Origin of the sequence: Enterobacter sp. R4-368 (genome assembly GCF_000410515.1) — a bacterium.
Lineage (GTDB): Bacteria > Pseudomonadota > Gammaproteobacteria > Enterobacterales > Enterobacteriaceae > Kosakonia.
The window spans coordinates 402,737-460,407 of sequence record NC_021500.1 but is presented as its reverse complement, the minus strand read 5'-3'; the positions used below and the strand labels follow the sequence as shown (position 1 = coordinate 460,407).

At 55.7% G+C, this 57,671-nt stretch carries 51 protein-coding genes (1 of these 51 cut by a window edge); 17 read left to right on the top strand and 34 right to left on the bottom strand.

The window, feature by feature from the left end:
• Positions 1-194: 194 nt before the first annotated feature.
• Entirely contained in the window at positions 195-1,901 is a 1,707-nt protein-coding gene (locus tag H650_RS02135; protein ID WP_016496056.1) for an ABC-F family ATP-binding cassette domain-containing protein, read from the top strand.
• A gap of 205 nt (positions 1,902-2,106) precedes the next feature.
• On the opposite strand, the gene H650_RS02130 is transcribed toward H650_RS02135, so the two are convergent.
• Positions 2,107-2,709 (bottom strand): inorganic diphosphatase, encoded by a 603-nt coding sequence (locus tag H650_RS02130; protein ID WP_016496055.1) that lies wholly within the window; start codon positions 2,707-2,709, stop codon positions 2,107-2,109.
• 275 nt (positions 2,710-2,984) lie between these two features.
• Here H650_RS02130 and adhP point away from each other — a divergent pair, with 275 nt between their 5' ends.
• The 8 genes from adhP (at position 2,985) to H650_RS02090 (ending at position 11,747) form a co-directional block, all read left to right on the top strand.
• On the top strand, positions 2,985-3,995 hold the full coding sequence (adhP, locus tag H650_RS02125) for an alcohol dehydrogenase AdhP (RefSeq protein ID WP_016496054.1): 1,011 nt from the start codon (positions 2,985-2,987) through the stop codon (positions 3,993-3,995).
• 64 nt (positions 3,996-4,059) lie between these two features.
• On the top strand, positions 4,060-4,494 hold the full coding sequence (locus tag H650_RS02120) for a VOC family protein (RefSeq protein ID WP_016496053.1): 435 nt from the start codon (positions 4,060-4,062) through the stop codon (positions 4,492-4,494).
• A gap of 135 nt (positions 4,495-4,629) precedes the next feature.
• Positions 4,630-6,252, top strand: coding sequence for a TIGR04028 family ABC transporter substrate-binding protein (locus tag H650_RS02115; RefSeq protein ID WP_016496052.1), 1,623 nt, complete (start codon positions 4,630-4,632; stop codon positions 6,250-6,252).
• Positions 6,253-6,263: 11 nt separating this feature from the next.
• Positions 6,264-7,208, top strand: a complete 945-nt coding sequence (locus H650_RS02110) for an ABC transporter permease (protein ID WP_016496051.1) — start codon at positions 6,264-6,266, stop codon at positions 7,206-7,208.
• Entirely contained in the window at positions 7,205-8,056 is an 852-nt protein-coding gene (locus H650_RS02105; RefSeq protein ID WP_016496050.1) for an ABC transporter permease, read from the top strand. Before H650_RS02110 ends, H650_RS02105 begins: the two co-directional genes overlap by 4 nt.
• Complete coding sequence (locus tag H650_RS02100; protein ID WP_016496049.1) at positions 8,053-9,660, top strand: dipeptide ABC transporter ATP-binding protein; 1,608 nt, start codon at positions 8,053-8,055, stop codon at positions 9,658-9,660. The genes H650_RS02105 and H650_RS02100 overlap by 4 nt, the downstream gene beginning before the upstream one ends.
• Positions 9,657-10,646, top strand: a complete 990-nt coding sequence (locus H650_RS02095; protein WP_016496048.1) for a putative FMN-dependent luciferase-like monooxygenase — start codon at positions 9,657-9,659, stop codon at positions 10,644-10,646. Before H650_RS02100 ends, H650_RS02095 begins: the two co-directional genes overlap by 4 nt.
• A gap of 9 nt (positions 10,647-10,655) precedes the next feature.
• Positions 10,656-11,747 (top strand): alkylhydroperoxidase domain protein, encoded by a 1,092-nt coding sequence (locus H650_RS02090; RefSeq protein WP_016496047.1) that lies wholly within the window; start codon positions 10,656-10,658, stop codon positions 11,745-11,747.
• A gap of 25 nt (positions 11,748-11,772) precedes the next feature.
• On the opposite strand, the gene araJ is transcribed toward H650_RS02090, so the two are convergent.
• The 4 genes from araJ to fdnG all read right to left on the bottom strand — a co-directional run bounded on the left by araJ (position 11,773) and on the right by fdnG (position 17,748).
• The gene (gene araJ / locus H650_RS02085) at positions 11,773-12,960 is read right to left on the bottom strand and encodes an MFS transporter AraJ (protein ID WP_016496046.1); all 1,188 of its coding nucleotides are present in this window, start codon (positions 12,958-12,960) and stop codon (positions 11,773-11,775) included.
• A 194-nt stretch (positions 12,961-13,154) separates the two neighbouring features.
• Positions 13,155-13,811 carry a formate dehydrogenase-N subunit gamma gene (gene fdnI, locus H650_RS02080; RefSeq protein WP_016496045.1) on the bottom strand — a complete coding sequence of 219 codons (657 nt, stop codon included), beginning with the start codon at positions 13,809-13,811 and terminating at the stop codon, positions 13,155-13,157.
• On the bottom strand, positions 13,804-14,688 hold the full coding sequence (gene fdxH, locus H650_RS02075; RefSeq protein ID WP_016496044.1) for a formate dehydrogenase subunit beta: 885 nt from the start codon (positions 14,686-14,688) through the stop codon (positions 13,804-13,806). The genes fdnI and fdxH overlap by 8 nt, the downstream gene beginning before the upstream one ends.
• A gap of 12 nt (positions 14,689-14,700) precedes the next feature.
• Positions 14,701-17,748, bottom strand: a complete 3,048-nt coding sequence (gene fdnG, locus H650_RS02070; protein WP_189660090.1) for a formate dehydrogenase-N subunit alpha — start codon at positions 17,746-17,748, stop codon at positions 14,701-14,703.
• 220 nt (positions 17,749-17,968) lie between these two features.
• Between fdnG and yddG the strand changes: the two genes are divergently transcribed.
• On the top strand, positions 17,969-18,853 hold the full coding sequence (yddG, locus tag H650_RS02060) for an aromatic amino acid DMT transporter YddG (protein ID WP_016496041.1): 885 nt from the start codon (positions 17,969-17,971) through the stop codon (positions 18,851-18,853).
• A gap of 12 nt (positions 18,854-18,865) precedes the next feature.
• Here yddG and H650_RS02055 read toward each other — a convergent pair whose 3' ends face one another.
• Positions 18,866-20,353 (bottom strand): SmvA family efflux MFS transporter, encoded by a 1,488-nt coding sequence (locus H650_RS02055; protein ID WP_016496040.1) that lies wholly within the window; start codon positions 20,351-20,353, stop codon positions 18,866-18,868.
• 119 nt (positions 20,354-20,472) lie between these two features.
• On the opposite strand from H650_RS02055, the gene H650_RS02050 reads away from it, so the two are divergent.
• Positions 20,473-21,048 (top strand): TetR family transcriptional regulator, encoded by a 576-nt coding sequence (locus tag H650_RS02050; RefSeq protein ID WP_016496039.1) that lies wholly within the window; start codon positions 20,473-20,475, stop codon positions 21,046-21,048.
• Here H650_RS02050 and nhoA read toward each other — a convergent pair.
• From nhoA to H650_RS02030, 4 genes are all read right to left on the bottom strand, one after another.
• Positions 21,045-21,887: an N-hydroxyarylamine O-acetyltransferase gene (nhoA, locus tag H650_RS02045; RefSeq protein ID WP_016496038.1), complete on the bottom strand. Its 843-nt coding sequence runs from the start codon at positions 21,885-21,887 to the stop codon at positions 21,045-21,047. The genes H650_RS02050 and nhoA overlap by 4 nt on opposite strands.
• 75 nt (positions 21,888-21,962) lie before the next feature.
• Positions 21,963-23,618, bottom strand: coding sequence for an ABC transporter permease (locus H650_RS02040; protein ID WP_016496037.1), 1,656 nt, complete (start codon positions 23,616-23,618; stop codon positions 21,963-21,965).
• 46 nt (positions 23,619-23,664) lie between these two features.
• Entirely contained in the window at positions 23,665-24,633 is a 969-nt protein-coding gene (locus H650_RS02035; RefSeq protein WP_016496036.1) for an ABC transporter substrate-binding protein, read from the bottom strand.
• Positions 24,630-25,331, bottom strand: coding sequence for an ABC transporter ATP-binding protein (locus H650_RS02030; RefSeq protein ID WP_016496035.1), 702 nt, complete (start codon positions 25,329-25,331; stop codon positions 24,630-24,632). The genes H650_RS02035 and H650_RS02030 overlap by 4 nt, the downstream gene beginning before the upstream one ends.
• 237 nt (positions 25,332-25,568) lie before the next feature.
• Here H650_RS02030 and H650_RS02025 point away from each other — a divergent pair, with 237 nt between their 5' ends.
• Together H650_RS02025 and H650_RS02020 are read left to right on the top strand one after the other, a co-directional pair.
• Positions 25,569-27,347 (top strand): sensor domain-containing diguanylate cyclase, encoded by a 1,779-nt coding sequence (locus tag H650_RS02025; RefSeq protein WP_016496034.1) that lies wholly within the window; start codon positions 25,569-25,571, stop codon positions 27,345-27,347.
• A 70-nt stretch (positions 27,348-27,417) separates the two neighbouring features.
• The gene (locus H650_RS02020; RefSeq protein WP_016496033.1) at positions 27,418-27,990 is read left to right on the top strand and encodes a flavin reductase family protein; all 573 of its coding nucleotides are present in this window, start codon (positions 27,418-27,420) and stop codon (positions 27,988-27,990) included.
• Positions 27,991-27,998: 8 nt separating this feature from the next.
• On the opposite strand, the gene H650_RS02015 is transcribed toward H650_RS02020, so the two are convergent.
• From H650_RS02015 to H650_RS01980, 8 genes are all read right to left on the bottom strand, one after another.
• The gene (locus tag H650_RS02015; RefSeq protein ID WP_016496032.1) at positions 27,999-28,937 is read right to left on the bottom strand and encodes an alpha/beta hydrolase; all 939 of its coding nucleotides are present in this window, start codon (positions 28,935-28,937) and stop codon (positions 27,999-28,001) included.
• Between the two features lie 123 nt (positions 28,938-29,060).
• Positions 29,061-30,017, bottom strand: a complete 957-nt coding sequence (locus tag H650_RS02010) for a cyclase family protein (protein WP_016496031.1) — start codon at positions 30,015-30,017, stop codon at positions 29,061-29,063.
• A 297-nt stretch (positions 30,018-30,314) separates the two neighbouring features.
• On the bottom strand, positions 30,315-30,545 hold the full coding sequence (pptA, locus tag H650_RS02005) for a tautomerase PptA (RefSeq protein WP_016496030.1): 231 nt from the start codon (positions 30,543-30,545) through the stop codon (positions 30,315-30,317).
• Between the two features lie 71 nt (positions 30,546-30,616).
• Positions 30,617-31,660: an acyltransferase gene (locus tag H650_RS02000; protein WP_016496029.1), complete on the bottom strand. Its 1,044-nt coding sequence runs from the start codon at positions 31,658-31,660 to the stop codon at positions 30,617-30,619.
• 11 nt (positions 31,661-31,671) lie between these two features.
• Entirely contained in the window at positions 31,672-32,331 is a 660-nt protein-coding gene (locus tag H650_RS01995; RefSeq protein ID WP_233500374.1) for an SGNH/GDSL hydrolase family protein, read from the bottom strand.
• Between the two features lie 189 nt (positions 32,332-32,520).
• Positions 32,521-33,141 carry a glutathione S-transferase family protein gene (locus tag H650_RS01990; protein ID WP_016496027.1) on the bottom strand — a complete coding sequence of 207 codons (621 nt, stop codon included), beginning with the start codon at positions 33,139-33,141 and terminating at the stop codon, positions 32,521-32,523.
• Between the two features lie 33 nt (positions 33,142-33,174).
• Positions 33,175-33,702: an AAA family ATPase gene (locus tag H650_RS01985; RefSeq protein ID WP_016496026.1), complete on the bottom strand. Its 528-nt coding sequence runs from the start codon at positions 33,700-33,702 to the stop codon at positions 33,175-33,177.
• A gap of 4 nt (positions 33,703-33,706) precedes the next feature.
• The gene (locus H650_RS01980) at positions 33,707-34,720 is read right to left on the bottom strand and encodes a LacI family DNA-binding transcriptional regulator (RefSeq protein ID WP_016496025.1); all 1,014 of its coding nucleotides are present in this window, start codon (positions 34,718-34,720) and stop codon (positions 33,707-33,709) included.
• A 322-nt stretch (positions 34,721-35,042) separates the two neighbouring features.
• On the opposite strand from H650_RS01980, the gene H650_RS01975 reads away from it, so the two are divergent.
• Both H650_RS01975 and H650_RS01970 read left to right on the top strand, forming a co-directional pair.
• Complete coding sequence (locus H650_RS01975) at positions 35,043-36,239, top strand: L-talarate/galactarate dehydratase (RefSeq protein WP_016496024.1); 1,197 nt, start codon at positions 35,043-35,045, stop codon at positions 36,237-36,239.
• A gap of 79 nt (positions 36,240-36,318) precedes the next feature.
• Complete coding sequence (locus H650_RS01970) at positions 36,319-37,629, top strand: MFS transporter (protein WP_016496023.1); 1,311 nt, start codon at positions 36,319-36,321, stop codon at positions 37,627-37,629.
• Positions 37,630-37,694: 65 nt separating this feature from the next.
• On the opposite strand, the gene H650_RS01965 is transcribed toward H650_RS01970, so the two are convergent.
• The 8 genes from H650_RS01965 to H650_RS01930 form a co-directional block, all read right to left on the bottom strand.
• On the bottom strand, positions 37,695-38,588 hold the full coding sequence (locus H650_RS01965; RefSeq protein WP_016496022.1) for a transporter substrate-binding domain-containing protein: 894 nt from the start codon (positions 38,586-38,588) through the stop codon (positions 37,695-37,697).
• Positions 38,589-38,597: 9 nt separating this feature from the next.
• Entirely contained in the window at positions 38,598-39,371 is a 774-nt protein-coding gene (locus H650_RS01960) for an amino acid ABC transporter ATP-binding protein (protein WP_016496021.1), read from the bottom strand.
• Positions 39,355-40,278, bottom strand: a complete 924-nt coding sequence (locus tag H650_RS01955) for an amino acid ABC transporter permease (RefSeq protein WP_016496020.1) — start codon at positions 40,276-40,278, stop codon at positions 39,355-39,357. Before H650_RS01955 ends, H650_RS01960 begins: the two co-directional genes overlap by 17 nt.
• Positions 40,279-40,287: 9 nt before the next feature.
• Complete coding sequence (locus tag H650_RS01950; protein WP_016496019.1) at positions 40,288-40,797, bottom strand: GNAT family N-acetyltransferase; 510 nt, start codon at positions 40,795-40,797, stop codon at positions 40,288-40,290.
• Positions 40,798-40,807: 10 nt separating this feature from the next.
• On the bottom strand, positions 40,808-41,740 hold the full coding sequence (locus H650_RS26185) for an ABC transporter substrate-binding protein (protein ID WP_016496018.1): 933 nt from the start codon (positions 41,738-41,740) through the stop codon (positions 40,808-40,810).
• Positions 41,741-41,754: 14 nt separating this feature from the next.
• On the bottom strand, positions 41,755-43,071 hold the full coding sequence (locus tag H650_RS26180) for an LLM class flavin-dependent oxidoreductase (protein ID WP_044489351.1): 1,317 nt from the start codon (positions 43,069-43,071) through the stop codon (positions 41,755-41,757).
• A gap of 65 nt (positions 43,072-43,136) precedes the next feature.
• Entirely contained in the window at positions 43,137-44,258 is a 1,122-nt protein-coding gene (locus H650_RS01935) for an amidohydrolase (RefSeq protein ID WP_016496016.1), read from the bottom strand.
• Complete coding sequence (locus tag H650_RS01930; RefSeq protein WP_016496015.1) at positions 44,255-45,271, bottom strand: MsnO8 family LLM class oxidoreductase; 1,017 nt, start codon at positions 45,269-45,271, stop codon at positions 44,255-44,257. The genes H650_RS01935 and H650_RS01930 overlap by 4 nt, the downstream gene beginning before the upstream one ends.
• Before the next feature lie 464 nt (positions 45,272-45,735).
• On the opposite strand from H650_RS01930, the gene ansP reads away from it, so the two are divergent.
• The gene (gene ansP / locus H650_RS01925; protein WP_016496014.1) at positions 45,736-47,208 is read left to right on the top strand and encodes an L-asparagine permease; all 1,473 of its coding nucleotides are present in this window, start codon (positions 45,736-45,738) and stop codon (positions 47,206-47,208) included.
• A 60-nt stretch (positions 47,209-47,268) separates the two neighbouring features.
• On the opposite strand, the gene H650_RS01920 is transcribed toward ansP, so the two are convergent.
• The 3 genes from H650_RS01920 to yncE are packed head-to-tail and all read right to left on the bottom strand — an operon-like array spanning position 47,269 to position 49,852.
• Positions 47,269-47,697 (bottom strand): DUF7832 domain-containing protein, encoded by a 429-nt coding sequence (locus tag H650_RS01920; protein WP_016496013.1) that lies wholly within the window; start codon positions 47,695-47,697, stop codon positions 47,269-47,271.
• 21 nt (positions 47,698-47,718) lie between these two features.
• Positions 47,719-48,732 (bottom strand): alpha/beta hydrolase family protein, encoded by a 1,014-nt coding sequence (locus H650_RS01915; protein WP_016496012.1) that lies wholly within the window; start codon positions 48,730-48,732, stop codon positions 47,719-47,721.
• A 58-nt stretch (positions 48,733-48,790) separates the two neighbouring features.
• On the bottom strand, positions 48,791-49,852 hold the full coding sequence (gene yncE, locus H650_RS01910; protein ID WP_016496011.1) for a 7-bladed beta-propeller protein YncE: 1,062 nt from the start codon (positions 49,850-49,852) through the stop codon (positions 48,791-48,793).
• Between the two features lie 265 nt (positions 49,853-50,117).
• On the opposite strand from yncE, the gene pqqU reads away from it, so the two are divergent.
• The gene (gene pqqU / locus H650_RS01905; protein ID WP_016496010.1) at positions 50,118-52,229 is read left to right on the top strand and encodes a TonB-dependent receptor PqqU; all 2,112 of its coding nucleotides are present in this window, start codon (positions 50,118-50,120) and stop codon (positions 52,227-52,229) included.
• Between the two features lie 76 nt (positions 52,230-52,305).
• On the opposite strand, the gene H650_RS01900 is transcribed toward pqqU, so the two are convergent.
• The 5 genes from H650_RS01900 to H650_RS01880 all read right to left on the bottom strand — a co-directional run.
• On the bottom strand, positions 52,306-53,172 hold the full coding sequence (locus tag H650_RS01900) for a GNAT family N-acetyltransferase (protein ID WP_044489648.1): 867 nt from the start codon (positions 53,170-53,172) through the stop codon (positions 52,306-52,308).
• 70 nt (positions 53,173-53,242) lie between these two features.
• The gene (locus H650_RS01895; RefSeq protein WP_016496008.1) at positions 53,243-55,180 is read right to left on the bottom strand and encodes a methyl-accepting chemotaxis protein; all 1,938 of its coding nucleotides are present in this window, start codon (positions 55,178-55,180) and stop codon (positions 53,243-53,245) included.
• 194 nt (positions 55,181-55,374) lie between these two features.
• Positions 55,375-56,031 carry a GntR family transcriptional regulator gene (locus tag H650_RS01890; RefSeq protein WP_016496007.1) on the bottom strand — a complete coding sequence of 219 codons (657 nt, stop codon included), beginning with the start codon at positions 56,029-56,031 and terminating at the stop codon, positions 55,375-55,377.
• 252 nt (positions 56,032-56,283) lie between these two features.
• Entirely contained in the window at positions 56,284-57,321 is a 1,038-nt protein-coding gene (curA, locus tag H650_RS01885; protein ID WP_016496006.1) for an NADPH-dependent curcumin/dihydrocurcumin reductase, read from the bottom strand.
• Between the two features lie 67 nt (positions 57,322-57,388).
• A protein-coding gene (locus H650_RS01880; RefSeq protein WP_016496005.1) for a helix-turn-helix domain-containing protein crosses the window boundary here: on the bottom strand, positions 57,389-57,671 show its 3' portion. Its footprint extends 293 nt past the window's final position; 283 of the gene's 576 nt are visible here — the last part of the coding sequence; the start codon falls outside the window, past its right edge; it ends in the stop codon at positions 57,389-57,391.

The following is a 57,671-nucleotide window of genomic DNA, read 5'->3' as shown; positions in this document are numbered from 1 at the left end:
GCTACTTATGCTGTATTGTGAATTGTTTGACTATTCACATGCCTTTGGCGATCGCGCCAGCTCAAGCGTTATCGGTTTCGTGCTGCGATAACTTCGGCTTGAGCGAAGACAACAATCCCTTCCCTTGGGCTTACCAGGTTATCGTCAGCGATGTTTGACGAGGCACGCTCGTGCCTGTAACTCTTGAGTAAGCAATGAGCACATTACTATCTGCACAATCCATCCGTGTTGAAACGGCGTTTGGTCCGTTATTTTCCGATCTCTCCTTCACCCTGAAAAAAGGCGATCGCCTCGGGCTAATTGGCGACAATGGCTGCGGCAAAAGTACGCTGCTAAAAGTGCTGGACGGTTCGCTGTCGCCGCTTTCCGGCAACGTGACGGTGGCAAACCAGTGCCTGCTGGCGCGCGTTGAGCAACATCTGCCCGATGCCCTGTTATCGATGACGCTGCTTGATGCGGTACTGGCGCAGCTCCCGTCGACGGAGCGCGACAGCCAGCGCTGGCGCGGCGAAGCATTACTGGCCAGCATGGGGCTGAGTCCGCAGGAAATCGCCTTAACGGCCGCCACGCTGAGCGGTGGGCAACATACCCGCTTGCTGCTGGCGCGGGCGCTTATCCGCGAACCGGATCTGCTGCTCCTGGATGAGCCGGGCAACCACCTCGATCTGCCCACATTGCTGTGGCTGGAACAGTTTCTGCGAAGCTGGTCCGGCAGTTTCGTGATGGTGTCGCACGACGCGGCGTTACTGGATGCGGTGACCAATGGCAGCTGGATCCTGCGTGACCATACGCTGCACAGCTTCGCGCTCCCCTGTAGCGCGGCGCGGCAGGCGCTGGAAGCGCGGGATGAGAGCGATGCCCTGCGTCACAAAGCGGAGCAAAAGGAGATCGACCGCGTTACCGCCAGCGCCAAACGGCTGGCCACCTGGGGGCGCGTCTATGACAACGAAGATCTGGCGCGCAAAGCGAAACAGATGGAGCGCCAGGTTGAACGCCTGAAAGAGAACCAGACCGAACTGACCGAGGGCAGCCAGTGGCGGCTGGCGCTGCATGGCGAGGAACTCAGGGCGGACCGTCTGCTGGAGATGGAACAGCTCGCTGTTCCGCCTGCGCCCGGATTACCGGACTTGTTTCGGGTGCCGGTTGCGCGGCTGAAAAGCGGCGATCGGGTCGCCATTGTCGGGCGTAACGGCTGCGGGAAATCCTCGCTGCTGCGTCTTATCTGGCGGGCTTACCAGCAGGAAAGCGCATCCGGGTTGCGTCTGCATCCCCGGCTGAACGCCGGTTACTACGACCAGACGCTGCATCAGTTGCCGGATGACGCCACGCTGTTTGACGCGCTAGGGCCGTTTGCCCCCACGCCACAGGATCGCAAAATGGCGCTCATCAGCGCCGGTTTTGCCTGGGCGCGTCACGGGCAACGCGTGGCGACACTCAGCGGCGGTGAGCGCTCCAGGTTGCTGTTTGTCGGTCTGTCGCTGGCGCGCTTTAACCTGCTGATGCTGGATGAGCCAACCAACCATCTGGATATGGCAGGCAAAGAGGCGCTGGCGCAAACGCTGCAACAGTTCAGCGGCGGTGTGTTGCTGGTCAGCCACGACAGAGCGCTTATCAGCAGTAGCTGTAACCGCTTCTGGCTGGTGGAAAACGGTGAGCTGAGCGAATGGCATGATGCTGAGGCGGTGTTTGAACGCCTGCGCGAAAGTGTCCGCCACGAGCAGTCAGCGCCGGAGGCGCTTAGCGTCGCCGCTGAGCCAGAGGATATTGATGCCCTTCTGGAGCGGTTAATTAAGCTTGAAACCCAACTGGCAGAAGACCTGGCGCGTAAAGCGAAGCACCAGAAACCGCAGCTTCAGGCGCAGTGGCGCGAGGAGATTGCCCGCCTTCAACAGAGGTTGTAGTACCACAACAAACAGGCGCCTTACGGCGCCTGTTTTTTAACATCAGCCTGTGCTGCGGGTCAGCAACAGGTGCTGGTTAATTCTTTTCGCCCGGAGGAGACACCCTGCGTGTCTTCGGATCGACATCGTGCAGAACCGGCAGAGACTTTTTAGTGAGGACGTCACTCAAAAGCGTAACCCATGCCAGTGGCATGCAGGTGGTTTCTTACTGCTGCGGTTTTTTCGCTTTCCAGGCCTCCCATGCCTGTTTGATTTCCTGCTTTGCGGTTGCCGCGTCGTTAAAACCGTTCAGCTCCACTTTTTTACGTCCGTCCGGCAACTGTTTGTAAACGCGGAAGAACGCTTCCAGCCGTTGCTGCTCGATTTTAGGCAAATCGGTGATGTTTTTAATGTCGTCATAGGTCGGGTCGATTTTGCTGGCCGGTACGGCAACAATTTTGTCGTCCGTTTCGCCGCCATCAATCATTTTCAGCACGCCAATCGGGCGCAGCTTAATCAGCGTTCCCGGTGCCAGCGGCGCGCGGGTGTAGAAAATCACATCCAGCGGATCGCCATCCCCCGCCAGCGACTGGGTGAGCGAGCCGTAGTTCGCCGGGTAAGCCACCGGCATTGACTGAAAGCGATCAGCCTCGATAAAGCCGGTTTCGGCGTCCGTTTCATACTTAATAATGCCGCCCGCCGGGATTTCCGTTACCGCGTAGAACTCTTCCGGGTTATTTTCCGGCTGCGGAAACGCAAGAATATTGTGTGCCTGAACCGAGGCGGATAAGAGAATGCTGACGGCCAGCAGTTTTTTCACCAGATGCATTGTTAATCACTCTTTTGTTATAGAAAGCAACAATTTGGCGACAATTGATGACAGTAGCATGACATTGATGCTGCGAACTCTATAACCTTATCAACAGAGTGGTTACTGATTATTTACCCTACCTAAACCAGGGGAAAGGCGCTGAAAGTATTACAGCATGTTGCCCTGCTCTTGAATGTCCCTCCTAAACCATTAATTCTAAAGACGTATATTACGGATGAAGCCATACGCCACACCCGGATCTCAGTTCCATGCCTCATCACAGGAGAAACACCATGAAGGCTGCTGTTGTTACAAAAGATCATCAGGTTGAAGTGACTCAAAAAACATTACGCCCGCTGAAACATGGCGAAGCGTTACTGAAAATGGAGTGCTGTGGCGTTTGCCATACGGACTTGCACGTGAAAAACGGGGATTTCGGCGACAAAACCGGTGTGATCCTCGGACACGAAGGCATTGGTATTGTCACCCAGGTGGCCGAAGGCGTGACCTCGCTGAAAGTGGGCGATCGCGCTTCTGTGGCGTGGTTTTTTCAGGGCTGCGGCCACTGCGAATATTGCAACAGCGGCAACGAAACCTTGTGCCGTGAGGTAGTAAACGCGGGTTACACGGCCGATGGCGGCATGGCGGAAGAGTGCATTGTGGTCGCGGATTATGCGGTGAAAGTGCCGGACGGTCTGGACTCCGCCGCGGCCAGCAGCATCACCTGCGCGGGCGTGACCACCTATAAAGCGGTGAAAGTTTCGCAGATTAAACCGGGCCAGTGGATTGCTATCTACGGTCTCGGCGGGCTGGGTAACCTGGCGCTGCAATACGCCAAAAATGTGTTTAACGCCAAAGTGATCGCCATCGATGTAAATGATGAGCAGCTTAAACTCGCTGCCAGCATGGGCGCGGATCTCACCATCAACTCGCGCAGCGAAGATGCGGCAACAGTGGTGCATGAAAAAACCGGCGGTGCACATGCCGCCGTAGTTACCGCGGTGGCAAAAGCAGCCTTTAACTCGGCTGTTGATGCCGTGCGTGCCGGTGGGCGCGTGGTGGCCGTGGGTCTGCCGCCAGAAGCAATGAGCCTCGATATTCCGCGCCTGGTGCTGGACGGCATTCAGGTCGTTGGTTCGCTGGTCGGAACGCGTCAGGATCTGCACGAAGCCTTCCAGTTCGCCGCAGAAGGCAAAGTGGTGCCGAAAGTGGCGCTGCGCCCGCTGGAAGATATCAACGCCATCTTTAAAGAGATGGAACAGGGCCAGATCCGTGGTCGTATGGTGATCGACCTCCGCCATTAATCACCGGGCATTGCCTATAATCGGGGGGCATGACTGCCCCCTTTTTTCTGACACAGAGGTGTTTATGATCCCCACTATCCCCGGGCTTGAAGTGCTGTTTATCGCCGGTTTCGGCCCCATCCCGCAAAACGTTGCCGACAGCCAGGCGTTTTACCAGCACACCCTTGGGCTGCCGTTGAAACCGATGGAGGGCGCGAGCGATTACCTCGTCGCCGACCACGATGCGCTCGACGGCGCAAAACACTTCGCCCTGTGGCCGCTGCATCACGCCGCCGCGTCGTGCTTTGGCGCAGAGAAGTGGCCGGATTCCCACCCCGTTCCGCAAAGCTGGGTTGAATTTGAAGTGCAGGATTTGGCTACCGCTACCGATGTGTTGGTCAACAAAGGGTATCAACTGCTGGTTGCTAACCGTCTGGAACCCTGGGGGCAGAGCGTCACGCGCCTGCTTGCGCCTGAAGGGGTACTGGTCGGGCTGACCATTACGCCCTGGCTGCGTTAACGCGCTGTCTTAGCGGGGCGTGCCCCGGTTTTGCGCTTTTCTGAAATGCTTATCTCAATTCCTTTGTTCCCTTGTTATAGCGCGCACCGGATGATGAATCCGACGTTAAGACAATAGATAACAAAGGAATTCACCATGCACATCCCTTTTCGCTTGCCGCTGCTGACGGTGCTGATAACGGCCGCTTCCGTTCAGAGCTGGGCGGCACAGACGCCGGTTAAAGGTGGCACGCTAATTTATCTTGAGCAGCAGGCGCACACCAATTTATACCCTCCAGCCGGGGGTTTTTACCCCAACGGCGGCATTCTTAATCAAATCACCGACAAGCTGACCTGGCAGAACCCCAAAACATTGCAGGTGGAGCCGTGGATTGCTGAAAGCTGGAGCACCAACGCCGATAAGACCGAATACACCTTTAAAATTCGCCCGGGGGTGACCTTTTCCGACGGCACGCCGCTTGATGCCAACGCGGTAGCGAAAAACTTCGACACCTACGGCCTTGGCAACAAAGCGCAACGCCTGCCGGTATCGGAAGTGATCAATAACTACGATCACAGTGAAGTGATCGATGCGCAGACCGTTAAATTCTACTTTAAAAAACCGTCGCCGGGCTTCCTGCAAGGCACCGCTACCATTGGCTCTGGTCTGGTATCGCTCAGTACGTTACAGCGTAACTTCGAACAACTGGGCGACGCGCGGCAGATTATTGGTTCCGGGCCGTTTGTCGTCAGCGATGAAAAACTGGGGCGTGAAGTCACCCTCACCGCGCGTAAAGATTATCAGTGGGGGCCGAAAAACCTCACCCAGCAAGGCCCGGCGAATCTTGATGGCATAAAAATTATTGTCACCCCGGAAGACAGTGTGCGCATCGGCGCGTTGCTGTCGGGTCAGGCGGGCTTTATTCGCCAGGTGCAGGCATACGACGAAAAGCAGGCCACCGATCAGGGTTTCAACATTTATGCCGCGCCGACACGTGGCGTGAATGACAGCATAAGTTTCCGCCCCGATAACCCGCTGGTTGCCGATGTGCGGGTCCGCCAGGCGCTGCTGCACGCCACTGACGCTAAACAAGTTGTCGATACCCTTTTCTCGCCGAATTATCCGCAGGCAACCTCTGTGATTGCTCATTCTGCCGCCGGTTACGTCGATCTGCGCGACAAACTGACATTCGATCCGGCGAAAGCGAAGCAACTGCTGGACGACGCGGGCTGGAAAACAGGCGCGGACGGTATTCGCAGCAAAGACGGACAACGACTGGCGCTGGCAGTGTATGAATCCTTGCCGCAGCCGCAAAACAAAGAGGTGCTGCAACTGGTGGCGCAGCAGTGGCGACAGGTTGGCGTGGCGTTGAGCGTAAAAGCCGGCGATGCGGGTAGCCATACGCTGGATAACCTCGACCCGCTGAAAACACCGCTCACTGTTTCCGAAGTCGGGCGTGCCGATCCGGATGTGGTGAAAAGCATGTTCTATCCGGCAAACCGCGACGCGCTGCTGCAAAAAGGTGGCTCCAGCGACAAGGTGAAAAATTTCCGCGACGACAAACTTAACGACCTGCTGGTGAGCATTTCCGCCGAAGTGGATGGGCAAAAACGTCTGCAACTGACCGGTGACGCGCAGCGTTATCTGCTGGATAACGCTTATGTGATCCCGATTTTTGAAGAGCCGCAGGTCTTTGCCGGCGCGCCATGGCTAAAAGGCGCAAGCTTTGAAGCCGTAGGTCGCCCGTCGTTCTACGGCGCGTGGATTGAAAAACACTGAGGAGGCGGGCGATGAGCCACTATCTTCTGCGGCGCGCCGGGCAAGGTCTGCTGGTGTTATGGGCCGCGTTTACTCTCTCCTTCGTGCTGCTTCAGGTGCTGCCGGGCGACGCGGTGCTGATTAAGTTTCAGAACCCGGATCTGGGCCTCAGCCCGACGCAAATCGAAGAGATGCGCGTGGCCTATGGCGCAAACAGTCCACTCTGGCAGCAATATTTTCATACGCTGCTTGCCATGGTGCGCGGAGATTTTGGCTATTCGGTGCAAGCGGGTGTACCGGTCAGCGAGCTTATCGCCAGCAATTTGCCGGACACGCTCCAGCTGGCGCTCCCCGCCTTTGCGCTCGCGGTAGCACTGGCCTTCACGCTGGCGTTTGCCTCCCGACTTCCGGCGCTGCGCTGGCTTAGTAATGCGATTCAGTCTGTTCCGGTGCTGCTGATCTCCTTACCGACATTCTGGCTGGGTATCGCGCTGATTCAGCTGTTCTCATTTCACTGGCGGTTGATCCCGGTGATTAACCCTTCGCCACTACAGGGGCTGATCCTGCCGATTATTACCGTTGCCATTCCGATTAGTGCACCGCTGGCGCAAATTTTCATGCGCAGTATCGATCAGGTTGCCGCGCAACCCTTTGTTGCGGTAGCACGCGCGAAAGGCTTTAGCGAAACCGGCGTGCTGTGGCGGCATGTGACGGGCAACGCCCTGCTGCCGGTGCTGAACATTGCCGGGTTGCTGCTGGGTGAATTGATTGCCGGGGCGCTAATTACCGAAACCGTGTTTGGCCGTTCCGGCTTAGGCCAGCTTACTCAGCAGGCGGTAAATAATCAGGATATCGCGGTGTTGCAGGCGGTGGTGATGATCTCCGCGCTCGGCTTTGTGCTGATCAACCTGCTGGTTGATTTACTGATGCCGTGGTTTGACCCGCGGCTGCAAACCGTTAGCGGAGGGGCGTTATGAGCCTGGTTGATTACGCCATCGCCGCACGCAAGCGGGTTCCTGTCTGGTCGGGTTTTCGCTGGCAGCCAGGATTATGGCTGGCGTGGACGGTGATTATTCTGGCGGTTCTGGCCGCGTTATTCCCTGCGTTGTTTACCGCGTATAGCCCGACAGAAGGTATCGCCGGCGCGCAGCGGTTGGCGCCACAAGCCGGTCACTGGCTGGGCACCGACCAGCTAGGACGCGACCTGTATGCGCGCATTGTTTATGGCGCGTCGCATTCCCTTTCGGCTGCGTTGGCGGCGGTGGCGATGGGGTTGATTGTCGGCACGCTGACCGGCGTTATCGCCGGAGCGCTTGCCGGACGCGTCGAATCGGTACTGATGCGTCTGGTGGATGTTCTGCTCTCAATTCCTTCGCTGTTGCTGTCGCTTACGGTCATTATTTTGCTTGGCTTTGGCACGGTGAACGCGGCAATTGCCGTCGGCGTGGCTTCGGTCGCCAGTTTTGCCCGCCTGTCGCGCGGCGAAGTGGTGCGCATTCGCCATACCGATTATGTCGAAGCGGCCAGAGGCAGCGGCGGCACCTTTCTGGCCGTGCTGTGGCGACACATTTTACCCAACTCGCTCACGGCGGTGCTGGCGTTCGCCACGCTGCAATTCGGCCAGGCGATCCTCGCCCTTTCCACCCTCAGTTTCCTCGGTTACGGCACCCCGCCGCCGGTGCCGGAATGGGGCTTACTGATTGCGGAAGGACGCAATTATTTATCCACTGCCTGGTGGCTGACGACCTTCCCGGGTGTAGTCGTGGTTGTGGTGGTGCTGGCGGTAAACCGCATCAGCCGCCAGTTTCGCGGAGGCCGCGCATGACAGTGTTATCGGTAGAAAATTTACGCGTCAGTTATCGCACCGGGCGAGAATGGCGCGAAGTGGTGCATCAGGTCAGTTTTACCCTCCAGCGTGGTGAAATGCTGGCATTTGTCGGCGAGTCGGGTTCCGGTAAAACCACCACGGCGCAGGCGATTATTGGCCTGCTCGCTGAGAATGCCCGGCGCGACAGTGGCAACATTGTGCTTAATGGCGAAGTGATAAGCCAGTGGTCGGCCAGGCGGCTGAACAGCTTGCGCGGTGCGCGCATCAGTCTGGTGCCGCAGGATCCGGGAAATTCGCTCAACCCGGTCAAAACGATCGGTGCGCAGGTGGCGGAAGTGCTCCATCTGCACAGCAAACTCACTGCCCGACAGCGCGACGCGCAGGTGCTGGCGCTGTTGAGCAAAGTGGGACTTAGCCATCCAGAGCAACGCATCAAACAGTATCCGCACCAGCTTTCCGGCGGCATGAAACAGCGTGTCCTGATCGCCATGGCTATCGCTCTGCAACCGGATGTGATTATCGCCGACGAACCGACCAGTGCGCTGGATGTCACCGTGCAGAAACGCATTCTCGATCTGCTGGACGTGCTACGCCGCGAATCCGGCACGGCAGTGCTGTTTGTGACGCATGATTTGGCGCTGGCCGCCGAGCGCGCCGATCGGCTGCTGGTTTTCCGTGACGGCGACATTCAGGAACAGGGTAAGACGGCGGATATTTTGCGCGCGCCGCAGCATGCCTACACCCGCCAGTTGCTCAGCGATGTGCACGGGCAATCACTGACTATCGCGCCGGTTTCCGGCCAGCCGCACTCCTCACCGGCAATCCGTTTGCTGGATATCGATAAACGCTTTTCGCTCGGTAAAGGCCACACGTTACAGGCGCTTGACGCCGTGAGCTTTGAGGTACGCCGCGGCAGCACCCACGCGCTGGTGGGCGAATCCGGTTCCGGTAAAACCACGCTGGCGCGCATTCTGCTGGGCTTTGAACAAGCGGATAGCGGCAGAGTGATCATTGATGATATCGATGCCACGCAGTTGCGCCCGGAGGCGCACCGGCAACTGCGGCGCAAAATCCAGTTCGTTTATCAGAACCCTTTCGCCTCGCTCGATCCGCGCCAGACGCTGGCACAGATTATCGAAGAGCCGTTAAAGAACTTTGAGCGCATTGAGAAAGCGGAACGCATGGCGCGCGTGGAGGCCGTTGCCCGCCGGGTCGCGCTGCCGCTGCCGCTACTTGAACGCACGGCGCGGGAGCTTTCCGGCGGGCAGCGTCAGCGCGTTGCGATTGCCCGCGCACTGATCCTTGAGCCAGCCATTCTGGTGCTGGATGAGGCCACTTCTGCGCTGGATGTCACGGTACAGGCGCAGATCCTCGCCCTGCTTCAGCAACTGCAGCAGCAACTGGGTCTGACTTATCTGTTTATCACCCACGATCTGGCGACCGTGCGCCGTATTGGTCACAGCGTCACGGTGCTGCGTAATGGTCGCGTTGTCGAACACGGTCCGGTTGAGCAACTGTTTGCCGCGCCGCAGCACGACTATACCCGCGAATTAATCAACGCCATTCCCCATTTTTCACCCGCTACGGAGGAGTTCGCATGACGCGAAAACGCCTGGGCTTTTTTACCCGCCTGCTTGATAACGCCGCGCCAAAAGAGCGCTACCGGCTGGCGACGGAACAGATCCGCCATGCCGAACGCCACGGTTTCGATACGGCGTGGATTGCGCAGCACCATTTCCATGAGCACGAAGGCGGTTTACCGTCGCCGCTGGTTTTTCTGGCGCACGTTGCCGCGCACACTGAACGCATTCGGCTCGGCACTGCCATCATCACTCTGCCGCTGGAAAACCCGCTGCGGGTGGCGGAAGACGCGGCGGTGCTGGACTTGCTCAGCGACGGACGGCTGGAAGTGGGCTTTGGCTCCGGCGGGACGCCGACATCCTTTCTGCCGTTTGGTCTGACGATTAACGAACGTGCGACAGCTTTTGCCGATGGTCTGCATCTGATCCAGAGTGCGTGGCGCGGGGATTCCCTCACTCACCCGGATAACCACCTCTACCCGCCTGCGCCGCAGCTGGCGGAGCGCGTGTGGATCGCCACCTTTTCGGTTGAAGGGGCTATCCGGGCAGCGCAAGGCGGTCACGGATTGATGCTGTCGCGCACCCAACCGCGTCCGGCCGATGAACCCTTCCTGCCGCTGGATGCTATCCAGAACCCGATGATCGATGCCTACCTTGCCGCGCTGCCATCCGGTGTGACACCGCGCATTCTGGCGTCGCGCACCGCGTTTGTTGCCGACAGCGTTGATTACGCGCTTCACGTCGCCGCACCGGGTCTTACGAAGCAAGCGCAGCAGCACCGCGCGGCGGGCTATCGCGTAAATGGTGACAACGTCACTGATTATATTCAGCAATTTGATGCCCATATCGGTGATGCGAAAACCGTTCTGGATTCGCTCAGCAAAGACAGCGTGCTGGCGCGCGCCACCGATATCTCTTTCCAGGTGCATTCGGTCGAACCTTCGCACCAGGACACCCTGCGTTCCATCGAACTGATCGCCGGGCGGATCGCCCCGCAGATTTTATAAGGAGTGGTTATGGCGTTTACTCAGGACATTCTTGCCGAACTGGCGGAGATCGCCCCCGGCTCTCCTGTGGCTCAGGCGCGTGACACGCGTGATGCCGCAACGCAGCATGCGCAAGGCAGTTACCAGGCGCTGTTTGATATTCAGGAAGAGGCGTTCACCGCCGATGAGCGCTATAGCGTGGCGGCGAAAGTGGCGAAATGGCACAACGCCAATGAACTGGCGGCACACTACGCCGGTTTTGGCCTCGCCGACCCGACTTCGGCACGCTTAACCCCGGCGCTGGAATTCGCCCGCTTACTGACTTTTTCGCCGGTGAACGCGACGCCTCAGGCGCTGAACACACTGGTTGCCGCGGGCTGGAAGAAAGAGAGCATTGTCACGCTGGCGCAACTGGTTGCGTTTGTCAGCTTCCAGAGCCGGTTACTGGCCGGATTGCGGCTGTTAAACGGAAAAACGGTAGCTGACAGCGATATTCCGGTGGTGGCCGGTGCCTGGCACACCAGCGCGAAAACGCAAAGCGGCAAAGCCGCGCCGGTACAATTTACGCAACAGGAATTAGGCTGGGAGCCGTGGCTGGCGGCAAAACCGCTGGCGGAATTCACGCCCGACGAACAGGCGATCCTGGCGAAGTTTGGCCATACGGATTCCGACTATTTCCGCCTGCTGGGCCGTAACCTGCCGGTGCTGGAGCAGCGCACCTTAACCGATAAAGGCATTTTCTATACGCCGGGTGGTTTACCGCGAGCGGAACGCGAGCTGGCGGCCACCGCGGCCAGTAAAATTAACGGCTGTATCTACTGCGCTTCGGTCCATGCGCGTAAAACCAGCCAGTTATCGAAGGATGATAATGCCGTGGAAACCTTGCTGGCCGTGCAGCCGGGCGGGATTTTGAGCGAGGGACAATCGACGCGCTGGCAGGCAGAAATTGATGCCGCTGCCGCGCTGTCGGTAACGCCGCCTGCGTTAACGGTGGCGCATCTGGAAAGACTCAATGCTCAGGGGCTGGATACCTTGCAGCAACTGGATCTTATCCAGTCTGCTGCGTTTTTCGCATGGGCGAACCGCTTGATGTTAACGCTTGGCGAGCCGTATTTGCCGTGAGTGATTGACCCGGTGGGCACAAGGCTCACCGGGTGGAGGACGAGTGTTGAACAGCCTGTTGCGGTTGATGCTTTGTTTTTCGGTGACCATAGATCAGAAGCGAGGTCATGGCGGCAAACGTCAGCACCGCCGCCGGTAACGTCAGGTAGCTGTAAGTGAAACCAAACGCAATAATCAACCCGCCAAACCAGGCACCGACCGCGTTGCCGAGGTTAAACGCCATCTGTCCCCCCGCCGCGCCGAGCATTTCACCGCCCTTCGCATTTTGCAGCAGCATGATTTGCAGCGGCGCAGAGAGCGCAAACAGCCCGGCGCAGCAGACAAAACCAAGCGACAACGCCCCCACTTTGCTTTCACCGGCGACAAACAGCGCCAGCATCGCCAGCATAATCAGTAATTCCGTTACCGCCGCGATGCGCACTGGGCTGAATTTCACCGAAAGCCTGCCGCTGAACATATTGCCCAGCACCATGCCGAGCCCCATCAGCATCATGATCAGTGTCATCGCGCTTTCGCTGAAACCGGAAACATTGACCATAAACGGCTTCACATAGCTAAACCAGGCGAATACGCCCGCGTTGCCAAACATGGTGGCGGCAAAAATCAGCCACGGTTCTGGTTTTTTCAGGAAGTGAAACTGCTCGCTCAGGCGGCTTTCGCTGGTATCAAACAGCGACGGCACCCAGGCAATCACCGAGACGATCACCAGCGCGAAAAAGACGGCGATCAGCAAGAAGGTGTAGCGCCAACTGAACGCGTGTCCGATCCACGTGCCGAGCGGAATGCCAATCAGATTGGCGACGGTCATCCCGGCGATCATCCCGGCTACCGCCATGGTCACTTTTCCCGGCGGCGCGATTTTAGAGAGGATTATCGCCCCCACGCCAAAAATCGCCCCGTGCGGGAAACCGGACATCAGGCGCGCGATAATCAGCATGGTGTAGGAGCTGGAGAAGGTAAAAATGGCGTTACCGACGAGACACAGCGCCACCAGAAACAGCAGCGTGTTTTTCAGCGAAAAGCGGTTCGAAAAGAGCGCCATGATCGGTGCGCCAATCACCACGCCAAAGGCGTAAGCGGAGATCATGTGCCCCGCCGAAGGAATTGAAATGCCGACATTGTTCGCGAGTTCGGTCAACACGCCCATAATGCCGAACTCCGCCATGCCCAGACCAAAGGTCGCAAGTGCCAACGAAAAAACGGTTTTTTTCATACCACTAACCACTTGTTAAAAGTTTGCGACAGGCATTATTGACTATTCATGCCGCAGCGACCAGTTGAAATGGCCGGGCTGGCATATAAATCCATGCATTCGGGCAGATTAATGAATAAAGCGCAAAAGGTGTGAAACGCAGGTGTGGGGAAAGATAAAACCGCTCCGAACGGTTATCCGGAGCGGTTTGCAGATTATTTAATGCCTTCGGTGCTCTCTTTTTTCGCTTCCAGACGCTCCACATCGCGATACCAGTGCGGGTGGTGTTTCTGCGCCCAGCGGCGGCTCACTTTCCCTTCAATCATCCCTTTGATGGAGCCTTTCACCCAGAACGCCATATACATATGGATCAGGATAGCGTGCAGCAAAATGATCGCCGAAGTGGCGTGCAGCAGCAGGCTGTAGCGGATCACCTGAATCGGGAAGTAGTGCGCAAAGTACGGGCGCCAGATAATCACCCCGGTCACCAGCAGCACAAAAATCATGCTCATGATTGACCAGAACATCATTTTTTGCCCGGCATTGTATTTGCCGACTTTCGCCACCTTGTGCTCATTGCCTTTCAGCACTTCGACAATGTTTTTCAGCCACGGCAGATCCTGCTTGTCCGGGATGTTGTGATGTACAAAACGCACAAACATAAACATCAGCGCGAGGAAGACAACCACGCCAAAGAACGGGTGCAAAATGCGCCCCATCTGCGGCGTGCCGAAAGTTTCCGTCAGCCATTGCAGCGTCGGGAAGAAAAACGAAATGCCGGACAGCGCGACCAGGAAAAAGCAGATCACCACCGTCCAGTGACAGGCGCGGTCGATAAACGTGGTGCGCACAATCATTTTTGACTTACTCATGGTGCTCCTCTTCATCGTCGTCCACCTCTTTGTTCGGCCCGATGCCGATGTAGTGGTAAATCAGCCCGGCGAAGGTGGCGAGGAAGCCCGCCGCCGACAACGGTTTCAGTACCCCTTTCCACAGGTTGACCGAGGTATCTATCTGCGGATCTTTCGGTAAGTTGTGGTACAGGCCCGGCTGATCGGCGTGATGCAGCACATACATCACATGCGTACCGCCCACGCCCTGCGGGTTGTAGATGCCCGCACTGGCGTAACCGCGCGCCTTCAGCTTTGCCACGCGCTGCTCGCCAAGCTCCAGCATCTCGGCTTTGGTGCCGAAATGGATAGCGCCGGTCGGGCAGGTTTTCACACACGCGGGCTCCTGGCCGACGCTGACGCGATCGACACAGAGCGTGCATTTATAAACCCGGTTATCCTCTTTGTTGAGGCGCGGCACATTAAACGGACACCCGGCGATGCAGTACCCGCAGCCGATACAGTTCTCCTGCTGGAAATCGACAATACCGTTGGCGTACTGAATAATCGCGCCCGCCGACGGGCAGGCTTTCAGGCAGCCCGGTTCCGCGCAGTGCATACAGCCATCTTTACGGATCAGCCACTCCAGTTTGCCGTTCTGCTCGGTTTCGCTAAAACGCATCACCGTCCAGGATTTGGCGCTCAAATCGGCCGGATTATCGTAAACCCCGACGCAGTGCCCCACTTCATCGCGAATATCGTTCCACTCCGAACAGGCCACCTGGCAGGCTTTGCAGCCCACACAGGTGGAAACGTCGATAAGTTTGGCGACTTCCGCTTTGTAATCACGCGCCCGCGGGGGCGGCGTGACCGGGTTGGTGGCGGAGCGTTTCAGAATGTCCTGCGTTTCCATAGCCATTATTTCGCTCCTTTACGCCTTCTCGATATTGACTAAAAACGCTTTGTACTCCGGCGTTTGCGAGTTTGCGTCGCCCACGTTCGGCGTCAGGGTGTTGGCGATATAACCTTTTTGCGCCACCCCTTCAAAGCCCCAGTGCAGCGGAATACCAATGGTTTCCACCGGCTGACCATGAACCTGCAAAGTCCGCAGACGACGCGTCACCACCGCGACCGCGCGAATAAAGCCGCGCTTGCTGCTCACCGTCACGCGATCGCCGTTGGCGATGCCTTTTGCCGCCGCCAGCGTTTCGCTGATTTCGACAAACTGCTGCGGCTGAGCGATGGCGTTGAGACGCGCATGCTTGGTCCAGGTGTGGAAATGCTCCGTCAGGCGGTAGGTGGTGCCGACATACGGGAACTGATCTTTTTTCCCCATCCGTTTGGCATCGTCCTCGAACAAACGCACTACCGGGCTGGAGATCACGTTCGGATGCAGCGGGTTGGTGCCCAGCGGTGTCTCCACCGGCTCGTAGTGTTCCGGGAATGGCCCTTCCGCCAGCTTGTCGAGGGCGAACAGCCGACCCAGTCCCTCCTGCTGCATGATGAATGGCCCGGTATTGCTCCCCGGCGGCGCGCTGTTGAAGTCCGGGATGTCGTTGCCGACCCACTTCGCCCCGTTCCACTGGATCAGCATCCGTTTCGCATCCCACGGTTTACCCTGCACATCCGCCGACGCGCGGTTGTAGAGCACGCGGCGGTTCAGCGGCCACGCCCACGCCCAACCGAGCGTATTGCCAAGCCCGGACGGATCGGCGTTATCGCGGTTCGCCATCTGGTTACCCTGCTCCGTCCAGCTCCCGCTGTAGATCCAGCACGATGAGGCGGTGGTGCCGTCATCGCGCAGCAGCGCAAAACTATTGAGCAGTTGGCCTTTTTTCGCCAGCAGTTGCCCGTTGGCGTCATAGAGATCCGCCAGCGCGTAGCCGTTGTTCTCTTTCGCCACCTCTTCCGAGTGCGGGTTGTGCGGCTGGCGGTAGTTCCAGGACATCTTCAGCAGCGGCTCGGCGCCTTTGCCGCCTTCGGTGCGGTACATCTCGCGCAGGCGGTGGTAAATCCCGGCGAGGATTTCGCCATCGTTCAGCGCTTCGCCCGGCGCGTCCTGGCCTTTCCAGTGCCACTGTAACCAGCGGCCGGAGTTGGCGATCGAGCCATCCTCTTCGGCAAAGCAGGTCGATGGCAGACGGAACACTTCGGTCTGGATATCCGCCGGGTTGACGTCGTTCATCTCACCGTGGTTCTGCCAGAAGGTGGAGGTTTCGGTCACCAGCGGATCGATAACCACCAGGTACTTCAGCTTGCTCAACGTGCTGACCACTTTGTTTTTGTCCGGGAACGACGCCACCGGGTTAAAGCCCTGGCAGATATAACCGTTGACTTCGCCTTTCGCCATCTTGTTGAAGTACTTGATCACATCCCAGGCCTGATCCCACTTCGGCAACCAGTCAAAGCCCCAGTTATTCTCTTTCTGCGCCGCGTCGCCGTAGAACGACTTCATCAGGCTGACAAAGAACTTGGGATAGTTGCTCCAGTAGTTCACCTGGTCCGGCAACAGCGCTTTTGGCGTATTCGCCGCCAGGTATTGCTGTAAATCGGTCTGTTTTTCCGACGGCAGCGTCAGGTAACCCGGCAGGCTGGTTGATAACAGCCCCAGATCCGTCAGCCCCTGAATGTTGGAGTGCCCGCGCAAGGCGTTTACCCCGCCACCGGCCATCCCCATATTGCCGAGCAGCAACTGGATCATCGCCATGGTACGGATGTTCTGCGCACCGACGGTGTGTTGCGTCCAGCCCAGGGCGTACAGGAAGGTAGTGGTTCTGTCCGCCGCGCTGGTTGAGGCCAGCACGTCACACACTTTCAGGAAGTCCGCTTTTGGCGTACCGCAGATGTTTTCGACCGTTTCCGGCGTATAGCGGGCCACATGCTGTTTCAGCAAGTTCCATACGCAGCGCGGATCGGTCAGCGTGTCATCACGTCTGGCGTAGCCGTTTTCATCAAACTGGTAGTTCCATGAGGTTTTGTCGTACTGGCGTTTTTGCGCGTCGTAGCCGCTGAACAAGCCGTCTTCAAAGGCAAAATCGTCCCGCACCAGCAACGCGGCGTTGGTGTAGTGTTTGACGTATTCGGCGTTGATTTTGTTGTTTTCGATCAGGTAGCGCAGCACGCCGGAGAGGAAAGTGATGTCCGTCCCGGAACGTATTGGCGCATAAATATCGGCAACTGATGCCGTGCGCGTAAAACGCGGATCGACGACGATCAACGTGGCGTCGTTATTGTTTTTGGCTTCCATCGCCCAGCGGAAACCGACCGGGTGGGCTTCAGCGGCGTTACCGCCCATCACCATCACCACGTTGGCGTTTTTGATATCAACCCAGTGGTTGGTCATCGCACCGCGACCAAATGTTGGAGCAAGACTTGCTACCGTTGGTCCGTGTCAGACGCGCGCCTGGTTATCTACCGCCAGCATGCCGAGAGAACGCACGAATTTTTGCGTCAGCATGCCGGTTTCATTACTCGCCGCTGAGGCACACAACATGCCCGTTGACAGCCAGCGATTGACTTTTACGCCTGCGGCATTGTTTTCAACAAAGTTGGCGTCGCGGTCGTTTTTCATCAGACGGGCGATGCGGTTAAAGGCGTCTTCCCAGCTAATGCGCTGCCATTTCTCAGAGCCTGGCGCGCGGTATTCCGGGTAGCGCAGGCGGTTTTCACTGTGTACGTAATCCAGCAGACCGGCCCCTTTCGGGCACAGCGCGCCGCGGCTGACCGGATGATCCGGGTCGCCTTCGATATGATAGATGGCCTCTTTCGCGTTTTTCGCACCATCGCCCAGGCTATACATTAATAACCCGCAACCCACGGAGCAGTATGTACAGGAATTTCGCGTCTCTTTGGCGCGCAGTAATTTATAATTTCGCGCCTGCGCCAGCGCCATTTTGGGAGCAAATCCCAACGCGGCCGCCGTGGTTCCTGCCATTCCGCCCGCGCAGATTTTAAAAAATTGTCTGCGGCTGACGTCCATTGTTTTCCTCAATTATTGTCTTTGACTGCGGCCGGAAAACTAAACATTCCACGCGGTGAATTAATTGCGGTAAATCAATAACGCCTGGCGCTTGATACCTAATAGTCTCGAGCGTTCTCTTTTCATGACTCGAAAGGAGTAGATGCCATGCGATTCATTTCGTTTAAGCATTCACGCGTGTTATACATTGAGGCTTTGTTTCAGGCGGTTAAGTGCGGTAATGAATAAAAATAAAGCAACGCTGATTGGTTTACTGGCGGTATTACTCTGGAGCACGATGGTCGGTTTTATTCGCGCCGTCAGCGAAGGGCTTGGCCCGGTTGGCGGTGCGGCGATGATCTACACCTTAAGCGGGTTGCTGCTGGCTGTCATCGTCGGTATCCCGGATTTACGCCGTTTTTCAGCTCGTTACCTTATTGCCGGAAGCGTGCTGTTTGTCAGTTATGAACTGTGTCTGGCACTCTCGCTGGGCTTTGCCGCGACGCGCCAACAGGCGATTGAAGTGGGCATGGTCAACTATTTATGGCCGAGTCTGACGATTCTTTGCGCAATATTATTCAACGGTCAAAAAGCCAGGTTATGGGTTATTCCCGGTTTATTACTGGCGTTATTGGGCGTGAGCTGGGTGCTCGGCGGCGAAAGCGGTCTTAATACCGCTGAAATCCAGCACAATATTATCTCCAGCCCGCTGAGCTATGCGCTGGCATTTGCCGGGGCGTTTATTTGGGCGATTTATTGCACCGTTACTACCAAATACGCCAACGGCGCGAACGGCATTACGCTGTTTGTATTGCTGACAGCCGCGACATTATGGGTGAAATTCGCGCTCACACCGCAGCCGGAAATGGTTTTTACGCTGCCGGTTGTGGTGAAATTATTGATGACCGGCATTGCGCTCGGTTGTGGTTATGCCGCGTGGAATATTGGTATTTTGCACGGCAACGTCACCGTGCTGGCAGCCGCGTCCTATTTCACGCCGGTGCTCTCTTCCGCGCTGGCGGCGGTGGTGTTAAGCGCCCCGCTCTCGTTCTCTTTCTGGCAGGGCGCGCTGATGGTGTGCGCCGGATCGCTGCTCTGCTGGTACTCAACCCGCCAGCGCGCGTGATCCGGCCAAATGCTACGCTTTTTCCACTCGCGCCAGGCTAAACCAGATCCCTACCGCCAGCAGCATTAACAGTGCGCTGGCGGTGCTCAGTGCAATGCTGTGCGAACCGGTAAACGCCGTTTTCGCCGCCGAGATGATCCCTTCAGCAAGTGCGGGTGGTGCTTCCTGCGCCAGGCGGAATGCTTCACCAATGGAGGATGAAGCCTGCGCGGCGGTCTCGCTGCTTAACCCCTGCGGAAGCTGGATCGAGGCGGAGAAACTGCGGCTCAAAATCAGCCCAAACACGGCAATGCCCAGTCCGGCGCCCAGTTCGTAAGACATCGCTTCTATCGCCCCGGCGGCTGCCGCTTTCTCTTTGGGCGCTGCGGCCATTATCGCCGCCGTTGAAGCCAGTAACGCGCTCGCCGCACTGAAACCGAGCAGCGCCATCAATACTCCGGCCTGCCACGGCTGGGTGGCAAAATTGGTCGCGGAAAGACCAAGAAAACTCAGCGCGCTGAGCGCCATTCCGCCTGCGGCGACGCGGCGTAAGCCCAGTTTTGACACAAGAACCCCGGCAATCGGCCCGCTAAACCCGCTTGCCAGCATCACCGGCAGCATAAACACCCCGGCGGCAAATGGCGTGAAACCGTGGACAAATTGCAGCTCCTGCGCCATCAGCAGTTCAAAACCGACCAGCGTGACCATCGCGGTGATCGCCATCAATACACCGCTCAAAATGACGCGATGCGTAAACAGACGCATATCGATCATCGGCGTGCTGGCGGCCAGCTGAATGCGGACAAATCCGGTCAGCAAGGTGGCACCAACCAGTAACGTGCTCGCTACGATCCACAGCGGAAGCGTGCCTTTCATTGCCGTTTTGGCACTCCACACCAGCAGTAAGATGGCGACAATTAGGCTCAACGCCTGGTTCAGGTGTAACGGCTGATCGGCGCGGCCCTGCTGGCGCGGTACAAAGCGTGCGGTCAGCGCCATCACGACAATGACGATCGGCACGTTAATTAAAAATACCGACCCCCAGTAGAAATGCTCCAGTAACATACCGCCAATTAATGGGCCGAACGCCGCGCCGCCGGAACCAATTGCCGCCCAGACGCCGAGCGCCGTATTGCGTTGCTGTGCCTGCGAGAAGGTATTACGGATCCCGGCAAGCGTTGCCGGCACGATCATCGCCGCGCCCACAGCTAACAGCGCGCGCGTGGCAATCAGCCAACTGGCGCTCGCGGCAAAGGCCGCCAGTAACGAGGCTGCGCCAAACAGGCCGCTGCCGACAAGCAGCAGCCGCTTAAAACCAATTCTGTCGCCCAGCGCGCCCATCGGCAGCACCATACCGGCCATCACCAGCGAGTAAATATCAATTATCCATAACAGCGCATTTCCGCTGGCATTTAACTCCACGCTCAGTGTGGGCGCGGCAACATGCAGCACCGTCGCATCAATCGCGACCGGAATATAAACCAGCACAATGATGACCAGCGTTAACCACTGACGAAACATACTTCTCTCCATCGTTTTTCATTCCTGGACAGATGTCCAGAATCGCGATCCTACGTAAAGTTGAACGCATGTCCAGCTTTTTGTTAAACTCCGTTGACGCTCTATTTAACCGAGGTTGTATGCGCTATCTGAACAAGGATGATCGCCGGGAGGTGATCCTGAAAGCCGCGATGCGCGTAGCGCTGGCGGAAGGTTTTTCCGCCATGACCGTTCGCCGCGTGGCAAGCGAAGCCGGGGTTGCCACCGGCCAGGTCCACCACCATTTCACCTCGGCGAATGCATTAAAAGCCGAGGCCTTTATCCGCCTGATTGCGGAACTGCTGGAGGTGGAAGTGGTACCCGCAACCGCGCCATGGCGCGAGCAGTTGCACGCGATGCTGGGCAGCGATGAAGGCGGCCTCGAACCCTATGTGCATTTGTGGCGTGAAGCGTTACTGCTGGCGAGTAAAGAGCCGGAATTCAAAGGCGCGTACCTGCTGACCATGGAGATGTGGCACGTCAAAGTGATGCAACTGATTGAGCAAGGCCGTGCGGCAGGTGAATTCACGGATACCGATACGGCGGCAAACATTGCCTGGCGCCTGATGGCGCTGGTCTGCGGGCTGGACGGGATTTGCATGCTGGGCATGCCAGATGTCGATGAAGCTGCCTTCAATCGCCATCTGGCCGTCATGATTGACAACGAGCTCCGTTAAACTTTTTCGCCGTGCAAATCGAAACCGGCCATCACCGTTTCCAGCTGTTGCAGGCTAAAGCCATACTGTGCATCGTTCACACCAAGCCCAAAGCGCTGTTGCAGCGCGTCATACAGCGCCGGAACATCCGCAAAGGTCACCTCTTCCAGCACCTGACCGTTTTTCCAGTGGGTAAAATGGAAGTTGGTTAACGTCAGTTTTACGCCGTCCGGCAGATGGCGGCACATCAGCAAGTGATGGCGAAAATGGGATGCCGGCCAGTGTGCGGAGTGAAAATTCCCCATCACGAAATCGGCCTGGTACTGCTGCCCCATCTCAAACTGATACATTGACTGCCAGCGTTCGTGGTGACGGAACTGGAGCACCCAGTCTTCCCCCTTGCGCTGCAAGCGGTAGACGCCATGCGGCGTGGCCTGCTCAATATCCTCCTGTAAGCGGATTGGCGCGGTCAGTGTCTGCCCGCCAAATCCGACATCGGCGATCCACGGCTCGCCCGCAATCTGCACCAGCAAAATACGGTGCGTGCGCGGTGGCATCTGGTGTGGATTAGCAATCACCACCCGTCCTAACAAGCTGCGCACCGTAAAACCCACCTCTTTCAGCACGCGCTCAAATAGCCCGTTCTGCTCAAAACAGTAGCCACCGCGACGGGCAACCACCAGTTTATGAAAAATCGCCTCATCGCTGAGTTCAATCTCGCGCGGCAGTACCACATCGAGGTTTTCAAAAGGGATAGCGCCGTTGTGATATAAATGCAGCGCCCGCAGCGTTTCCAGTGAGACATCGGGCGTTTGCTCCCAGCCAATACGGGCCAGATAAGCGGTCAAAAAAGGGGTCATACAGGCTCCTTGCGAATGGTGTCCCGTTGTTATAGCGCATTTTTTTCGCTTTACCGTCGATTTCGTGCCCTCGATTTATCCCTTTGTGCTGCGCTGCATAATGCCGAGCGCGGTGAGCATCAACACCAGCCCGGTGAGCAGCGTCAGTGTCGCCATCGCCATCCCCTGACCTACTGAGCCTTGCTCGAATTGCCGCCAGATAAATACCGCCACGGTTTGTGTACCCGCCGGTGCCAGCAACAGCGAGGTGACCAGCTCGCGCGAGGCAATGGCGAACACCATTAACATGGAGGCGAGCATCGCCGGGAAAATGAGCGGTAGCACAATCAGACGCAGTGCCTGGAACGCGCTGGCACCGTGAACCCGGGCGGCAGGCTCCAGGTTGCCGCCTAGCTGACGCATGGCGCTGCCGATATAACGCACCGGCCACGGCAGCAGCAGGCAACAGTAAGAGATAAGCAAAATTGCCCAGCTGTTGTAGGGCGAAACCGGCCAGAAGCTGCGGTTCCACAGCAAAATCAACCCAACGCCAACCACCACGCCAGGCAGCGCGGCTGGCATCAGCGATAACGCATCAATTACCGAGCGCCCTTTTATCTTCTGCATCACCACCAGCCAGGCGGCGCACAAGCCCAGCGCGCCGGTAATCAGCGCCGCGCCGAATGCCAGCGATAAACTGGTGCCCAGCGCGGGTAGCGCATCACCGCGCTGTTCGAACAGCGCCGCAAAATGCTTCATGGTGAGATTATCCAGCGACACGCCGCCGGAAAGCGTAGAGCTAAAGCCGGTGAACGCCATCGATAACCCCGGTAGCACCACGGCGAGAAAACCGACCGCCGCCATCACCAGCAGTACCGGTAAAGTGGCAAAACCGAGTTTCGCCCCGACAAGCTCGGTCGGTTTCCCGGAAACACTAGTGACATCTTTATCGCCGGTCAGTTTGCGTTGCAGCCACCATCCGCACAGCGCAATGGCGATCAGCACCACCGACAGCAGCGCCGCGCCGGGCAAATCGATCGGCCAGTCGGCGAGTTTCTCTTCGATACCGACCGTCAGCATCACCACGCCGGAACGGGTACCCAGCGCGGCGGGCACGCCATACTCTTCCACCGCCAGTGTAAAGGCCAGCAACATCCCTGCCGCCAGCGCCGGGGAAAGTAACGGCAAGGTGATATGGCAAAATGCGCGCCACGGCGTGGCGCCATGAACGCGGGCGACTTGTGCCAGGCGCTGCCCGCTGGCGAGCAAACTGCGCGATACGGCAAAGTACACCACCGGGAAGATATTCAGCGTCATCACCAGAATGATGCCGCTCTTGCTAAACAGCAGATTGTTGAGATCCAGCCCGGTGAGCTGCATCAGGTAGCCCTGGGTTTGCAGCACCAGCATCCACGACAGCGCGGCAATATAGGGCGGAGTTAAGAACGGGATCAAAAACAGCAGATCCCACAGTTTCGGCCACGGTAAATTAAATAACCCGCGCGCGACGCCAAGCGGCAAGCCAATCAGTGCGCTGCAAAGCGCCACACCGCAGGCAATCTGTAGTGTCCCGCCGAACATGGCCGGCAGTTGCGGCTCTGACAATAAGGCGGGCATGGCGGAAAATGCGCCGCTGAATTTCCCGGCGCTAAAGTGCGGGAATACCGCCTGCAACACAATAAATAGCAACGGCAGCGCCACCAGTATCAGCAGCAGCGCCAGCGTCGCTTGCGCAATCAATCTCTGGTTCACAACGGGTATCCTGAAAGCGGGGTTGCCCCCGCAAAGATCGAAAGGATTACTGAGCAAAGAGCGCGTTAAAGCGCTTCAGAACCTCGCCACGTTCACTGGTGCCGCTGCTCTGGGTTGGCAGCACTTTCAGTTCGGTAAACAGCGGGCGTTTCGCTTCCACGTCCGTGCGGGCAGGCATCAGCCACGCGTCGGCGACCATTTTTTGCCCTTCCGGCGACAGCACATAATCGATAAACGCTTTAGCGTCGTCAGCGTGTTGGGTGGTTTTGAGGATCATCATCGGGCGCGGCGCGATAACGGTGCCGCTGGCCGGGAAGATCACTTTCAGCGATTCGCCCTGCGCGATATTGCCATAGGTGACATAGTCGACCGCGCCAAACACCGCCGCTTTCGCCCCTTGCATCACCGGCGTTACCGCCTGGGCGTTCGGGCCGCTCACCACCATGCCGTTCTTTTTCAGCGCCCCGAACAACTGCCATGCGCGGTCGCCCATGCCATTTTGCAGACCAATCAGCAGATCAAGCGAGGCGCCGGAAAGTGACGGATCCGGCGTAGTCACTTTGTCTTTAAAGTCTGGAGATGTCAGATCGTTCCACTCTTTCGGCTCCGGGGTGCCGCTCTTGGTGTTCCAGACAATCCCCAGCGCGGAGATGCCCTGCGCCACATAGTCGCCGCTTTTCAGTGTCTGCGGGACATTTTGGGCATTGGCACTGATAAACGGCAGCAGCCAGCCGCGATGATGCAGATCTTCGGCGGTATCCCACGAGGCAGAAATCAGAATGTCGGCCTGCGGATTGGCCTGCTCGGCTTCGAGTCGCGCCATCACTTTGCCGGTGGTGGCCTGGAAAATATTCACTTTAACGCCGGTTTTTTGCTCAAAGCCGCTGGCCAGGCTTTTTGCCAGCGAGCCAGGACCTGCGGTGTAAACAGTCAGCGCGTGCGCGCTGGAGATCATCATCGACGACAGCACCATGGCTAAAGCGACTCCTTTTTTCACGGACAGTAAGGCTTTCATGCAATTTCCCCTGAGGTTGAAGTAACGGTTCGTACAGATTCAACGGTCCCGGACGCTAAATGCACAATGCGATCGGCAAGAAGCTGTGCTTCGCGGTGGTCATGAGTGACATACACGGCGGTGGTGCCGAGCTGGCGCAGCAGTCGTGCCATCTCAAGGCATAAGGATTCGCGCAGCGCGGTGTCGAGATTGGAGAGCGGCTCGTCAAACAGCAGGACGCCGGGTTCGGCGACAATGGCGCGTGCCAGCGCGACGCGCTGCTGCTGCCCGCCGGAAAGGCCTGCCGGTTTGCGCCCGGCAAATTCCGCCAGCCCAACCCTTTCCAGCGCCTGCGACACGCGTTGTTCGCGCTCTGCACGCGGCACGTTGCGCATTTTCAGCGGGAAAGCGACGTTTTGCGCCACGCTCATATGCGGCCACAGCGCGTAATCCTGAAATACCATGCCGATATCGCGCGCTTCCGGCGGTAGCGTCCAGCCCGCTTTCGCCACCAGGCGATCGCCAAACCAGATCTCACCTTCCGCCGGTTCACTCAGCCCTGCCAGCAAGCGCAGCAACGTGCTTTTGCCGCAGCCTGACGGGCCGAGCAGCGCGACAATGCTGCCAGGTTGAATATGTAAATCGATGTGATTAAGAACGGTATGTGCGCCAAAGGCGTAGGAAACGCCTTGTAAGCGGATGTCTGTGAATGCGCTCATTCACGCCCTCCCGTAACAGAAAGTCGTGACGTACCCGCGGTCTTCATCCGACGGGGCGCATCCACCTGCACAAAAGTCAGGGGAGCAAACATATTGTTATCCTCTTTGGGATTTGATTGCGGCTGACTATAGGCAGCGAATATGACGAAGAAATGACGTCAATATTGCGCATTGATTTTTAACTGAATGTCTAAACTGATAGGCATATTCCCGCACTCACGTCGAAAAGGATCCCCCGTGCGCATCGCTACGATCACCAATTTTGCTTATACCGCGACCGTGGTATTAACGCTGACCTCCGGCGTGGCGCTGTTTATGGCGTCGAATGCGGAACGCGCCGAGCGTGACGCCGTGGCGCAAAATCGCGTTTTCGATACGTTGACGGACGATCTGGAAAAAGAGGCTTATGCGTTAACTGAACTGGCGCGTGAAGCGGTGATCAAGAAGCAGCCGGAAGTGATTCAAAGCTGGAAAACCCGCCAGCAGCAGGATATCGCTCTGGAAAATCATCTGGTCGCCCTGCGTGACCGTGGCGCTTCCGATGAAGAGTTACTGATCCTGCGCGATGGGCTGTCGACGCTGGACCAACTCGAAGATGAGCAGCGCATCGCCATCGCCGATATCGAAGCCGGGAAAACGGACGAGGCGATGAATCTGTTGTACAGCGCCAGCTATGAAGAGCGACTTTCCGAAGCGGAGTACCGTTTCGCCCACTTCCGCAGCTTGTCGGATCAGCGTGTCCAGAGCGCGATAAGCGAAGCAACCGATCGCTCTTTACGCTTGCGCACGTTATCAGAAATTATGGTCGGGCTGACGGCGCTGCTGTTCCTGTTTGTGCTTGGTTTTATTATCAAACACCGCATTTTGCGCCCGGTGGTGACGTTGAGTGATGTGGTTAACCGCCTCGCGACCCAGGATTACAATGTGGAAGCGCCGGTACTGGCGCAGGTGGATGAAATTGGCGATATGGCGCAGGCCATTCGCATATTTCGCGAAAACGGCCTGACCCGGCAGCGGCTGGAACAGGAGCGCGACGCGGAGTGGGCCACGCGCACGTTGCTGGCGCGAATGACGCAACGACTTCAGGGGTGTGATTCCCATAGCGCGATTTTTCGCGTGGTCAGCCGCTTTGCGCCACAAATTATCCCGGATATGGGCGGACGGTTGTTTGTACTTAATCCCCGCACTAAGCGCATGAAGTGCGTGGCGCGCTGGGGTTTGCCGCCGGGCGAAGACGCCCCCTTCCCGGCTGAACATTGCTGGGCACTGAAACGCGGGCAGTTGCATAGTCCCGCCAAAGGTGGCGTTGATATGCCCTGTGAACATATCAAGCCAGAGCTCGCGTCACGCGCGATTTGTGTGCCGCTTAATGCGCAGAATAAAAGCATTGGTTTGCTCACTTTCGATAATTACACGACGGGCAAAGAGCCGCCCTATATCTACCTTGAGCTGCTGGCAGAAACGCTGGCCCTGGCGCTGGCCAATCAGATCCTGCGCGATACGCTGACGGAACGCGCCATGCATGATTCGTTGACCGGCCTGCTCAACCGCCACAGTCTGGATGAGACGCTGCGCAATATGCTCGACCAGGCGATGGTGGAAGGCACGACGCTGAGCTGTCTGATGGTCGACGTGGATTATTTCAAGAAACTCAACGACCAGTACGGCCACGACGCGGGTGACAAAGTGCTGCGTGAGCTGTCACGGTTGATCACTGAAACGCTGGATGACAACAGTGTTGCGTTCCGTTATGGCGGCGAAGAGTTCCTGCTTGTTCTGCCCGGTGCGGATGAAGTGCAGGCGAAAAAAGTGGCTGAGACGCTGCTGCATAATGTCCTCAATCATCACATGCTGTATGAATCACAGGATATTGGCCCGGTATCGGTTTCCATTGGGCTGGCGACCTGGCCGCGCCACGCGCGCGCGGATAATCTGGTCCGGGCAGCCGACCTGGCGCTCTACCTGGCGAAAGAGCAAGGCCGCGGCCAGATTGTGGTGGCCAGAAGCACCGGATAATGCGCCACGTCTTGATTTTGCCGCCTGTTCGGCCATTTAATGGCAGAAACGTTTACACAGAGGAACCGCTATGAGCTATTTCCGTCCGGTGGCGTTAGAACATGCCAGCCGCCTGCTAAACCACGGTCCGACCATTCTGATTACCAGCCGCGATGAGCAGATCGACCGGCGCAATATCATGGCGGCGGCGTGGTCAATGCCGGTGGAATTTTCCCCGCCGCGAATTGCGATAGTGGTGGATAAAAGTGCCTGGTCACGCGAGTTGATTGAACACAGCGGCATGTTTGGCATTGTGGTGCCAGGCGTTGCGGCAACGAACTGGAGTTACGCGGTCGGCAGCGTCACCGGTCGCGATGAAGATAAGTTTAATTGCTATGGCATTCCCGCTTTTGCCGGGCCGGTGCTCGGCCTGCCGGTGATCGAAGAGAAATGCCTGGCGTGGATGGAGTGTCGTTTGCTCCCGCCGACCGCCGCGCAGGAAAAATATGACACGCTGTTTGGCGAAGTGGTTTCCGCCGCCGCCGATGAACGTGCGTTTATCAACGGGCGCTGGCATTTTGATGACGATAAGCTTAACACCATTCATCATCTTGGCGGCGGCACGTTCGTCACCAGCGGCAAGCGCATTACCGCTGGCGAATAACGAAGCATTTACTCAGGCAGCGCCTCGATCCAGTTCATCGCCAGTTCTGGCCAGACCGCTGCCGGCAGGTGTTTTACACCGCGTACGCCAAACCCATGCTGCCCCTTGCTGAACAGATGTAATTCAGTGAGCACATGATGCGCGTGCAGCGCGTTGAACATCACCAGCGAGTTGGCCACCGGCACCGAGGGATCGTCCACGGCATGCAGCAAAAAGGTTGGTGGTGTTTGTGCGGTGACATTCTGTTCCGGCGAGTAGTGTTTAATCTGCTCCGCCGTTGGCGTTTCACCAATCAGCGCTTTTCGCGAGCCGGGGTGGGCAATCGACTGATCCATTGAAATCACCGGGTAACCCAGCACTACAAAATCTGGCCGTGCGTGCTGGTTATCAATGTCGTCCACCGGTGTGTACACCTTCTCGTCATAGCGTGTTTCCAGACTTGCCGCCACGTGCCCACCTGCGGAGAAACCCATCACACCGATTTTTTTCGCATTGAGATGGCGAGATCCTGCCTGCGCGCGCAAGGTGCGCACAGCACGTTGTGCATCCGCCAGCGGTGCGTTTGAACCTTCGGCGTGACCATCTTCCGGCATCCGGTAGGTCATTACAAACAAGGTGTAACCGCGCGCATTGAATGGCGCGGCTAAATCACTGCCCTCTTTATCCAGCACCACGCGTTTATAGGAGCCACCCGGGATCACGAGGATGGCGATACCGTTGGGTTTTTGCGGTTTGTAAACGGTGATTTGCGGCGCTCGAATGCCGGTTACGGCGCGGTCGGGAAGCGCAGGATCTGTACTGCGCTCGGTTAATACAAAACTGACCGGGCTACTTTTGGCACCTGGCGCATCGCCTTGCGGCCAGACGGGAAAATGCTCTGGTGCGGCAACGGAAGGGTGCGAAAAAAGGAGCAGCGCGAATGTCAGTGAACTGAGTTTCCGGAACATAATCATCTCCATGTCAAAGATGCTTATGTAACATTAACCCGGTAAATGAAATTCGAGCCGCTCCACAGAACAATGTTTTACTAAAAATGAAAACCACTTCAGGGTAGCGCTAACAACAAACCACTAATAAATCGCCACAGGGTTGATGTTGACCTGTGTTGAACCGGTGTACAGCGGTTGGCCAAGGACGAACAAGAATTCCCAAACTTGCTTGCTGACCAGTGGACGTGTATCGATCAACTCCAGGTTGTAGATACCCCGCTTCGCTAACAGATAGTGATTGATCGCGAATTCCTCCTTAGTTGCCGGGTTTGGATACACTTCAGACGCCCAGGTATCACCGCCAAACGCGACGATCTGCTGGTCCGCCAGCCATTTTGCTGCTTCCATGCCAATGCCAGGCTCCTTTTCCAGAAACTGTTTATTGTCTTTACCAACAAGTTCCAGCCATCCGGTATTGAATAAAACGATATCGCCCTTCTTGAGGGTTAATCCCTGGTTTTTTAATACCGACTGAATATCCGCGACGCTAAACTCTGTACCGCCGGGAACAATCTTTTGTTGATAAAAAGCGGTCATATCTAATACCACACCTCGCGTTACCATCGGCGGGACTTTTTCAATACCTAATTTTTTAACCCCATCGATAGTGATAAAATCGGCCGCTTTATTACCGTTGTAATAGATATTATTAATGTCGATATGGCCAATATCATTTAACAGCATGCCCACGCCTGTCCGTGTATTAACCTGTTCGTTACGAAAGGTGGATGTATTCGGGCCATGTGTATTCCCATCCTGCTGGTCGGGTTGAATATTGTAGAGATGAAAACAACAGTGTTGAAACGCCGGGAAATTCTTATCAACCGCTACCGACAGCGGCACCACAACGCCCTGTTTTACAAGGCGAATAGCTTGTAAAACACCCTCAGGCGTGAGCAAGTTGGCGGCACCTGTTTCGTCATTTTCACCATAAACAGAGGGATACCAGTTTTGTGATTCCGCAGCGGGTTCTGTGGCCTGTAACGGCAGTGCTGCAAACAAGGGCAATAATAATATGAAAGAACGAGATGGCTTCATGAATGACGTTCCTTGTTTAGTGCGTTGCTGCCGCAATTAATCCAACCAGCGCTTTCCGTGAAAATTATATTGCTCTGTTCTTTAATCCGAGCCAGATAATAAAAACTCTAGAATTGTATTTAAGAACGCGCAAATATGAATTTTCTGAAAGCGAAAATAATGAAAAAAGTGATGTGCTTACATTCACAATCAGAATGCTGCGTATTATATATTCCGGGAGGTTGTTCAAAAAAATAGGATCTTTTTTTACTTATTGGTAAAAAAAAGCCCGCGCAACAGGCGCAGGCGACAGGAAATTTACAGTGAATAGCCAGGCTTCTTGATAAGCGTGTCGATATGCGGCGCAATGTCGGTGTCCCACACCTGCGCTTTCCAGTCGTCCGGCGTGACTTCGTTAAGGGCGACGCTGACAGCGCTATCTTTGCTGTTCAAATGGCGAATAATTACCTCAGCGATATCGCTCGCCAGTGCGGTTTTTTGCTCCTCAGTCAGATCGCGGGGAAAACATTTGATATCAACGTGCGGCATAGCAAACTCCTTGTTTTATAAAGAGAGTGACAGTAGCACAAGTTACTGCTCATTGCGCCGCATTCAGGTTATCAAAGTGTGACAATTCTGGCAGTTATCTTTGATCTTTTCAGCAACGCACAGAGGCCATATGCCAGGATAAAAGCCAGCAAGGAGTAAGCAATGATATAAAGATAACTCTTCGCCCCCGGGATGCTTCCTAACAGCTTTTCATGAATAAACACGCTATGTACTTCCACCACAAAAATGTTATGTACAAGGTAGATCCCTAACACACTGTCACTCACATTACTCACCCAGCGCGGCAAGGCGTTAATATTCAGGTTAACCACAAATAAAAACAAACCGACCGATGTGATAAGTAATAATAAGTTATAAAACTTGCCATAAAAAATGGCGATCCCCGCGCTGGACGAAATGAAGGCCAATATTAACAATGCGGCAATCGCCATTATTAACGTCATAATATGCGCCACGGAGAATGGCCTGAGCGCTGGTTTAACCAGTCCGAGATAGCCGCCAATTAAAAAACAGATCAGCCCTTCGGGTTGAAAGGGAATAAGCAAGTTAAATGCAAACAGCGAGAAATGGAAACTGGCTTCAGTCCATACATTGATTAATGTCAGATTGGCGACAATTACCATTAACACAACTATTTTCAGAATTTCACCCGCGCGCTCTTTCTTAAACGCATGGCGCATTAAAGGCGTGAAAATGTAAAGCGGAATAATGGCAAATATAAACCAGAGTGGCGTTGCTTCTGTAGTGGCTTTGCTGACATTCAGGTAATTAAGAAGATTTATTTCCGGCACGTCGGTAAATCGGCTTATCCACCAGGTGTCATAGGTGTAATAAAAGAGTAACCAGAAAATCAATACGCCAACGATGCTTTTAATCTTGGTAATAACATAGTTCGCTTGATTTTCGTGTTTGTTATTTAATAAAAAATAGCCGCTACAGATAAAAAAAAGGGCAACACCAGATAGCCCCGCCTGTCTGAAAAAGCACAACACGACATCGCTTTCGTCGCGATTCAGAAAAAACAACGTCACGTGCGCCAGGATGACAAGAAAGATCGCGAGTATCTTGAGAAGGTCGATGGTTGCAATTCTCATAGCCACCTCTCCTACAGCGATAAGATAAAGTGCGTAATCTTAGTCGCCAGCCTTTCCATGCCTAATTTTGAAGGGTGCAAACCATCGGGAATCACGCCAGCTGTATTACTGGTCATAATATCCATATTGAGTTCGTTGAAGCCGGAGTTCTTTTGCAGGTCGAGATAAGGTATGGAATATTCCTCACACTTTTCTCTGCTCACGTTGCAATAATCAGCCAGATAATATCCTTTGGCATTTTTTTGTCCATGACCACGCGCAATTGAAACAGGTGTCGTAACAACAAACCCTACTCTGGCCAACGGATATTTTTTTATGACGCCAGTAAGCAGTAGATCCATTGCGCCATAAAAAGTCAGTGACGTTTTATCGTGTTTATCGCCTATTTCAGTGCCGCCTTCCGAGCCGAAGTTAAAACCGAAATCGTTGCCACCGCCCCAGATAGTAATAAGATCAGGATTTTCCCCCATGGTTTTATAACGTAAACAGATGGCTGAATTATCTTGCTCATTTTTTTGTGCGATACAGGTTCCACCAATTCCGTAGTTTGTCCATTGCGCCAGCCCTAAATTCTCTGCGACGATAGGTTGATACCATCCCCGTTCTGTTATGCTGTCGCCAAGCGTAAACCATGAACCACCTTTCAAATACGAATGAATATACTCCATCATTTTCACCCTGTTAAATTACTATTCCGATTTTGCGATAAAAATGCAATATTGCGTCAACGACGAAAATTCGCCAAATGTTGTCTCATATAAACGGGGCGATTTCAAATTATTTTTTCCTCGCCCCACTTTTATATACCGCTTCAACTTATGCGAGATACTAAGAATATTAAAATAATCCGAAATAAGCGGTTAACGGATAATTTCATTATTTCGCAGCACAGTCTGTAATTGCGGTAACTGACATACCGCATCCGCGATGGCGGTAATATTTGGCGTGTGCCCGGCGAACCACGCATGACGCGGCCCCCATGTGCGTATGACGCAAAGATAAATATCCAGCAGCGTCAGTTGTTGGCCAAAAGCGTACGGTGCTGCCTGCAATTGCGTGTCGAGCCACAGATAGAGCGATTTACGGTACTTCTGGCAATTTTCTACTAATTGCTCCGGCGCATCCGCTGCCCAGCGTTCCGGGTAATCGGCGTAGGTAAAAGTGGGATAGACATTCGCAACGAGCCATACCAGCAGCCGCCAGAACTGCTGGCGTTGCGCGGTGCCTGCGGCGGGCGCGAAATCCGGGCGCTGGTCGAGGATCATCAGCGCCACGGCAGCGGATTCCGTCATCACGCTGCCATCATCCAGTTGCAACGTTGGCACCTGGCACAACGGGTTTAATTTGCGCAGGGTATCTTGCTGGGGGCCAGGTTTGTCGAAGCCATCAACATTGACGAAGCGATAAGGGATCTCGGCCAGCGTCAGCATCACTTCGCTGATGGCCGATCCCCAGCCGGGAACACCATAAACCGTAATCATAAGGTCTCCTTATGTTCAGGATGAGCCTTAAGCTTAGGTCAGACTGGCGAGAAATTCGTCAACTTGTTGCGGCGTGGTAAGGCGGACAAAGCGCAGATGCTGATAGCGCGGATCGGCCATATCCTGCGCATAACGTTCGCGGTTTTTGCGCCAGGTCTTTAACGACCAGAGGATGATCGACTCGCGGCTCAAAAAAACACGACGCAGGCTTTCGCGATTGCCGGTTCCCGGCCATAACTCCTGTTGGCTTCTGGCGCGCGCAATAGCGCGCAGCGTCACCTGGCGCAACGTGCGCCAGAATCCGTAATCGACCCATACCACCAGATCAACGTGCCGCCATTTAATATCGCGGCTGCGGTTATAGTTGCCATCAAGCACCCAGCCGGGTTGTTCGAGCAATTTTTCCAGGCGCGCATACAACTCTTCATCCGGCGTCCCCTGCCAGTTGGGGCGCCAGTAAAGCAGATCCATTTCGATATAAGGCACATTGAGCTGGCTGGCCAGACGTTTTGCCAGCGTCGATTTTCCGCTGCCACTGGTGCCAATAACGTTAATTCTCATGAGATCACGCTGATTCCCGTTCAATAAAGTGAAAACCGATATCCACGATCTCCTCCCCGGAACGTGTTCCTTCGATACGTTCCATCAGCAGGGTTGCCGCGCGCTGGCCAATGATTTTCCTGTCGACGCTCACCGTGGTGATGGCTGGGTTATTCCCGGCGGCGAAATCGAGATCGCCAAAACCAATGACCGCCAGATCCTGCGGTACGCGCATGCCACGCGCCTGCGCCTCGACAATAGCCCCCTGCGCCAGCGTGTCGGAGCTGCAAACAATGACATCGGACTCACCCAGCGCCAGCAACTGTGATAACCCTTCGCGCCCTGAGGTAAATCGTGCCGGCAGCGCCACATCCACACTGAGCGGATCGGTAATGCCATGACGCGCCAGCGCTTCACATAGCCCGGCTTTACGCTGCGAGGCGCGTTTATCCACCGTCCACAGCAACCCCGGACGGCGATACCCTTTGCGCAACAGATACTCTGCGGTAGCCTGCCCCACTTTTTCATGCGAAAAACCGACCAGCATATCGAGCGGTGTGGGCGTTAAATCCCAGATTTCCACTACCGGCACACTGGCGTTGAGGATCACCTTTTTCAAATCGGTTGAGTGGTGAATACCGGTCAGCACAATGCCATCCGGGCGGCGCGACAACAGCGCAGCGACCAGATCCGCTTCGGTTTGCTGGGTATAACCGGCGACACACAGCAGCATATGGTAGCCGCGCATCGCCAGTTCATCGCTGATGGCCTGAATCGTATCGACAAACATATTGTTGTTGATCTGCGGGACAACCACAGCAATCAATTTACTGCGCCGCGATGCCAGGCCACCGGCCAGCGCGTTCGGGATATAACCCGTTGCTTTAACGGCGGCGAGCACTTTTTCCACCGTTTTCGGGCGTACCAGTTGCGGCGTGTTAAGCGCCCGACTTACTGTCATTGAGGAAAGCCCCGCAGCACGGGCAACATCTTCCAGCGTGGGCGCGCGCGGTAATACAGGACGGGCGGTTTTCGACATGTTCACTCACAGAGAACCAGACGGTTATTGGCGATGATTAGTTTCAGTGTTTGTATTATACCCCTTTCTTCTTTCATTGCCTGTCTGCCCTCATAAATCAGCGAGTTAACTCGCATATCACCCTGTCAATGTTATCGCTATCATTTTATTGCGTAAGGCGATCTCACCAACGGGGAAATGTGATTAAGGTAGCAATAACATCCCTTTTTAGCGCCGGGTTTGTGATCGGTTGTACAAAATCCCCTCCTTTTTCTGGTGAATATTTTCCCGTCGATCTACAAATGTTAGCGCAAACATTATTGTTGTTCACAGGAGCAAAACCATGACCGTAAGTGCTAATTCCGATGCCGTAACCTACGCCCGCGCGTCCGGTATCAAAACCGCTGCTGAAACCGGCGATCGCATCGAGTGGGTAAAACTCTCCCTCGCCTTTTTACCGCTGGCGACACCGGTCAGTGATGCGAAAGTGCTGACCGGGCGGCAAAAACCGCTGACCGAAGTGGCGATTATTATTGCCGAAATCCGCAGCCGCGACGGTTTCGAAGGCGTCGGTTTTAGTTACTCCAAACGCGCCGGCGGCCAGGGGATTTACGCCCATGCCAAAGAGATTGCCGATAACCTGCTCGGTGAAGATCCGAACGATATCGACAAGATTTACACCAGGCTGCTGTGGGCGGGTGCCTCCGTGGGGCGCAGCGGGATGGCGGTGCAGGCCATCTCCCCTATCGATATTGCGCTGTGGGATATGAAAGCCAAACGCGCCGGTTTACCGCTGGCGAAGCTGCTCGGCGCGCACCGCGACTCGGTGCAGTGCTACAACACCTCGGGCGGTTTTCTGCATACCCCGCTGGAGCAGGTGCTGAAAAACGTCATTATTTCGCGTGAAAATGGCATCGGCGGTATCAAAATTAAAGTCGGCCAGCCGGACACCAAAGAGGACATTCGTCGTCTCACCGCCGTGCGCGAAGCGCTGGGCGATGACTTCCCGCTGATGGTGGATGCCAACCAGCAATGGGATCGCGAAACGGCGATTCGTATGGGACGCCAGATGGAAAAATTTAACCTTATCTGGATTGAAGAGCCGCTCGATGCCTACGACGTTGAAGGCCACGCCCAGCTTGCGGCCGCGCTGGATACGCCGATCGCCACCGGCGAGATGCTCACCAGTTTCCGTGAACATGAACAACTGATCCTCGGCAACGCCAGCGATTTTGTGCAGCCGGACGCACCGCGCGTTGGCGGGATCTCGCCGTTCCTGAAAATCATGGATCTGGCAGCCAGACACAACCGCAAGCTGGCACCGCATTTTGCCATGGAAGTGCATTTGCACCTGTCTGCCGCCTACCCGCTGGAGCCGTGGCTGGAGCACTTCGAATGGCTCAATCCGCTGTTTAACGAACAGCTTGAACTGCGCGATGGCCGGATGTATGTCTCCGACCGCCACGGTCTGGGCTTCACGCTGAGCGAACAGGCACGCGCCTGGACTCAGCAAAGCTGCGAATTCGGCAAACGCCCATAATCATCGATTCCGGACGGGAGGCCCCTTCCGTCTTTTTTGTACCCTACACCCGACATTCAACCCTGTTAAAGGAGTTGTGATGAATACAATAATTAAACGCACCAATGTGCGTTACGGCATTCTGTTATTTTTATTTCTTGCTACGGTATTTAATTATGCCGACCGCGCGACGCTTTCGGTTGTCGCGCCAATAATGAGTAAAGAGTTAGGTTTTGATCCCGAAGCGTTAGGTCTCGCATTTTCCGTATTTGGTATCTCCTATGTGGTAATGCAAATTCCCGGCGGCTGGCTGCTGGACAAATATGGTTCACGGTTAGTTTATGGGGCGGCGTTGATTGGCTGGTCAATCGTCACGATGTTTCAGGGTACGATTTATCTCTATGCCAGCCCGCTTATTGTGCTGGTTGTGCTGCGCCTGATGATGGGGGCCATTGAAGCGCCCGCCTTCCCGGCCAACAGCCGTCTTAGCGTGCAGTGGTTTCCTGATAAAGAGCGTGGTTTCGTCACGGCGGTTTACCAGGCTGCGCAATATATTTCGTTAGGTATTATCACTCCGCTGATGACGATTATTTTGCACACCCTGAGTTGGCATTATGTTTTCTATTATATTGGCGCGACTGGCGTAGTGCTGGGGATATTCTGGTTAATTAAAGTGCGTGACCCGTTATACCATAAAGAGATTAACCAGCAGGAGATTGATTATATTCGTGATGGCGGCGGCGAGCCGGAATTAGGCAGTAAAAAAGGACCGGCGAAAATCAGTTTCGCGCAACTAAAAAGTGTCTGCGTGAATCGCATGATGATCGGCGTTTATATTGGTCAGTTCTGCGTGACGTCAATTACCTGGTTTTTTCTCACCTGGTTTCCCACCTACCTTTATCAGGCCAAAGGGATGTCGATTTTAAAAGTGGGCTTTGTCGCCAGCATTCCGGCTATTGCCGGGTTTATCGGTGGCCTGCTGGGCGGCGTGGTATCCGACTGGCTGCTGACGCGCGGTTACAGCCTGACTACCGCGCGTAAATTCCCGGTTATCTGTGGCATGCTGCTCTCCTGCGTGATTGTGCTCGCCAATTACACCGATTCAGAAGTGGTGGTGATTGCCGCCATGAGCGTTGCATTCTTCGCCAAAGGGTTTGGCAACCTTGGCTGGTGCGTGCTCAGCGATACGTCGCCAAAAGAGGTGCTGGGAATAGCCGGTGGCGTATTCAATATGTGCGGCAATCTGGCGAGCATTGTTACACCGCTGGTGATTGGCGTGATCCTCACCAATACCCATTCCTTTGATTACGCGATCCTCTATGTCGGCTCAATGGGGCTGATTGGTCTCTTCTCGTACCTGTTTATTGTTGGTTCGCTGGCGCGAATTACGCTTACGCCGACCACAGCCTGAAACTGGCGAGCCGATGCGCCACGCTGTTCCGCAAGTTGTACTCCCGGCGGAACAGCGTTTTTTGTTTAATCGTAGGTGATCCCCGGCGGGTTGACCTGCGAATGTTCAACCGCTTCCCCCTGCTCTCCCCAGCGCGCCAGCACCTGTTGATATTCACCGCGCGCGATTGCGCCATCCAGCGCCGCCTGCAAGGCATACACCAGGCCGTTCCCTTTTTTCGTGGTGGTCGCCACCCAGGCTTTTTTCGGCCCCAGGCCGACGACTTTTGTGTTGCCGTTAAGTGCCGCTTTGTAGGCTGCGACGGACTGCGGGCCAAACACCACATCCGCGCGACCGGACTGAATATACAAATTCCCCGAGGCGTCATCAGTCAGATAAATCGGCTGCGCTAACGGGCGACCGGCGGCCTGGTTCTCTTCATTCCAGCGCAGCAAAATACGCTCCTGATTGGTGCCGGAACCAACAATCACTTTACGCCCGGCGAGATCGCCTGCGGAGCGGATGGCCTGAATTGCGCTGGAGGATTTCACCGAAAACGCCAGTGAATCCGCGCGGTAGGTGGCGAAGTCAAACTTCTGTTTGCGCGCTTCGGTAACCGCGATATTCACCAGCGCGACATCATAACGCCCGGAAGTAATGCCCAGCGGCCAGTCTTCCCATGCGGTTGGCACCAGCCTGAGCTTTAAACCGAGGCTTTGCGCCAGTAAACGGGCGATATCCGGATCGCTGCCGATGCGTGTGCGATTATCGCTGGCGACCAGCGCCAGTGGCGGTGAGTTAAGCGCCGAGATCGCCACGGTTAACGTTCCCGGTTCGACAAAGCGATAATTCGCCGGGATTTTCGCAATCGCCGCGGCGTTGCGCTGCACGGTAACCGGCTGTTCATTAGCCTTTAAATCCAGTTGTCCGGCGGCGAAACTGCCCGTGCTGACCAGCAGCAGCGCCAGTAATCGTTTCATGGTGGCTCCTTATAAGACCTTCGATAAAAACTGGCGTGTACGCGGATGCTGCGGGTGATTCAGCACCTCGTCGCTGCTTCCCTGTTCAACAATTTTGCCCTCGACCATAAACACCACCTGATCGGCGACTTCGCGGGCAAAGCCGATTTCATGCGTCACCACCACCAGCGTGGAACCGGCGCGCGCCAGCTTTTTGATCACATCCAGCACCTCACCCACCAGTTCCGGATCCAGCGCCGATGTCGGCTCATCGAACAACATCACCCGCGGGCGCAGCGAAAGCGCGCGGGCAATGGCGATGCGCTGCTGCTGTCCGCCGGAAAGATGGCGTGACCAGGCATCGGCTTTATTACGCAATCCCACCACATCCAGCAGATCGTATGCCTGTTCGATGGCCTCTTTGCGGCTCAGCTTTTTGTGGGCAATCGGCGCTTCAATCAGGTTTTCCAGCACCGTCAGGTGCGGGAATAAATTGAAATTCTGAAACACATACCCGACGTTAACGCGCTGGCGCAAAATCTCCTTCTCTTTCAGCTCATACAGCTTGTCGCCGTGCAGGCGATAACCGATGTATTCGCCATCAATGCGTATAAACCCTTCATCCACGCGCTCAAGGTGATTAATGGTGCGCAGCAGCGTCGATTTCCCGGAGCCGGATGGCCCCAGGATCACCGTGACCGAACCGGGCGGGATCTCCAGCGACACCTCATCCAGTGCTTTATGGCGACCAAAATATTTGCTGACGCCGGTAATCGAAATATGACCATTAAGAGAGGTTGGCATGAACAGCCTCCTGCGGTTGCGCCACGCGGGCAGTGGAATATGAACGAATCCGCGAGGGTGAAATCGCTGAACGCCGTTCGCTGCGCGCCAGCCAGCGTTCAACCAGATACTGAATGGCCGACAGCACGCTGGTGATCACCAGATACCACACTGCGCCAACCATCAGCAGCGGGATAACCTCCTGCGTGCGGTTGTAAATCATCTGAATGGTGTAAAACAGCTCCGGCATCGCCAGCACATAAACCATCGCAGTGCCTTTGGCGAGGCTGATTATCTCGTTAAAACCGGAGGGTAAAATCGTGCGCAGCGCCTGCGGCAGAATAATGCGCAGCGTGCGCCGCCAGGCGGGTAACCCCAGCGCGGCCGCCGCTTCGTACTGCCCGTGATCGACCCCAAGAAAGCCGCCGCGAATAATCTCGGCGGTATAGGCACTTTGCACCAGCGTCAACCCGACAACCGCCGTGGAAAACTGCCCCAGTACATTGATGGTTTGATAGCTCGCCCACTCAATGCCGGTAAACGGAATGCCGAGCGATAGGGTGTCGTACAGATAGGAGAAGTTATAAAGAATGATCAGCACCACAATCAGCGGCAGCGAGCGAAACAGCCAGATATAACTCCACGCAAGGCTACTTAGCAGCCACGACGACGAAAGCCTGGCTAGCGCCAGTAAACCGCCGAAAATCACGCTCAGCGCCGTGCCGAGCAAGGTCAGCAACAGCGTCTGCCCTAACCCTTCGAGGATCACCGGGTCGAAAAACCAACGGGCAAACACTTTCCATTCCCAGCGTGGGTTAAAAGCCACGGACTGAACAATCGCCGCCAGCACAAACAGGGCGACAAGTGCGCCGACCGTACGCAGTGGGTAGCGCGCGGGCACCACCTTGATGGTTTCTGTATTCTTCATGGTCGCTCCTCAGGCGGTTTTGCTTAAACGCTCAACCGACAACGCTTTGCTAAAGCGCAGCCGACCGTCGAACGGCGGCTGGCTGTACTCTTCCGGATCGCGATGGATATCAAACTGCGGCTGATAGCCCTGGCTCAGATACAGCCGCACCGCTTCCGGCTGGCGAAAACCGGTGGTCAGGTAGATGTGGCTGTAACCGGCCAGTACCGCGCGCCGTTCCAGCTCCTGCACGATTCTGGCCGCCAGCCCTTGCTTACGCAGTGCATGCTTCGTCCAGATGCGTTTGATCTCCGCCGTATGGGCATCAAACGGTTTGTAGGCACCGGTCGCGATAATTTCTCCCTCACGCTCCAGCACAATAAACAGCCCCTGCGGCGCCAAATACCACTCGGTGAGTTCCACTTCGGCGCTGCGGGAAAAATAGTCGCCATAGCGTGCAGCGTATTCGCCAAACAGCCCGTCTAAAATCGGCTGCAATTCCGGTGCGTCTGGCGAGACATCGCGGAAACGTTCACTCATGACTGCCTCCTTAATCGCCAAGCCCCGCCGGATTCACCTCCGACGCCGGAATACGCTCGACGCCCTCGCCCCAGCGATTGAGCACCTTGTCGTAGTCGCCGGTTTTGATCGCGCCATTGAGCGCCGTTTGCACCGGTTCAACCAGCCCGCTGCCTTTACGCAGGGTCACCGCGATATGCGCCGCTTTCGGCCAGCCGCCGTCCACGCTGCCAACCAGTTTGGTTTTGCCGGTCAGCGCCGCTTTCCATGCGCCGATGACGTTCGGGCCAAAATAAGCGTCGGCGCGACCAGATTGCAGCGCCAGCGTCTGGGCGGCGTCATCTTTGGTGTAGACCGGCGTAAAGGGTTTCAGCCCCTTTTTCACGTTTTCTGCGTTCCACGCCAGCAGGATCGCCTCCTGGTTCGTGCCGGAGCCGACAATAATGCGCAGCCCGGCAATGTCTTCCGCTTTCTCAATCGATGTCAGCGGACTGGTGGATTTGACGTAAAAACCGAGGGAATCCTTGCGGTAAGTGGCGAAGTCGAACTTCGCTTTGCGCTCCTTGGTGACGGTAATATTGCTGATCGCTGCATCATATTTGCCGGAGGTGACGCCGAGCGGCCAGTCCTCCCACGATGTCGGCACCACGTTCAGCTCCAGACCTAAGCTGCTGGCCACCAGGCGAGCGATGTCCACTTCGCTGCCGAGCAGAGTTTTATTGTCATCTGCAAAGACCGTCAGCGGCGGCGAGTTGAGCGCTGCCACGGCGACGGTCAGTTTTCCCGGCACGACAAAGTGGTAATCCTTCGGCAACTGCGCAATGGCTTGCGCGTTTTTCGCGGTGGTGATCGGCGTTTTGTTGGCTTCCAGGCTTACGCCCGTCCCGTTGATATTGACATCTTCGGCCCAGGCCAGTGGTGTCAGGGCCAGCGTTGCCGCCAGCAATAGCGATGTTTTCTGCATAGCGTTTTCTTCTTTTATTGTTGTGAGGACGGATGAACAGGCAGCGGTAAACCTAAACTCTCGCGCAGCGTCGTGCCGGGGTATTCCGTGCGGAACAGGCCGCGAGCCTGCAGCAGCGGCACCACTTTTTCGACAAAGCGCGGGAACGTATCCGGCGTACCGCCCTGGATAATAAAGCCGTCGGCGGCGTAACTTTCGAACCACTGTTGCAGGCCATCGGCCACTTGCTGCGCCGTGCCGGAAAAGCGTGGGCGCGGCGAGGCGCTCTCCAGCGCCACCTGGCGCAGCGTTAACTGACGCTCGCGCGCATTACGCTTGATCTCATCGGTGGTGCTGCGAAAACTGTTTTGCCCCAAATCGCCGATATCCGGGAACGGCTCGTCGAGCGGGTACTGGCTGAAGTCATGGTGTTCGAAATAGCGCCCGAGGTAGTTCAGCGCATCCGTAATGGAGACCAGCGCGGCGGTGGTCTGGTACTGCTGTTCAGCATCTTCTTCGCTGTCGCCGACAATCACGCTGACGCCCTGGAAAATATGCAGGTCATCATGGCGGCGGCCATATTTTTCCAGCTGAGTTTTCACATCGCGATAAAACGCTTTAGCTTCATCAAGCGTCTCCTGATGCGTAAAAATGGCGTCGGCGTGACGGGCGGCCAGTTGTTTTCCATCGTCTGAAGCACCGGCCTGGAAAATAATCGGTCGCCCCTGCGGTGTGCGGCCAATATTAAGCGGCCCGGCAACCTGGAAAAAATCACCGTGGTGATTCAGCGGGTGTAATTTAGTGGCGTCAAAGAATTGTCCGGTGGCTTTATTGCGCACAAACGCGTCCTCTTCCCAGGAGTTCCATAACCCTTTCACCACATCGAGATATTCATCGGCAATGCGGTAACGTAAGGCGTGATCCGGGTGCTGCGCGCGGGAGAAGTTTTTCGCCGAGCCTTCCAGCGGCGAAGTCACCACGTTCCAGCCCGCGCGCCCGTTGCTCAGATGATCAAGGCTTGCGAACTGGCGCGCGACGGTAAATGGCTCGCTGTAGGAGGTGGAAAGTGTGCCCACCAGACCGAGGTGCGAGGTCACGCTGGCGAGCGCGGATAAAACTGTAATGGGTTCAAAACGGTTTAAAAAATGCGGGATCGATTTTTCGTTGATATATAAGCCGTCGGCGACAAAGAGAAAGTCCAGTTTCCCCTGTTCGGCAATACGCGCGGTTTCCTGCACGAAGCCAAAATTAATGCTGGCATCGGCGAGCGCCGCCGGATGTCGCCACGCGGACATATTTCCCGACGCGCCATGTAATATGGTGCCAAGCCGCAGTTGTCGTGCTGTAGACATAAACGATCCTCATATTCAGGCAACAGGTGGCCCGGAGCGTGCGCCCCAGGCAGACAAATTTCACATCAGGATTGCAGCAGTGCTTTTTCTGCCAGCAGCGCGAAATAACGCGCCGCCTCTTCGATTAATGCTTCATCGGGGTTAAACGCCGGGTGGTGCAGGCCGTAATCGCTGTCGCTACCGATGCTGACAAACGCGCCGGGAATATGCTGCAAATAGACGGCGAAATCCTCGCCCCCCATGTGCAGATCCGCCTCCTGTGTCTGGTAACCGTGCCAGTCGGCGACATCGCGGGCGAACGTGGCCCAGCGATCGTGATTGACCAGCGCGGCAGGTCCTGCAAACCAGCGCACCGTGATATTGGCGTCAAACGCCTGCGCCAGACCGGCGGCAATATCGTCGACGCGGCGTTTCACCGTGTCGCGCACCGCCGCCTGGTGAGTGCGCAACGTGCCTTCCAGCTCGACATGTTCCGGCAGCACATTCCACGTATTGCCCCCCTGAATGCGGGTGACGCTCAGCACCACCGACTCCAGCGTATTGACGTTACGGCTGGCAATGCTTTGCAGCGCGACCACCAGCTGGCTGGCGAGCAAAATGGCGTCGTTACCTTCGTGCGGGCGTGCGGCGTGCGCGCCTTTGCCGGTGACGGTCAGCGAAAAGCGATCCACATTGGCGTAAAACGCGCCGCCGCGCGTGGCAAACGATCCGACCGGTAAGCCAGGTTCGTTATGCATGCCAAAGATGGCGCTAACGTTGTCCAGTGCGCCGGCGTCGATCAGCCGTTTCGCGCCGCCAAAATTTTCTTCCGCGGGCTGGAACAGAATGCGTACTCTGCCCGGCAGTTGCGGCTCTTTCTGTTTCAGCAGCAGCGCCGCGCCGAGCATGACGCTGGAGTGAATATCATGCCCGCAGGCGTGCATCACGCCAGGGTTGCGCGAGGCAAACGGCACGTCGACCGCTTCTTCTATCGGTAAGGCATCGATATCGGCACGCAGGGCGATCACTTTTTCACCGCTGCCTACTTCCGCAACCACGCCTGTCGGCAGGCTTAACGGCAGCAATCTCAGCCCGGCGCTCTCCAGCCAGTGGCGAATGCGCCGGGTGGTTTCAAACTCCTGCAACGACAACTCCGGGTGCTGGTGTAACTCGCGTCGCCAGTCGATCAGTTGTTCCGCAAAGCTCATCCCGCCACCTCCTGCGTTGCTTTGGTGTTGGCGTGGGCCTGCGCCAGCCGCAATATGGAGGTCAGCCGCGCGCTGCCTTCGCTGATCGGCGTATCGATAATAAATTCATCAATGGCGAACTGCTGGTGCAGATGATCCAGCCCCGCCAGAACCTGCTGTGGCGTGCCGGCGATCAGTGACGGTTCGCGTTTTGCGATGCGCACTGCCGGGCTGCCTGCCTGGCGGGCAAACGCCTGACCTTGCGCCTCGCTGGCGACGCTCACCCGCTGGCCGTTTGCCAGCTCAACGCCCCAGACTTCAACCTGTTGCGCCAGCACATTCGCCTGGGCTTCGGTTTCCGCGACGATCACCTGCACGGCAACCAGCGTGTCGCGCTGGCTCTGCTGCTGCCACTGCGTGACAACGTCACGCAAAAGGGCTTTGTCCCCGTTGAGATGGGCGGCAAAAACGAAATTCCAGTCCAGCTTTGCCGCAAGCGCCGCGCTTTCGAGGCTTGCGCCGAGCAGAAAACTGTCTGCACGCTGCGGGGGTAACGGCGTTGCCAGCACGGTTTCTTCCGCGTGGTCGTCTTTTGCCAGGGATAACCAGTTATCCAGCTGCGCGAGTTGATCGGCAAAACTGCCCTTTTCGGCGCTGTTTATTCCTTGCTGCAGTGCGCGGGTGGAGAGCGGCAAGCCTCCGGGGGCTTTGCCAACGCCAAGATCAACGCGGCCCGGCGCAAGCGTGGCCAGCAGGTTGAAGTTTTCTGCGACTTTGAACGGGCTGTAATGTTGCAGCATCACCCCGCCGGAACCGACGCGAATTCGCCGCGTTTGACCCAGTATCCAGGCGATAACCAGCTCCGGCGACGGGCTGGCCAGCTGGGTGGTGTTGTGATGTTCGGCAATCCAGAAGCGGTGATAGCCCCAGTTTTCCGCCTGCTGCGCCAGTTGCAGCGTGCGGGCCAGGGCGTCCTGTGCGGTTTCGTGCTCCGCGATGGGGCTTTTATCCAGCAAACTCAGGCGATAAGACATGCAATAGACTCGCGTTAGAGAAGATAACCCCATTAATAGGGCGACGCGCGCATGCTGTGAAACAATTAATTTACATTAAATAAGCAAAAAATTTGCAAAGACGTTGTTCCCCGGCGCTGCACTTACTTTCTGTGCGAAAGACAATTCGGCAATTTGTTTGCAAATTTGTTACATATTCGTATTGCTGATGGTGGTTTTTTCTGTTGCATTTTTCAGCAAGTTGAATCATTTGCACTGCTTGTCCCTGCCAACCTCACAATTTCCGCTAATAGTCGGCTGCGATGGCACTGGTATGTTTTGCGTCGTATATCGATTGCGGTTACGATGCTGCGCCATGTTTGGTCTTATCCATACGAAGAAACACTGGAAAGACAGAACATTTTCCCGCGTCAGGCAATCGATTGGTTTTCTGCCTGCCGGGTTGAGGAATTCCGCAAGGTTCAGACAGGTAAACAGGTAACGCAATGAAAACAGACAACAACGTCACGGATCATCACGCCGCGAAACGACGCTGGCTCAATTCTCACGAAGAGGGCTACAACCGCGCGATGGGTAACCGCCAGGTGCAAATGATTGCTATCGGCGGCGCAATCGGTACGGGTTTATTTCTGGGCGCAGGTGCCCGACTGCAGATGGCGGGGCCGTCGCTGGCTATCGTTTATCTGGTATGTGGTATTTTCTCCTTCTTCATTCTGCGCGCGCTGGGCGAACTGGTATTACACCGCCCTTCCAGCGGCAGCTTCGTCTCTTATGCGCGTGAGTTCCTTGGCGAAAAAGCCGCGTATGTCGCCGGCTGGATGTATTTCATCAACTGGGCGATGACCGGTATCGTGGATATCACCGCCGTTGCGCTTTATATGCATTACTGGGGCGCGTTTGGCGATGTGCCGCAATGGGTGTTCGCTCTTGGCGCGCTGGCGATTGTCGGCACCATGAACATGATCGGCGTGAAGTGGTTCGCAGAGATGGAGTTCTGGTTTGCGCTGGTCAAAGTGCTGGCGATTGTGGTGTTCCTGGTCGTCGGGACGATTTTCCTCGGCAGTGGTAAACCGCTCGATGGCGGCGCGACTGGCTTCCATTTGATCACCGATAACGGCGGTTTCTTCCCGCACGGCCTGTTACCGGCACTGGTGCTGGTGCAAGGCGTGGTGTTCGCATTCGCCTCTATTGAACTGGTTGGTACGGCGGCGGGCGAATGTAAAGATCCGCAGACCATGGTACCGAAAGCCATTAACAGCGTTATCTGGCGTATCGGTCTGTTCTATGTCGGCTCCGTGGTGCTGCTGGTTCTGTTGCTGCCGTGGAATGCTTATCAGGCGGGGCAAAGCCCGTTTGTCACCTTCTTCTCCAAACTGGGCGTGCCGTATATCGGCGACATTATGAATATGGTGGTGCTGACTGCCGCGCTCTCCAGCCTCAACTCCGGGCTTTACAGCACGGGGCGTATTCTGCGCTCGATGTCGATGGGCGGTTCCGCACCGAAATTTATGTCGAAAATGAGCCGCCACCACGTACCTTACGCGGGCATTCTGGCGACCATTTGCGTCTATATCGTTGGCGTTTTCCTGAACTACCTGGTGCCATCGCAGGTGTTTGAAATCGTGCTTAACGTTGCCTCGCTGGGGATTATTGCTTCCTGGGGCTTTATCGTGGTGTGCCAGATGCGTCTGCGCAAAGCTATCCACGAAGGCAAAGCGGCGGATGTCAGCTTTAAAATGCCTGGGGCACCGGTGACCTCATGGCTGACGCTGCTGTTCCTGCTTAGCGTGCTGGTGCTGATGGCGTTCGATTATCCGAACGGCACGTACACCATCGGTTCTATTCCGCTGATCGCGGTGTTGTTGGTTGCGGGCTGGTTTGGCGTGCGTAAGCGCGTTAATGAGATCCATAGCACCGCGCCGGTTCACCCGGATTCTGCACAGAAGACACGTTCGTAACACGTCATAAAAGCAAAAAGCCGCAGCGGAAACGTTGCGGCTTTTTTGTTGGCGCGAAAGTTACGCCTGCGCGTGTTTAAAACGTTGCCAGGCGGCAGTAATCTGCGGTGCAATCAACGCATAGTTTTCCTGGGTATTAGCCACGTGGTAGATCGTTGGCAGCCCTGTCGCCAGCACGCGCTCGTAATCGTCAAAATACCCTGCCGTCTCAGTGGTGTAGTAATAATCAGTGAAAGCCTGACCCTCTGCGTTTAAATCCTCTTTCCAGAATTTTTCATCACACATATTGATGAGAAAATCGCGACCCGTGATCGCGCGGTTGCGCACCGCGGCCAGCTCATCAGCAGACTCTTCCCGGTGAAACTCCCCTTCGAGCTGGTTGTCGATAATCCACGTCAGGTAAAAGCCGATATGGGTACCGGCGTTCTCCATCGGCAGCTCGTCCGGATATTGCCCGCCGTAGTGCCAGTCCATTCTATCGATAGCCATCTTATCCCCTTGGGAATGTTGTTAATCGGGACACGCGCCATTGCGTATCCAGCCTGAAATCATGTCCAGCGCGCCGGCTGCATACGCCTTGCGCCCTGATAACAGAAATACCCCTTGTTTCCACGCTGGCCACTGGGACGCTAATTGATAATCGTACCAGCGGCTGTTGAGCAGCCCGTGCGTGGCCGCCGGGATCAGCCGAAGGCATTGTGGCGTTTTCAGCGGTAACCGCGCCCGCCAGACAGCCAGCGTTTCCTTTGAATCAACATTGCGATCGTCTTGCCCCATCAACACCATGACCGGCGTTTGCATGCTGCCAATGGCAACACGCGCATCGGCAAGCGCGTTACGGCGTTCAAAGTCGTCGCGCGTACAGGCTGCGGCACACGGGCGGGACGTGATTTCTTGCGTATAGTGCGCATCAAACGCGGCGGTATCGTTCGCCACCGCCCGGGTAATTTCATTCGCAGGTTGACCGGCAAGCTGCAAACGCTGGCGCAAATAATATGCCCCCTGGTTACGCCAGTTTATTGCCGGACCCACCAGAACGGCAAAATCGGCCTGCGCCAACTGGCTGGCCTGCGGAACCACCCAGCCCGCCTGAGAAAAGCCAACAAAACCTAACCGGCTGTGCGCCAGCGCCGGTTGCTGTCGCAATTGTTGCAGTATTAAAGCGGCTTCCAGCGCGCGATCGTCCATGGTTTGCGCCAGCCAGTTTCCTGTGCTCTCACCAACACCGGGTTTATCCCACGAAAAGACCGCAATTCCCTGCGAGACAAGATGGTTAACCAGCGGCAGATAGCCACCATCCGACCAGCGATCCTGCGCGCCATCGCCATGAACCAGCAGCGCCACCGGCGGCGACGAGACACCTGCGGGCAGGATCAATGTTCCAGCCAGTGAATCGCTACCGTGGGTGATGCGCAGGGTTTGTTGCCCGCCCGCATCGGGAACGTCAAATTCGCTCAGGCGGAAAAAGAGAAAAAGCGCCAGCAAAAGAGCGGTCACGACCGTGGCAAGCAATGTACTGCGCATGGTATTTCCTTGCTGTAAAAGAAAAAGCTCCCCGCAGAGAGCTTAAGATACCAAACGATTACAGCGCAATACGAATCACATCATCTGGCTGCGTGGCCTCTTTTTCGCGCGTTGAAGCCTGTTTCACGCTGACGTACAGCGTGTTGCCATCCGCTGAAAGCGCCAGACTGTTCGGATGGGTTGGCGTGGCGAAGGTTTTCACTACGCTATAGGTTTTGGCGTCGATAACGCTCACTTTCCCCGCCTCGCGGTGCGTCACGTAGACTTCATTGCGCGCCGGATTAAACAGCACCGCCAGTGATTCTGGTACCGCGATTTTCTCCACTACCTTGCCGTTACGGGTATCAACAACCAGCACTTCCGGCGCTTTTGAGTCGGTGATAAACGCGCGATGACCGGCGGTATCGAGGCTCAGGTTGAGATAGAAGTGCTCTTTGCCGTCATCCTGCAATTTTTTGCGTTCAAGGATGCGATTGTTGCGGGTATCAATAGTAATTAGCTCACCGTCGGCATTGGTGGTGTAGAGACGTTTTGCCGCAGTATCGATGGCAAGGCCGGTGCTGTATGTTCCCGTACTGGTAATGGTCGTTTTCAGCTTCAGCGCAGCACCATCCACCACCCATATCGCACTCTCTTTCCCGACGCCGGTGATGTAAACGGTATTGGTCTCTTCATCCACCGCCAGCTCGCGCGGGCTGAGCGGGCGCACCGTTTCCGAACGTTTACGCGCCTCCAGCACCACGCGGCCTTTAATGACGCCGGTTTTAGCGTCTACCGCCGTTACGCAACCGTCTGTGGTGTTGCCGAACCACAGCGTCTGCGTGCGGTGATTAAGCGTTGCGCCGAAGGGTTTTACGTCGCTGTGAATAGCTTGCGTAATGGCAAGTGAGGCCGGATCAAGACGGTAAATCACCCCGCCTTTATCCGTTTTGCGGCTTTGCGCAGTGGCCAGCCACAGCGCGTTTTCCTGCTGGCTGATGGCCATTTCATAGGCACCTTTGCCGACGGCTTTGCGCAGCATCTCCTCTGCGGCGTGGGTGTTAAATGAACCCGCCAGCAGTAACGATCCCAGAACCAACGTACGGCGCAAGCGCGGTGAGCATAATTGGCGTAAAGACATGACGACTCCCTTTATTCAACTTAATGGTTACGTTTTCACATGCGTCCAGTGCACGAAACGGCAGTTTCGCTTATTGTTGTAGTTGAGAATAGTAATCATTAATGACAGGAAAGTGGAGTGTTAATCGTCGCGACGCAGGATCCCGTTTCCTCCGTTACACTCATCGTTAACGTAATGTGCGTTTAAAGTTTTCAAATAATTTACATACGCTTTAACATATTGGCGTATTTCCTTTTTTTGGTTCGTCTTTTAACTTGGTTCCGTCATGAATATCATTTCCGCCACAAAGGCCACCCTGCCGGTGTTATTGCTACCGGCTGCGCTCTCCACGTCCGCTTATGCGGCCGACAACGAACAAACGATGATTGTCAGCGCCACACCGCAGACCGTTTCCGAACTGGACAGCCCCGCCGCCGTGAGCGTCGTGCAAGGCGACGACATCCGCCAGGCTGCGCCGCGCGTCAATCTCTCGGAATCGCTGAACAGCGTTCCCGGTTTACAAGTGCAAAACCGGCAAAATTACGCGCAGGATCTGCAACTGTCGATTCGCGGCTTTGGTTCGCGTTCTACCTACGGCGTGCGCGGCATTCGCCTGTATGTGGATGGCATTCCCGCGACCATGCCGGATGGCCAGGGGCAAACTTCGAATATCGATTTAAACAGTGTGGAGAGCATTGATGTGCTGCGCGGCCCGTTCTCGGCGCTGTATGGCAACGCATCTGGCGGGGTAATGAATGTCACCACGCAGACCGGGCGTGAACCGGCAACCATTGAAGCCAGCAGCTATTACGGCAGCTTTGGTAGCTGGCGCTACGGGCTGAAAGCCACCGGCGCAATGGGTGACGGGACGCACGCGGGCGATGTCGATTACACCGTGTCCAGCACCCGTTTTGTCACCCAGGGTTATCGCGATCGCAGCGGCGCGCGGAAAAATCTCGCCAACGCGAAACTGGGTGTGCGCATTGATGACGTCAGCAAACTGAGCCTGATTTTTAACAGCGTTGACATTAAAGCCAACGATGCAGGCGGGTTAACCGAGTCCGAGTGGAAAGATAACCCGCGCCAGTCACCGCGGGCGCAGCAATACGATACGCGCAAAACCATTAAGCAAACCCAGGCGGGTCTGCGCTATGAGCGCCAGATGAGCAGCCAGGATGATTTAAGCGTGATGATGTACGCCGGTGAGCGTGAAACCACGCAATATCAATCGATTCCGCTCGGCCCTCAGCTCAACGCCACCCACGCGGGCGGCGTGATTGATTTAACGCGCCATTATCAGGGTATTGATACCCGCTGGACGCACCGTGGTGAGCTGGGTGTACCGGTGACCTTTACCGGTGGTCTGAACTACGAAAACATGAGCGAGGAGCGCAAAGGTTACGAAAACTTTGTGATGGATGGCACCACGCCGGTGTATGGCGAAAAAGGCAGTCTGCGCCGTAACGAACGCAATCTGATGTGGAACGTCGATCCGTATCTGCAAACCGCCTGGCAACTCACCGATAAGCTGTCGCTGGATGCGGGCGTGCGCTACAGCTCCGTCTGGTTTGATTCCAACGATCATTACATTACGGCGGGAAATGGTGATGACAGCGGCGAAGCCAGTTATCACAAATGGCTGCCTGCCGCGTCGCTGAAATATGCCATGACCGAGGGCTGGAATGTGTATGCCGCCGCCGGTCGCGGTTTTGAAACGCCCACGATTAATGAACTCTCCTACCGCGCGGATGGCAAAACTGGTCTCAACTTCGCGCTGAAACCGTCAACTAACGACACCGTGGAGATCGGCAGCAAAACGCGTATCGGCAATGGCCTGCTGACCGCCGCGCTGTTCCGTACGGATACGGATAATGAGATCGTGACCGATACCAGCACTGGCGGGCGCACCACCTATAAAAACGCCGGGAAAACCCGTCGTCAGGGCGCGGAATTATCCCTCGATCAGCAATTCGCCGGGAACTGGCGGGCAAAACTGGCGTGGACCTATCTTGATGCAACGTATCGCAGTGACGTATGCGATGGTGCATGTAATGGCAACCGTATTCCGGGTATCGCGCGCAATATGGGCTTTGCCTCGCTGGGCTGGATCCCGGATCAGGGCTGGTACGCGGGCGCAGATGTGCGCTATATGAGCGATCTGATGGCCAATGACGAAAACAGCGCCAAAGCGCCTTCTTATACCGTCACCGGGCTGAATACCGGCTATAAATTCAGCTATGGCAACTGGATGATGGACGTGTTTGGCCGGGTCGATAACCTGTTTGATCGCAAATACGTCGGTTCCGTTATCGTTAACGAAGGCAATGACCGTTATTACGAACCGGCCCCGGGGCGTAATTACGGCGTCGGCTTATCGGTCGCGTATCAGTTTGAATAATAAAAAAGCCCCTGTTAGCAGGGGCTTTTTTTTATAGCGATAACGCTCAGGCGTGTGACAACTAGGCGTGTGACAACTAGGCGTGGGATAACAACGGGAACATCACCTGATGGTCGCGAAACACATTCTCTTTGCCGCTGAACAGAAACAGCGTGTCCTCATCGTCGATTAACGTGCATTCGCATTCGCGGGATTCGTTGGGCGTAAAACCTAACACCACACGCTGGGTTTGTTGATTGGCTAATGCATTAACGATTTGCGTTAATGTCGTGCCCGGTTCGGCAAAAATATCGAAGCACAGCAGCGTGCCTCTGTTTTGCGTGGCAATGGCGATAGCCTGATGTTGTTCTGAAAAGTAGACGCACGCTTTTAAATACGACGCACAGTAAAACATCAACAACCCTACGTTGTTATTCATCGGCAGCGCCGAAAAGGGGTTGGATTTCGCGTAATAGCGCAGCAACTGCTGCCTGTCGGCGTCGTCGTCCATATCCAGCCGGCGAAAGTCACTCGCCACCGGCGTGGCGCGCAGAGTGTATTGATATTCCCGCGCTTTCTCAAAGCCAAACTTCGGATAAAAATCCCGCACGGTGGCGTTTGCGTACAAATAGATTGCATCGGCCCGGTGTTGCCAGTCCCGGATGATTTCCGTCAGCAGGTAACGGGCGAGTCCGTTATTGCGATAGCGCTTATCGGTCATTACCGTGCCTATCTGGATATAGCGTTTTTCGGCGCCCATCCAGCGTGTATCGATAACGTTAACCGAGGCATTGGCGATAACCTGGTTGTCATCAACCAGCGCGTAGGGAATGTAGTTTTCCGTCCAGAATCCCGCCTGATACCATGCCTCGAAGGATAAATCGAATGTATCTACGGCTAAATCAATAAAGCTTTGGCGCAACGTATCGTGCTGTTTTAGTTGTTTTACCAGAGGGTATTTCATACCGCCGTTTCCCATAAAAAAGCCCGGTTGCATCGCGCTTCCGGGCTGCTACTGATGCGCGTATCAAAAGTTAAAACGTAGTCCAGCCCTCATCGCTCGTGGCGGTTTCACGCGGTTCGACGTTCTGCTTCACAGCGGGCCTGGCGGTCGGTTTATCTGTTTTGGCGACCGGTTTTGCGCCATTCTGATCGAGACGGAACGTAGCGACCAGTTCTTCCAGCAAACGTGCCTGCTCTTCCAGCGAACCCGCCGCCGATGAGGATTCGCTCACCAGCGAGGCGTTCTGCTGCGTGGTGCTATCCAGCTCACCCACCGCGCGCGCGATTTGCTCAATACCGCGGCTCTGCTCTTCGGAAGCGGAAGAGATTTCGCCCATGATATCGTTAACACGAGTGACAGACTGCACCACCTGATCCATGGTTTCACCGGCTTTCGCCACCAGTTCGCTACCGACATTAATGCGTGATACAGATTCGCTAATCAGCTGTTCAATATCTTTTGCAGCCTGCGAGCTGCGTTGCGACAGGCTGCGCACTTCGCTGGCGACTACCGCAAAGCCACGGCCCTGTTCACCGGCGCGTGCCGCTTCTACGGCGGCGTTCAGTGCCAGAATGTTAGTCTGGAAGGCGATGCTGTTAATCACAGCAGTAATATCGGCAATTTTGTTCGAACTGTTATGAATATCGCCCATGGTGTTCACCACTTCGCGCATCACCGTGCCGCCTTCGCTGGCGGTTTTCGACGCCTGAGCGGCCAGGCTGCTGGCATTGCGCGCGTTATCGGCGTTGTTTTTCACCGTGGCGGTCAACTCTTCCATACTGGCCGCGGTTTCAACCACCGCCGCTGCCTGCTGCTCGGTGCGGGAAGAGAGATCGGTATTGCCTTCGGCAATCTCCGTCGCTGCACGCGAAACCTGGCTCACGCTGTTGCGCACTTCAAAAATCATATCGCGCAGTGTGTCGTTCATCCGGCCCATCGCACCGGTTAATTGCCCCAGCTCATCGGTGCTCTGCGCACGAATTTGTGAGCTGAGATCGCCACTGGCGATACGTTCTGCCAGCGCCAGGTTGCGATCGATAGGACGCGTAATCTGGCGGATAACCCACCAGGAGACAATCACACCGAGCAGGATAGCGATCACACCGATAATCGACGCAATGGTGCTCGAGGTGTACGCCAGTTCATCGTTGTGCGCTTTCACCAGCGTAATGATCTGTTTGAGCGAGGCGCTGCTCTCGTCCCCACCCACTTTTACTTTATCTTCCGCGGCTTTTAATGCCTGGAAAGCGCTGAGATAGTTGAGGCTTAAATCGCGGTATTTCACCGTGTCATCCCACAGGGATTGCAACGGTGATTGCAGCTCACCCGGTAACTGGCTTGCCAGTGCCTGAACGCTCTTTTGCGTTGCGCCAAAACGGGCATCCAGCGCCTCTTTCGACTCTTTACCCGGGCTGTAACGCACCACCAGTGCGGCGTCGCGCACCGTGCTGATCGCAAATAACTGTTCGTAAATTTGCGCCATCAGCGCCGGGTCGGCCACCGGTGTGCGCACCAGCGTGGTATAGCGCGCCGAGAGATCTTGTGCGGCCAGTTTATCGAGCGAATCGCGCACGGTTTTGATGTCACCAGTGGCTTTTTGCATCTCGCCAATCGCGCTCTGGAACTGTTCCAGGTGGCGGGCGACATCGTTAATAATTTGTTTTTCATTTGCAGACCAGGACATATCGTCGGCGCTGGCAGTCAGCTCGGAAGCGTGACGCACATAGTTGGCCATCACCTGCCCTGATTTATCATCGCCATAGAAGTATTTCAGACGGTTAATTTTGGCCTGAAATACTTCAATGTTGATGTTGTACATAAGATTGGTTTTTTCGTAGACGTCGCGTATTTCTTTGAAGCGCAATACGCTCAGGACGGTGGCAATAGCAACCAGAAAGAGAACTAATCCAAAACCGACTGACAGCTTCCTACTAATTTTTATGTTGCTTAACCGCTGGCTAAATGACATTCCGGACTCCTTGCTAAACCCCAATGTTAGCGCCCAACAACTGCACGCACACATTGTTATCGGCAATGAAACCAGGGAGTTCAGGTATGAGCTGGTCTTATCAGTGAAAAACGTGATATTGATGCGCCCCATTCGCAAATTTTTGCCGGGGAGCATCAATATAGAGAGAAAGGATTATGTTGTTGAATTATAACTTATCGATAGAATTGTTTGTGAACGATGTTTGCGCCCTCATCAATCGCACGCCATAACGCGCGTTCGCTAGCGAAAGCGTCTCCCTCTTCTAACGCGGTCAACAAATCACTGTAATTTTCGACGCGCGTTAAATCCTCAGAATTTGGATAAAGATAATTATAACAAGGCCCAATACGAACCCATAACTGCTCAATCAATGCGGTTAGCGTCGGCATCCCGGCATGGTTGTAAACACTAAAGCGAAACACGCGGTTAGCCTGCAGTCCCTGCTCCGTGTTACCGCTTTTCATTGCTTCATGAAAATTCGCCGCCAGGATACGCAACTCACGAATTTTCTCCTTCGTCATATGCTGGCTGGCAGCGCGTGCGGCCATGCCCTCAAGATTTTTACGAATCTGGTTAATTTCGTTATAGCGATCAAGGCTGACTTCCGGAACCAGAAAAGCCTGCGCCGGCGTGGCATGCAGCGCACCTGCGGAGACCAACCGCAGTAACGCTTCCCGCACCGGTGTAATACTGGTGCCTAATTGATCTGCTATTTCCTTTGTGATGAGCCGCGCGCCCGGTTTAAGCGCACCAATAATAAGCGCACTTTTAAGACTCGCCTCAACTTGCATGGTGAGACTGGTCCGCTGCGCTTTTTCCAAATCAAGCATGTTTGTATCCCGTATAATTTCTTATTTATTCTCAGCCTGGTAGCGTGTCCGTAATTTGTGTCAATGAATATATTATATACACATGCCTGGTCTTGGATGGTCGCGTAAAAGTTAAAGCAATTTGTATTTATTATGCACAACTACCAGGAACCGCCTTCACAAGGTCATCAGTTCCTTATGCTTATCTAATTAAAGACGTTTCTCAAAAATTTGCACGATTTCTGATGGCGGTTTTTCACCGCCATCATTCTTTTAGCTGAGAGGCCCGATTTGCACTACGACTTTACCGAAATTTTTCCCTTCAAGCAGGCCGATAAAAGCGTTTGGCGCATTTTCCAGCCCTTCGATCAATTGCTCACGGTACTGAATTATTTCCTGTCGTATCCATTGTTCCATTTCTTGCTGAAATTCATGAATACGGTGCCCGTAATCCTGGCCAATAATAAAGCCCTGCAAACGGATTCGTTTTTTCAGCAGGGTTGCCATTAATAACGGAATACGATCCGGACCGGCCGGAAGATCGGTGGCGTTATAGCCGCTGACTAACCCACAAAGCGGAATTCGCGCGGAGGTATTTAATAACGGCAGCACCGCATCAAATACTTTTCCGCCGACATTTTCGAAATAGATATCGATCCCCTGCGGACAGGCCGCAGCCAGCTGTTCGGCAAAATCCTCTGCGTGATGATCAATGCAGTGATCGAACCCCAGCACGTCAACCGCATGCCGGCATTTCTCGCTGCCACCGGCCACGCCGACCACGCGGCACCCTTTAATTTTACCGATTTGCCCCACCGTGGCGCCTACCGGACCGGTTGCGGCGGCAACAACTAACGTTTCACCGGATTTCGGCTGGCCGATATCCAGCAATCCCATATAGGCGGTAAACCCTGGCATACCAAGAATGCCGAGCGACCACGACGGGTGCGGCGGGTTGTCTCCCAGTTTGACCAGGCCTTCGCCGCCCGAAATGTCGTAATCCTGCCAGCCGCTGTAGCCCAGCACCCAGTCACCTTCTGCGAAATCCGGATGTTGCGATTTCACCACGCGGCTAACGGTGCCGCCGCACATCACTTCACCAATTTTCACCGGCGGCGAATACGACGGCGCATCGCTCATCCGCCCGCGCATATAGGGGTCTAACGAGAGGAAAACCGTGCGCAGCAATACCTGCCCTTCGCCTGGCGTGGCGAGAGCGTCTTCTTCAAGGCGGAAATTCTCTGCGACGGGCGCACCGTGCGGGCGGGAAGCCAGTACCCAGCGGCGGTTGCGGTGAGGATCTTGTTTCATTGTTCGCTCCTGTACGTGTCAGACTAACTATTGATACTAGTCCCTGACGGCCAGGAGCGCGTTTACATTACGAGCTGGAAGGATTTAGCCGTACCACCAGATAACGGCAAGGCGTGTCACTTTCATTGATAAAGCGGCAATCATTTGGCGGGCCGAGCTCCAGACAATCTCCGGCATGCATCTCGTGGCGCGTGTCGCCTTCAACGAACACCAGTTCCCCCTCCTGTAACCAGATAAGCTGGCGCGCCAGCGCATAGGCGGACGCAGGCATCGGAATATCGCTCCCGGCAGGCAGCTCGATTTGCACCAGGTCGATAGGCAAATCGCTGCGCGGTGAAACATGACGGCGC

What these genes read in the sequence shown, in the direction of transcription:
- H650_RS02135 (WP_016496056.1), top strand. Translation starts at nt 195, where the DNA reads ATGAGCACATTACTATCTGCACAATCCATCCGTGTTGAAACGGCGTTT.
- H650_RS02130 (WP_016496055.1), bottom strand. Translation starts at nt 2,709, where the DNA reads ATGCATCTGGTGAAAAAACTGCTGGCCGTCAGCATTCTCTTATCCGCC.
- adhP (WP_016496054.1), top strand. Translation starts at nt 2,985, where the DNA reads ATGAAGGCTGCTGTTGTTACAAAAGATCATCAGGTTGAAGTGACTCAA.
- H650_RS02120 (WP_016496053.1), top strand. Translation starts at nt 4,060, where the DNA reads ATGATCCCCACTATCCCCGGGCTTGAAGTGCTGTTTATCGCCGGTTTC.
- H650_RS02115 (WP_016496052.1), top strand. Translation starts at nt 4,630, where the DNA reads ATGCACATCCCTTTTCGCTTGCCGCTGCTGACGGTGCTGATAACGGCC.
- H650_RS02110 (WP_016496051.1), top strand. Translation starts at nt 6,264, where the DNA reads ATGAGCCACTATCTTCTGCGGCGCGCCGGGCAAGGTCTGCTGGTGTTA.
- H650_RS02105 (WP_016496050.1), top strand. Translation starts at nt 7,205, where the DNA reads ATGAGCCTGGTTGATTACGCCATCGCCGCACGCAAGCGGGTTCCTGTC.
- H650_RS02100 (WP_016496049.1), top strand. Translation starts at nt 8,053, where the DNA reads ATGACAGTGTTATCGGTAGAAAATTTACGCGTCAGTTATCGCACCGGG.
- H650_RS02095 (WP_016496048.1), top strand. Translation starts at nt 9,657, where the DNA reads ATGACGCGAAAACGCCTGGGCTTTTTTACCCGCCTGCTTGATAACGCC.
- H650_RS02090 (WP_016496047.1), top strand. Translation starts at nt 10,656, where the DNA reads ATGGCGTTTACTCAGGACATTCTTGCCGAACTGGCGGAGATCGCCCCC.
- araJ (WP_016496046.1), bottom strand. Translation starts at nt 12,960, where the DNA reads ATGAAAAAAACCGTTTTTTCGTTGGCACTTGCGACCTTTGGTCTGGGC.
- fdnI (WP_016496045.1), bottom strand. Translation starts at nt 13,811, where the DNA reads ATGAGTAAGTCAAAAATGATTGTGCGCACCACGTTTATCGACCGCGCC.
- fdxH (WP_016496044.1), bottom strand. Translation starts at nt 14,688, where the DNA reads ATGGCTATGGAAACGCAGGACATTCTGAAACGCTCCGCCACCAACCCG.
- yddG (WP_016496041.1), top strand. Translation starts at nt 17,969, where the DNA reads ATGAATAAAAATAAAGCAACGCTGATTGGTTTACTGGCGGTATTACTC.
- H650_RS02055 (WP_016496040.1), bottom strand. Translation starts at nt 20,353, where the DNA reads ATGTTTCGTCAGTGGTTAACGCTGGTCATCATTGTGCTGGTTTATATT.
- H650_RS02050 (WP_016496039.1), top strand. Translation starts at nt 20,473, where the DNA reads ATGCGCTATCTGAACAAGGATGATCGCCGGGAGGTGATCCTGAAAGCC.
- nhoA (WP_016496038.1), bottom strand. Translation starts at nt 21,887, where the DNA reads ATGACCCCTTTTTTGACCGCTTATCTGGCCCGTATTGGCTGGGAGCAA.
- H650_RS02035 (WP_016496036.1), bottom strand. Translation starts at nt 24,633, where the DNA reads ATGAAAGCCTTACTGTCCGTGAAAAAAGGAGTCGCTTTAGCCATGGTG.
- H650_RS02030 (WP_016496035.1), bottom strand. Translation starts at nt 25,331, where the DNA reads ATGAGCGCATTCACAGACATCCGCTTACAAGGCGTTTCCTACGCCTTT.
- H650_RS02020 (WP_016496033.1), top strand. Translation starts at nt 27,418, where the DNA reads ATGAGCTATTTCCGTCCGGTGGCGTTAGAACATGCCAGCCGCCTGCTA.
- H650_RS02015 (WP_016496032.1), bottom strand. Translation starts at nt 28,937, where the DNA reads ATGTTCCGGAAACTCAGTTCACTGACATTCGCGCTGCTCCTTTTTTCG.
- H650_RS02010 (WP_016496031.1), bottom strand. Translation starts at nt 30,017, where the DNA reads ATGAAGCCATCTCGTTCTTTCATATTATTATTGCCCTTGTTTGCAGCA.
- pptA (WP_016496030.1), bottom strand. Translation starts at nt 30,545, where the DNA reads ATGCCGCACGTTGATATCAAATGTTTTCCCCGCGATCTGACTGAGGAG.
- H650_RS02000 (WP_016496029.1), bottom strand. Translation starts at nt 31,660, where the DNA reads ATGAGAATTGCAACCATCGACCTTCTCAAGATACTCGCGATCTTTCTT.
- H650_RS01995 (WP_233500374.1), bottom strand. Translation starts at nt 32,331, where the DNA reads ATGATGGAGTATATTCATTCGTATTTGAAAGGTGGTTCATGGTTTACG.
- H650_RS01990 (WP_016496027.1), bottom strand. Translation starts at nt 33,141, where the DNA reads ATGATTACGGTTTATGGTGTTCCCGGCTGGGGATCGGCCATCAGCGAA.
- H650_RS01985 (WP_016496026.1), bottom strand. Translation starts at nt 33,702, where the DNA reads ATGAGAATTAACGTTATTGGCACCAGTGGCAGCGGAAAATCGACGCTG.
- H650_RS01980 (WP_016496025.1), bottom strand. Translation starts at nt 34,720, where the DNA reads ATGTCGAAAACCGCCCGTCCTGTATTACCGCGCGCGCCCACGCTGGAA.
- H650_RS01975 (WP_016496024.1), top strand. Translation starts at nt 35,043, where the DNA reads ATGACCGTAAGTGCTAATTCCGATGCCGTAACCTACGCCCGCGCGTCC.
- H650_RS01970 (WP_016496023.1), top strand. Translation starts at nt 36,319, where the DNA reads ATGAATACAATAATTAAACGCACCAATGTGCGTTACGGCATTCTGTTA.
- H650_RS01965 (WP_016496022.1), bottom strand. Translation starts at nt 38,588, where the DNA reads ATGAAACGATTACTGGCGCTGCTGCTGGTCAGCACGGGCAGTTTCGCC.
- H650_RS01960 (WP_016496021.1), bottom strand. Translation starts at nt 39,371, where the DNA reads ATGCCAACCTCTCTTAATGGTCATATTTCGATTACCGGCGTCAGCAAA.
- H650_RS01955 (WP_016496020.1), bottom strand. Translation starts at nt 40,278, where the DNA reads ATGAAGAATACAGAAACCATCAAGGTGGTGCCCGCGCGCTACCCACTG.
- H650_RS01950 (WP_016496019.1), bottom strand. Translation starts at nt 40,797, where the DNA reads ATGAGTGAACGTTTCCGCGATGTCTCGCCAGACGCACCGGAATTGCAG.
- H650_RS26185 (WP_016496018.1), bottom strand. Translation starts at nt 41,740, where the DNA reads ATGCAGAAAACATCGCTATTGCTGGCGGCAACGCTGGCCCTGACACCA.
- H650_RS26180 (WP_044489351.1), bottom strand. Translation starts at nt 43,071, where the DNA reads ATGTCTACAGCACGACAACTGCGGCTTGGCACCATATTACATGGCGCG.
- H650_RS01935 (WP_016496016.1), bottom strand. Translation starts at nt 44,258, where the DNA reads ATGAGCTTTGCGGAACAACTGATCGACTGGCGACGCGAGTTACACCAG.
- H650_RS01930 (WP_016496015.1), bottom strand. Translation starts at nt 45,271, where the DNA reads ATGTCTTATCGCCTGAGTTTGCTGGATAAAAGCCCCATCGCGGAGCAC.
- ansP (WP_016496014.1), top strand. Translation starts at nt 45,736, where the DNA reads ATGAAAACAGACAACAACGTCACGGATCATCACGCCGCGAAACGACGC.
- H650_RS01920 (WP_016496013.1), bottom strand. Translation starts at nt 47,697, where the DNA reads ATGGCTATCGATAGAATGGACTGGCACTACGGCGGGCAATATCCGGAC.
- H650_RS01915 (WP_016496012.1), bottom strand. Translation starts at nt 48,732, where the DNA reads ATGCGCAGTACATTGCTTGCCACGGTCGTGACCGCTCTTTTGCTGGCG.
- yncE (WP_016496011.1), bottom strand. Translation starts at nt 49,852, where the DNA reads ATGTCTTTACGCCAATTATGCTCACCGCGCTTGCGCCGTACGTTGGTT.
- pqqU (WP_016496010.1), top strand. Translation starts at nt 50,118, where the DNA reads ATGAATATCATTTCCGCCACAAAGGCCACCCTGCCGGTGTTATTGCTA.
- H650_RS01900 (WP_044489648.1), bottom strand. Translation starts at nt 53,172, where the DNA reads ATGAAATACCCTCTGGTAAAACAACTAAAACAGCACGATACGTTGCGC.
- H650_RS01895 (WP_016496008.1), bottom strand. Translation starts at nt 55,180, where the DNA reads ATGTCATTTAGCCAGCGGTTAAGCAACATAAAAATTAGTAGGAAGCTG.
- H650_RS01890 (WP_016496007.1), bottom strand. Translation starts at nt 56,031, where the DNA reads ATGCTTGATTTGGAAAAAGCGCAGCGGACCAGTCTCACCATGCAAGTT.
- curA (WP_016496006.1), bottom strand. Translation starts at nt 57,321, where the DNA reads ATGAAACAAGATCCTCACCGCAACCGCCGCTGGGTACTGGCTTCCCGC.